The following is a 43,522-nucleotide window of genomic DNA, read 5'->3' on the forward strand; positions in this document are numbered from 1 at the left end:
TTGGCATTGAGTCATTCGGGCGCCAAGGCGGGTTTAACTATCAGCCGACTGCCCAGATCTCCACGTTAGAGGCAGAAACTGTGCTGCGGCGTCGCTGAACGTGTGATTATCCCGGAAACGCAGATAGGAAGTCGGTATTCTGAGCCCAGAGATTCGGACTGTTCTTGACTAGCGGTTCAGGTCACAAGCAGGCAAACCTGTAGTCCCGAATGAGGGACGCGTTACAGTTTGAATGACTTGGAACTGGTGGAGACTGACTTCGCTGATTTCGTACCGGTGACAGGGCAATCCTTGTTGCTGCTGATGCTCACCGGCAACTTGAAGATGATCAAATAGTCGTGCTCCAGCAAAAACCAGCTGCCGAAGGTACTTCCTTTTTGCCAAGATCAATCCGTTTGTCCAATAGACCAAGTGGCACAACATGCAGTCTGCTTGTGAAATGAGGCGGCTTCAACAACACAGCATCCTGCTCTATCAGGCGTCGTGCCGTCTGAACACCTTCTCGGTGTGCTTCCTTATGTCGAAGCCTAAGCAGCGGCTAGTGAGTGGCATCATGATGTGCCATGGCCAGCGTCGAGTTCGCATCTCGCCGCCGTAGATCAGGGAATCTGCCAATAGGTTGGCCCTATATGGTAGCAAGACAGTTCCCGCTGATCAGAACCCTGCGTCCAATCCGGCAGCCGTTTGACATAATGGCTTGATTAGGCAGTATGCACGTCCAAGCGGGAGCGCGAAACACGCCAAGCAACGAAGCTTGCTTGGCGTGAGTATGCTCGAACCTCTCATTATCATGCGCATCGCGATGATTGGAGTCGGCAGGCATTGCTTTAGGCGAGTTTCAGTTCCCTCGCGGCCTGGATTTCGCGCCACGCTTGGAGGCATCCTATGAAACCTCGAATCGCAGCCGTTGTAGTAACGTACAACCGAAAAGAACTTCTCCTGGAATGCCTAACTGCCTTACGGGCGCAAGAGCGTCGCCTTGACAGCATTATCATCCTGGATAACGCCAGTAGCGATGAAACGCGGGACCTCCTTCTGCAAAATGGGATCTTAGACGCTTCTGACGTCGACTACATTCGACTGCACGAGAACGAAGGTGGGGCTGGGGGATTCTATTGGGGCATCCGACATGCCTACGAGCAAGGTGCTGACTGGATTTGGCTAATGGACGATGATGTCGAACCCGCTGCGGACGCCCTCGCTGCATTGGAGGTCCATTGCGGAATGCCGAATATCGGCTTCCTCTGCAGCACCGTCAGAGCGTCGGATGGCATGACGCCCATGAACACTCCGGTTGTGGATACTAGCATGCCCAGCGGTTCCTATCCGTCGTGGGATATCCATCTCGACAAGGGGCTTGTCAAAATCAGGCAGGCAACATTCGTGTCGGTGTTGATCAGCCGCGAGGCTGTTACGCGCTGCCTTCTTCCCAATCGGCGCTTTTTCATCTGGGGGGATGATTTTGAGTATACACTGCGCATCAGGCGCTGTGGGTTCGACGCATTCGTGGTTGGAAAGAGCAAAGTCTTGCACAAGCGGGCCCAGATGAAGCAATTGTCCCTGCTGACGGAAACGGATGTAAAGCGAATTGAGATGTTCAGGTACCATGTTCGGAACCACTTTTGGACAACCCTGAGGCACGGCAGTCGCCGAGACAAATGTTGGATGCTGCTCAATCATCTCAAATTGGCATTAAAGCTCGTTGTCCTCGCTCGCAGTCATCGCCTGTACCGGCTGCGGGTGCTTATCTATGGAATTTGTTTGGCTTTCACAGACAAATTGGAGAATCAACATGATTGGACATTGCAACGGGCCGCATCCGAAGTTCGAATAGGCACAGCCCGTCACTTACGGCAAAGTGAACGATTCTTCACATTGTTGTTCACCGCCGGCATCGTTTGAGCTTGGGGCTAGCAACAAACTCTTACGGAGATTCGAATTCATGAAAAACCTGTTGCTAAGCCCATTCGACCGGATTGCCCTCCGAGCCCGAAAGATCATTCTGCAGGGAGGATCCGTACAAAGATGGTTTGATACCTTTGATGTGGTCGAGGCTGCCAACCTCAAAGCGGCCTTTGAAAGCGCCGAATACTACGAGCGCCACATGCTTACCGCCAAGACATTTCGGACGGATCTCGAAGGGCTCTCCCATGCAATAACCTTGGCCAAGCCCAATGGGCTGTTCCTTGAGTTTGGCGTCGCGACGGGCCGAAGCATCAATCACATCAGTTCACTCCATGACGACGCAGTCTATGGTTTTGATTCGTTCGAGGGCCTCCCGGAAGACTGGCGCGGAGACCACCCCAAAGGCAAGTTTGCTGGACCTTTGCCGACAGTCCCAGCTCACGTCCATCTCATCAAGGGTTGGTTTTCCGAAACATTGCCGTCATTTCTCGAGCGTCACACCGGTCCCGTTTCCTTCTTGCATGTCGATTGCGACCTTTATTCTTCGACGAAGTTCATCTTTGACACTCTGGCCGATAGGATTCAGCCTGAATGTGTCATCGTCTTTGATGAGTACTTCAACTATCCCGGCTGGCGCGAGCACGAGAAAAAGGCGTTTGCGGAATTCATTGCCAAGCACGGTGTACGGTACCGGTACGAGTCGTTTGTCCGGCGGGGTCAGCAGGTGACGGTTGTGATCGAATGAGCAACTCCAGCGAACGGGTGACGCCACTTTCAGAGGCTACCCTCACGCTGGCGGAGCGCCAGACAGACTGCATCACGTGGTGCCGAGCCATCTGAGACAATTCTAACTGCACCCTCCGACGTCGGCGACGGACGATGGTGGCGCGCTAATCGACCTTATTCAGAAGAATTTGGCCATGGAAGCATCTGCTTTCACCCTTCACCTGCTGCAATAATCTTTCTGCCACATCCTCGGCAATCGACAGGCTGGAGGTCAAGCCGGGGCTCTCAATGCCGAAGAGATGGATTAGGCTGGGAAGTCCATGCTCCGCTGGGCCGTCGATCATGAAGTCGGCAGCCTTCTCACCCGGTCCGGTGAGCTTCGGCCGAATGCCGCAGTAATCGGGAACGAGCGCTCCAACAGGTAGGCCGGGCCAGTAGCGCCGAATGGAAGCGTAGAAGCTTTCGGCTCGGGCTGGGTCAACCTCGTATTCCTCCCGCTCGACCCATTCCACGTCAGGCCCGAAGCGCATGCGCCCGGACAGATCGAGCGTAACATGAGTTCCCAGTCCGCCATCAACCGGAGCCGGATAGATCAGACGCGAGAAGGCTGGCTTGCCGAGGCAGCCGAAGTAATTGCCCTTGGCCAGTACGAGCGGTGGCACGCGCTCGGTTGGATAGTTCTCCGTCCCACGGGCAACTGCCTGGGCACCGAGGCCCGCGACGTTGACCACCGCATCGACCACCACCTTGGTCGGCTCAGTTCCGCCGACCTGCACGGACCATCCCATTCCATTCTGCGCAATGCGCTCCACGGGAGTGTGGAAGGCGATGACCCCGCCGGCGGCTTCGAGGTCGCCCTGGAGGGCCAGCATCAGCGCATGGCTGTCGACAATGCCGGTCTCCTGCGACAGGACCGCGCCGGTGCAGGCGAGGTTCGGCTCAAGCGCCCTCGCCTCCTCGCCTGTCAGGAAGGAGAGTCCCTCCACACCGTTGGCGAGCCCCTGCTCATAGATCCCCTCGATCTTGGCCTGTTCGAGATCATTGGTGGCCACAATCAGCTTGCCACATTTGGCATAGGGCACTCTATGGCTCTCGCAGAAGGCGTAGAGCATGCGCCGACCGTGGACGCAGTGGCGGGCGCGCAGGGAGCCGGACAGGTAATACATCCCCGCATGGATCACCTCGCTATTGCGCGAGGAGACCCCATTGCCGATGTTGCCAGTCGCCTCGGCCACGATGACGTTGTGGCCGCGATGGCCGAGTGCGCGCGCCACGGCAAGCCCGACAACTCCTGCACCGATGACTAGGACGTCTATGACCGCCTCCTATCGATAGAGATCACCCCGCTGCAAGAGGGCTCTCGCTGTCGAATACATTCTTAGATGAGAGCGCAGTTAGCAGAAGAACAACAGTTCGGTAATCCATATTCGTCTTGCACGATTCACAGCCCCTTGCGTTGCTCTTGACAGTATACCTTGAGCCGGCCGTGATGAGCCAACCTTTCGCCCTCGTTAAGGCGCCGTTGCTTCTGTTTTCAAGATCATCTGGCCCTGTATGCGCTGGTAGCTTAGGTTCCGCAACCACCACCGCAATTCAACCGCGATCATGTCCAAACATAATGTCAGGAACGAACAATCCACCGCGATCGCACTATTCGGCGCGGTGATTCAGAGATCGAGATGAAGTTCCTTGGGATTAGGGATCCATACATGGTCATTGCAGGTTCCCTGGGCCTGCATAAAGTGCGGCAGATGCTGGAAAAATCTGTTTCTTAGAATCCATAGGTATGACAGATGGTCAGCTTTATACCGTCCGATCGTCGACATCCCGCGCGGCATACCGCCTTGCGCAAAACCTTGAGAGTTAAGCGACCGTGGGCCGTCAGCCTTCATGGCTGACAAGCTGGCGTCCGACAAGATGCGCATCGATTTGGCGGAATCAGTGCCGAACGGCCTCGCACTCCATTGTTCGATGCGCGCCGGCGATCAGGCCCTGCCTGCCTGAGGCGGTCTAAGAGGCTGGTGAGCAATTTTATTGCGCGATGTAAGTCACTGATTCAAAATAGGTTTGGCTGGACTGCCGATGAAGAAGCGGGCTGCTGCGATAGCTTGGAGGGCAGCCATGGATGCTTGCGTCTATGCCAGCGATCTCACTGATGCCGAATGGGCACGGCTTGAGCCGCTGATCCCCCGCAGCCATCCGGCCGGGCAACGACAGACCTATCCGTTGCGCCGCATCGTCGATGCGATCTTCTATCTGCTGCGCACCGGCGCCCAGTGGCGCCTGCTGCCGCACGAGTATCCTCCGCGGTGCACCGTCTTCTACCACTACGCTCAGTGGCGCGAGGATGGCACCTGGGAGCACGTGAACCAGGTTCTGCGGGAGAGCTACCGCCGTGCGCTCGGCCGGTCTCCTCAACCGAGTGCGGCGATCATCGACAGTCAATCGGTCAAGACCACCGAGATGGGCGGGCCAAGGGGATACGACGGTGGCAAGAAGATCAAGGGCCGCAAGCGCCATCTTCTCGTTGATACGCAAGGCAATCTGCTGAAGAACAGCGTGCATCCCGCCGACATCCACGATCGCGCCGGAGCCGAACTCCTGTTGGAGGGTCTGCAGCATCTCTTCCCGGCTATTGAGCTGATGTGGGCCGACACCGCTTATCGTGGGCTGAAGGACTGGCTGCGCAGAGCGCTGGGCTGGCAGTTGTCGATCCCGCAACACTGATGGAGCGGCGGCGTCTGGATGAAGGTTGGATCAGAGCCGCCAACGCGCCCGAGTGGCTTTCAGGTGCTCGCGCGAAGGTGGGTTGTTGAACGAACGATCGCCTGGTTGACCACCAACCGGCGGCTCGCCAAGGACTACGAACGCCTGATCGAGACCGGCGAGATGCTGCTTTATCTCGCCATGAGCCGCATCCTGCTGCGTCGTCTGACGCGAAAGGAAAGATAATTGCTCACCAGCCTCTAACACTACAGTTGCAATGTAAAATTATCCGCTGGGCCGTTCATGCAGGTTGGCGTTGGGCGACTTCGCCGATCACGTTGCTCGCCAACGCCGGTTTCGCTCCAGCGCGTCTGACCCAGTTTAAAGCGTCCTCTGCAGGCCTTCATACGCATCCATTCGCAACCGGCGATCAGCCAATCGCAGAATAGGTAACTCCTCTAAGAAACCAAGAGCTCCTTTGCCCCAGCCTATATGCGCGTTAATCTGGGTTAGCTCTATTTTGCACGCGCCCTCGACTGTCGCTGACAAGTAAGGTCCAGCCGACGGCTCCAAAGCACTTTTTAGCTTTGCAAAAACTGAGGATCACGGCATGACAGATAGCAGCAATCTTCTGGTCAACGGCTCGTTCGAGGCCTCGCCCGTGAGCCCGGGCACCTATGCCGGTTTCCAGACGGTGGCCGGCTGGACGGCGATCCCCGGCGGCACCATTGAGATCTGGAATGCGATCAACCGCGTACAGGCCACGGACGGGGTCAACTTCGTCGAGCTCGACTATGGCAAGGCCTATGACGGCTTCTACCAGGACGTCCAGACGCAGGCTGGCCAGGCCTACACCCTGTCCTTCGACGCCCGCAGCCGCCCCGGCTACAGCTCTGCCACCACCTCGATCGAGGTGCTGTGGAACGGCACTCTGGTGGCCACTGTGCCGCCGGGCAGCAGTTGGGCTACCTCCAGCTTTACGGTGACCGGCACGGGCGGGCTGGACCGGCTGACCTTCCGGGAGCTGCAGGCCCAGAGCACCGACGGCCACGGCGCCATGCTCGACAACATCAAACTGGTGGGCGCCACAGGCGGCGGTACACCCAACCAGCCGCCGGTCGCTGGTGACGACAGTGCCACAACCGCCGAAGACACGGTAGTCAACCTGGCGGTGCGCGCCAACGACACGGATGCCGATCCGAACACGACGCTCACGATCACCCAGATTGCCGGTCGTGCTGTTGCGGCCGGCAGCTCCGTTGACGTCGGCCCGGCCCTCGTCACCCTCAATCCTGACGGCACCCTCAAGGTCGCGCCCGATCCCAACTTCAACGGCGTTGTGAGCTTCGTCTACAGGGTCTCCGACGGCGCACTCACGGACGAGGGTGCCGTGGCGGTCAACGTGACACCTGTTCCGGATGCGCCGGTGCTGGCTTCAGCGCTTGCGGACCAGAGCGCCACAAAGGACCAGCCTTTCAACTTCACGGTGCCGGCGACGGCCTTCACGGATCCGGACGGGGATGCGCTCACCTATACGGCCGGGCTGGCCGGGGGCGCAGCCCTGCCAAGTTGGCTCAGCTTCAGCGCGGCCACGCGCACCTTTACGGGCACGCCCAGCCAGGCTGATGTGGGCTCACTGTCCGTGCAGGTAGTAGCCAGCGATGGTAGCACGAGCGCGTCTGACACCTTCACGCTGACCATCAACCCTGAAGCAGGCAGCAGCAATCTTCTGGTCAACGGCTCGTTCGAGGCCTCGCCCGTGAGCCCGGGCACCTATGCCGGTTTCCAGACGGTGGCCGGCTGGACGGCGATCCCCGGCGGCACCATTGAGATCTGGAATGCGATCAACCGCGTACAGGCCACGGACGGGGTCAACTTCGTCGAGCTCGACTATGGCAAGGCCTATGACGGCTTCTACCAGGACGTCCAGACGCAGGCTGGCCAGGCCTACACCCTGTCCTTCGACGCCCGCAGCCGCCCCGGCTACAGCTCTGCCACCACCTCGATCGAGGTGCTGTGGAACGGCACTCTGGTGGCCACTGTGCCGCCGGGCAGCAGTTGGGCTACCTCCAGCTTTACGGTGACCGGCACGGGCGGGCTGGACCGGCTGACCTTCCGGGAGCTGCAGGCCCAGAGCACCGACGGCCACGGCGCCATGCTCGACAACATCAAACTGGTGGGCGGAGCTCCCGATCCTCATACGCTCCTTAGCTTTGCCAACCAGACGGATCGAGCAAAAGTTGTCGATCTTGGAGGCGGCTTCTGGACCGATGCCGCTCGAGTCCTTCCACTCGGCGCCTCGAACACCAATGGCTGGGATAGCAGCATACCGAGAGACCAATGGGAGGGCTACCGTCTCGACTTGTGGAATCTTGCAAGCGATAGCAGACTATGGTTCGATTACGTTGGATCCCGCGTTAGTGGTCCAAACGCTCTGCCCGACCGCGACCATCACGGAATTTCAGGCATAACCGCAACCGAGGTCGTCGGATTAGCAACCAACATCGCGAGTACCTATCGTCCCAATGTCGTACTCCTGATGCTGGGGACGAATGACGCTCTGCGGGAAAGCAATGCGGCTGACACCGTTCCAGGTGAACTGCTTACAATCATGCAGAGGATCGCAGCGGCACAACCTAATGTCGAAATTCTGCTTGCTCCAATTCCTCCCATCGATCCATTGCGTGCATCTACTTCTCTCTCCAATTCAGACGAAATTGCCAATTTGCTGAACAGTCGACTGCCTGGGATCGTCCAGCAAGCGCAAGCGAACGGAATCAACGCGACTTTCGTGCCTGTCCCCAACTTAACTACGGCTGATCTCACAGATGGTGTTCATCTGACCCATGCCGGTTTCGCAAAGTATGCCGCCGCCTGGTTCAATGCACTTCAAGCCAACATATCTACAGAGAATGGTACCTTCGGAGGGCAACGGACAGCAATCTCTGGAATTGTTGACATTCAAGGATCGGAGCTCGGCGACAGCCTACGGGGCAATAGTCACGCTAATGTCCTTGACGGTCGTGGCGGGGCAGACCGCATCGAAGGCGCGGGTGGGGCCGACAGGCTGACCGGAGGTATGGGAGCTGACACGTTCGTCTATGGGGCTCTGGCTGAAAGTAGCGACACAATTACGGACTTTGTCTCAAGCTTGGTGAGTACCACCAGTTCAGACGTCCTGTCCTTCTCAGCATCAGGCTTCGGCGGTGGACTGGCACAGGGATCGACCGTGAGTCTCGTGCAGGGAGCAAATCCAGTCGCCACCAACTCCCATGGACAGTTCCTATTTGATACCGACGATCACGCTTTATTATGGGACGTAGATGGCACGGGCGGCACTGCTCCGACGCTGATCTCAACTTTGAGCAGTGTAGTAAGCCTCTCAGCCAATGATTTTCTTATTGTGGCATGAGAGGCTGGTGAGCAATTATCTTTCCTTTCGGGTGAGGCGACGCAGCAGGATGCGGCTCATGGCGAGATAGAGCAGCATCTCGCCGGTTTTGACCAAGCGTTCGTGGTCCTTGGCGAGCCGTCGACTGGTGGTCAACCAGGCGATTGTCCGCTCAATGGTCTAATCACAAATGACACGTTCTGCCTGACGCGCATGAGGCAGCTTCAGCTCAGCTGGCCACGAGCGAGCCATCGGCTCCGGCGGGCTGTGGCGCCCCACCTCCCTGATGAGGTCACTCACCAGGGAGGACAGCATGCAAGGTCACCGGCGACGCGCCTGGCAGGTTCGGCGCACCAGCGTGACGACGCCCACCGGCCAGCAGCGCTGGGACCGGGCGTATCAGCTCCTTCTGCAGTGGGCGATGACCTCCTCGGACCCAACCCTGGCACCGGGGTCCCCAATCCTGCCGGAGGTCTCCCATGCGAGTAGCGATTTACGGCCGCGCCTCGACCAGCCACCAGGTCGACCACCAGACCATTGAGCAGCAACTCGGACGGCTTTCCGCTCATGTCCACGCTCATGCCGCCGAGGGCTGGAGCCTCGACCCGGCCCACGTGTTCCGCGACGATGGCTACAGCGGCGCGACCCTCGTCCGCCCGGGGTTGGACCGCTTGCGCAATGCCGTGAAGGGTCGCGAGATTGACCGCGTACTCGTCACCGCTCCCGACCGCCTCGCCCGCAACTATGTGCACCAGATGGTTCTGCTCGAGGAGTGGGCGCAGGCCGGATGTGCCTCCGAGTTCCTCGACCGCCCCATGAGCGACGATCCGCATGATCAGCTGCTGCTGCAGATCCGCGGCGCGGTTGCCGAGTACGAGCGCACGCTGATTGCCGAACGCATGCGCCGCGGCCGGCTCGCCAAGCTGCGCGCCGGCCAGCTGCTGCCCTGGACCTATGCGCCCTATGGCTATCGCATGAGCCCCGACCGACCACGCGACCCACGCGGCGTCACCACCGATCCGGCGGAGGCGGCCGTCGGGCCGAGCTGTTTGCCCTTTATCCCGAGCCGGGCACTTCTCTCATACAGCTTGCCATGCATCTTGATGCCCACGGCGTGCCCACCCGGTCGGGCACACCGCGCTGGTCAAGCCCAACGATCCGAGGCATTCTGCGCAACACCACCTATACGGAGCAGGTCTATGTGCAACGCACGCGGTATCGCGCTGCCACCCACCGTCGCTCGGCCACCCACCCGATCGGCCGAACTCATGGCCCCGCCGTGCCGCAGCCGGCTGATACCTGGATTCTGGTCGGACAGGTGCCTGCCGTGGTGAGCCAAGCGCACTTTGACGAGGTGCAGGCCAAGCTGGCGACCAACCGCTCCTTCGCGCGGCGCAACAACACCGCCCACCAGTATCTCTTGCGCGCCCTGGTCAGCTGCGGGTGCTGCGGTCTCGCCTGCACGGCACGGGCCACCAATGGGCGGAACTTCTACTATCTTTGCAGCGGCAAGCCGCATAGCACCGGCTCGCACCGCGCCACGGGCTGCCGGGACGCTGGCCGGGGCCTTCGCTCATTTCCAGAAGGTGACGCGCAGCTATTGGCCCGGCCTGTTCCACGCCTATGCGGTGCCGGACCTGCCGCGCACCAACAACGATCTCGAACAGCTCTTCGGCTCACAGCGCTATCACGAGCGGCGTGCGACCGGGCGCAAGACAGCGGCCCCCGGTGCGGTACTGCGCCGCTCGGTCCGGCTGATCGCCGCGACCGCGACGCGCGTGCAGGCTCCGACGGCACGAGACCTGGGCGCCGCGAACCGGGAGCACTGGAGGAACTTGCGTCAGCGTCTGGAGAGAGGTCGCCGCGCGCGAACCCTGCGCACCCGCTTTCGGCACGATCCCGCCGCCTACCTGGCGGCTCTCGAACAGCAGGCCTGCCAGTTCGCTTTGCCATCCTAGAAAAAAAGGCGCAGCGGGAGCATCGCACGCTTCTCCTCTGGGATGAGACCGGCCACAGCTTCCGTGCCCGGCCGGGCACAACCTGGGCGCGGCGCGGAATAACCCCGGTGCTCCTCCAGCGGGTGAGCAAGCGGCGAGAGGTGTCGAGCATCGTGGCAATCACGCCTGACGGGCGGCTGTATGCCCGCCACTTCCGCACCAGCATCGTACGCATCCGAGGAGGGACGCGGGATAAAGCCTCGCGCGTAAACGGGATCTTGGCTAATCTTGGTGCGGCTTTTGAGATGCGGCGTCCCTGCGAGCCTCGATGATGTATTTGAGGTTGTCGATGCCATCTTCGGTGAAGAGGACAATATGCTCGGTCAATTCGGAGGCTGGAAAGGTGTCGTAGGCACTGAGGCAGCCATCTTCCGGGAACATCTCGATGGAGCACTCGTGCAGGAAGTCCTCATCTTCACCGAGCATGTCAGCCACGTATTTCAGCGTGTACAGAGTTGAGTTGCGATATCCCATTCGTCGATCCCTTTTTTCTGTCAGGCGGCGAGTTGAGATGCAGGCAACAGGGCCAGCCGTCGGCTTCTCCACTCCCAGGGAAGCAATTCGTGCAGGCGGACGACAGGAAGATCGGCGATACGGGCCAGCACGTCGGCGAGCCAGGCTTTTGGATCGACGTCGTTGAGACGACAGGTCGTGATGAGGGTGAGCATGACGGCGGCCCGATCGGCTCCACGCTGGGAACCGGCGAAGGTCCAGTTGCGGCGCCCCAGGGCGATCCCTCTCAAGGCCCGTTCGGCGGCATTCTTCGTGAGACAGACCCGGCCATCCTCCAGGAAGCGGGCAAAGCCATCCCAGCGCTGCAGCATGTAGTCAATGGCCCCGATCACCTCGGACGATCGGGTGAGCGTGGCACGCTCCCGCTTCAGCCATTCGTACATGTCGTCGAACAGCAGCTTGCTTTTCTCCCGCCGCACAGCCACTCGTTCTGTGGCGCTCAAGCCGTTGATCTGACGCTCGATGTCAAACAGCGCGTCGAACCGCTTGACAGCTTCCAACGCGATCGGGGAGATCGGCTTACCGCTTCTTTTGCGATCCCGAGCCCTTTTCTCGATATCGGCCAGTTCAAAGAATTTCCGCCGCGCATGCGCGTGGCAGAAGGCAAAGGTAATGGGCACCGCTTTCTGTTCGGCAACACTGATCGGCTCGAAGCCATTGTAACAATCACTCTGCAGAATGCCGCCATACCCGACCAGGTGTTTCTGCGGATGTTCGCCGCGACGGTCGCTCGAAGCGTAGTAGACCGCTGCCGAAGCCGTGCCGCCCCCGAAGGGCTGGTCATCCCGCACGTAGCTCCAGATGCGCCCGGTCGTGCACTTGCTTTTGGCCCGGATGGGAATGGTCGTACCGTCGCCGTGAAGGCGCTCGGCCGCAAAGACATGCTTCTCGATCAGATCGAAGACCGGCATGAGCGCGCAGGTTCCAAACCCGACCTGATCGGCCAGCGTCGAGGTCGAAAGCGCGATGCCCTCGCATGTGAACCGGGCGCTCTGGCGATTGAGCGGACTGTGCATGCCGAACTTGTCGAAGAGGATCGTCGCTAGCAGATGAGGACCGATGAAGCCGCGCGGCGTGGCATGGAACGGCGCCGGCGGCTGGCTGATCGCCTCGCAATCCCGGCAGCTGAACTTCTCCCGCACCGTCTCGATCACTTTGAACCGACGCGGGATCTCCTCCAGCGTCTCGGTGATGTCCTCGCCCAGTTTCGACAGGCGCGAGCCACCGCAGCAGGCACAGGTCGCCGGGGGAGCGATCACCACGCGTTCGCGCTCGATATCCTCCGGCCAGGGCTTTCGGACCGGCCGCCGGCGCATAAACGGGCGCCCGTATGAGCTCTTGGCGGCGGCCTGCGCCGCAACCTCATCCTCGGTCGCCGCTATCACCAGTTCTTCGAGCTGCAATTCCAGCTGGTCGATCAGTCGCGCCGCGCGCTCGGAGCGCTGGCCGCGCAGTTCGCGCTTCAGCTTTTCGATCGCCAGTTCCAGACGGGCGATCAGGGCCTCGCTGTCGGACAACAGGGCCCGCGCCTTGGCGGCTTGCGCCACAGCCCTGTCCCTCTCGGCGACAACGACATCCCGTTCAGCCTGCAACACCTCACGCTCGGACAGCAGCGCCAGATAGGCGCTCGCAAGGTCTTCCGGAAGATCGTCAGGCTTCGAAGGCATGACGCCATTCGATCAGAATTGCCCTGTCTTTTCAATCGAAAGGTGCTAGCCAACCCGTGTCGGACGCCAGGTTTCCTGAGGGGCACGCCAGTCGATTCCGGACAGCAAATAAGACAGTTGCGCCGGCGAGATCGTCACGACGCCATCGGCCGCTGACGGCCAGATGAACCGGCCGCGCTCGAGGCGCTTCGTGAACAGGCATGCCGCCTGGGAATCGTGCCAAATCACTTTGATCAGATCGCCGCGACGGCCCCGGAAGCAAAACACATGACCGCTGAGAGGATCATGCTTCAAGACTTCCTGCACCTGCAGGGCCAACGATGGAAAGCCCCGTCTCATGTCGGTATAGCCCGTCGCCAGCCATACCCGAACGCCGGTTGGGATGGGGATCATCGCAGCGCCTCAAGACCCTGGATGATCCGCAGCAGCGCATCGACGTCGACATCCCGGTCGACGATCACACGCCGCCCATTCGCCGTGACGACCTCCATCCGACCGAGGCCGCGTGGGGGATGCGGCACCGGCGCAGTCAGCGAAGGCTCCAAGGACGCGCGAGCGTCCGGAACGACCAGGGCGGGCACAAACCCCTCCCATGAACCAGCGCCAAGCCGTCCTTCTCTTTGCGCCTTGCGCCAGCTGTTCAATTGGAAGCGGGTGATCCCGTGCCGGCGCGCCGTGGCCGACACCTGCTTTGGCTCACGGTAGCTCTCCGCAACAATCGCCAGCTTCGCTTCATCGCTGAACCGGCGGCGACGACCAGTGTCGACCACGTCCAAGCGGCTGACCGGCTCACGATCCCTGATAATGTCCATGGCTACTACACCGTCCATATTGACGTCGGTATAGCCAGTGCTCTTCCAAATGCCTCACTTCCAAAAGGCGGCCCAGCTCGGATGCGTACCCAGCATCTCAAGTGAGACCGTGATCTCGGCTCTGCGCTGCTCCCGGAGACAGATCGGCACGCCGCTGCTGGTGGTCTGGGACCGGCTCAACGCACACCGGTCAAAGCTCACCAGCGCTTTCATCGCGACCCAACCGCAGGACTTTGCCGTGGCCTACCTGCCGGCCTATGCACTCGAGCTCAATCCGGAGGAGCAGTGCAATGCGTTCGTCAAACGAGCCATGGAGAATGCGCTGCCTGGATCAGTCGCCGATCTCCACCGTCTGGCGCGCCGCGAGTTCGCCCGCCTGAAACGCCGACCTGAGATGATCGCCCGCTTCTTTCGGCACGCAGGTCTCTCTGTTACAAGCCTTCCGTGAAGATAATTAGGCGCGATCATGCATGCAGTCGTCTCGAAAGTCTGGCTACTGTTGACGCCTCACTAGTAGGATCACCGGGAATGCACGTCAGATGCGAGACTGGTGTGGACGATACGGTTTGAGAAGCTTTTCAGTGATCTGCTGACCCATTTGTGCATGTGGCGCTCGAGGCGGGTCGCAAACCAGTAGCTGACGGCAACGCAGACGCCGGTTGCGGCTACAGCGGCGCCCCAGCGGTCAAGGCCAGCCTCATATAAGCGCCCGAGAACCCATGCACCGGCGATATTATGAACGAGATAGAGCGGGTATGTGACCAGGCCTAAAGCACGCGCCCTCTGGCGCACGCGCTCGGAAGCGATATTGCGCTTCTCGTAGGCCAGCGACAGGGCACACGCAGCGCAGCAGAGAAGCCAGATGAGAGCGGGAACGAGCATATTCTGCTGCAGCTCTGTGACGGCCACTGAGCGACTTGCCTTTGCCACGATAGCTCCGAATGAACACAGGCCCGTGAGGGCGAGATAAGCCGAGCGCTCCACGGTGAGGCCGCGGGTGAACACCTCGTAAGCAAACATCCCAAGCAGAAAAAATGACCCGGTCGTAACAAGCATCGGACCGAACATGTATCTGTGGAGAATGTATTCTACAGCGGTCCCAAGCAACCCGAGGTCGAAAAAGAAGGTGTTGACCGCCACCAGGGTCCAGAACAGCGCGAGGACCTGGGCTACGATGCGGGTGAACAGAAATAACCTCGTGATCTGGTTGGTGGCAAGAACGGCAAAGATGACGGAATAGAACACCAGTTCCACGGTCAAGGTCCAGATCACGCCGTCGATCCAGGGACCGCTGGGGAGCAGCACCAGCGCCCTTGCCCAGCGGTAGAACGCCTCGCCGGGTGTAAGCAATCCCTCCCCCAGCACCACGATGAGCGACAGCGTCGAGAAAACCAATAGCGCCGGAAGAAGTCGGGCCGCTCGCTCGATTGCGAAGTCGGTGGCGGACTTTCCAACCGCAGACATGGTGATCACAAAGCCTGAGATCACAAAGAAGAGCTCGGCGCCCACCCAGCCCCACCATGTGAATGCGATGGCTTCGGAGTAGGTTACCTCAGCCCCAACCGCATCCCGAACGCCACCCCAGCCGGCCGGTTCGATCCATGAGAGGAAGAAGTAATGGAAGCAGACCACAAGTAACGCAGCGATGAAGCGCAGGACATCTAGGCCAATCACCGTCCGGCGCACCGGTACTGTAATTGCTACGTGGCGCTCGGGGAACAACGGCAAAGGTCCCTTCACTGTAAACCCCTTATCCTCGTGGATCAGGCAGCAACAAGTGGCGCAACTTTATCCAAATGCGAACTGCGCACGCGAATCGAGTGGACGCACAGAAGCCCAACGGTGGGACCTCACGTCGCCCAGCACAATACATCAGACGGAGTAACAATATAGAGAGCCAACCGTGTGAATCCAAAGACCTGCTGATCATGCCAGTTCACACATCGTTACCCTCATATCGAGCCAATGAGCCGACTGACTCAAGCAACTCAGAGTTGCCAATTGAGGTGCAGGTACATGAATTTTCACCAGTGTCTAGAAGCTTATACCCCGTCCGCGGAATCTGGAAGGAAACCGTTGTTCTAAAAGGAACACCTTGTGCTTAGATTATGATCTCAACTGAAACTGCTATGCGCCCTCACCCAGCGCTAGGCGGTGTGGACGTGTGTGGACGTGTGTGGACATTGGATAATCGGTGGTGGCACGAGAGCTCTGGCGGAGACGCCGATCAGACGACAGTCTGATTGGCCCACAGAGCAGGAGCAGACAATGACCCACTACGCCGGCCCGGATGTGCCACAAAAGGAGACCACGATCTGCATCGTGGATGAGCAGGATCACCCCCGCTTCTGTGGTGCCGTCGCGAGCTGTGTTGAAATTCGGGTGGCGCGATCTCCAGCATGAACATCGTATTGGGTCAGGCGGCGAGGTCAATCGTCTCCTTTGCGGCTGATGCTTGTGTGAGTGTCTTCCAACCATCGACCTTGCGCATGGTGATCTGACCGGATGCGAGCAGAGCCCAGAACAGCATGGCGGCGGTGGCATCCGAGGGCAGCACCGTCTGGGTCTTGATCCGCCGCTTGAACTCCTCGTGCAGCCGTTCAATGGCGTTCGTGGTGCGGGCCGACTTCCACTGCGAGGGCGGCAGCTTCGTGAAAGCAAACAGCGCCTCGCCCGCCTCCTCCAGGCTGTCCGCCACCGCCCGATGCCGCAGCCGCCATTTGCGGAGAAAGGCCTGGCGGCGCTCCTCAATCTCCTCGGCCGTGGCGGCATAGATCATGTCGGTGTAGTCCGCCGTGATCTCGTCATAAAGGCGCTTGGGCGCATGGGCGAGCAGGTTGCGGTGCTTATGCACCGTGCAGCGCTGCAGGGGCACACCCTCCCACACGGCCGCGAGCGCCTGCTCCAGGCCCGGCACGCCATCCACGATGACAAAGGCTGGCCGGCGCAGCTGGCGCGCGACGAGGTCGTCGAGGACCGCACGCCAAGCGGCCGTGGTCTCGCCGCCCATGGTCCTGACCGCCAGCAGCACCTCCTGCCCGTCCTCACGGATGCCGATCACCACCAGGAGCGAAATCGACGTCGCCTTCTTGTCGAGCCGGACCCGCACCACCGTGCCGTCAAGGATCAGCCGGACGATCGGCTCGTCGGCGAGCGAGCGCTGGTTCCAGGCCTGCCAGTCGGTCTGCACCTGGCGCCAGACCCGGCTGACCGTGTCCTTGCCCACCGCGCCGCCGAACAAAGAGGCTAGCGCCCGGCGCACCCGCCGGGTGTTGGTGCCGGCCAGAGACGCCGAGGCAATCAGGGCATCGGCGGCCTTGGTGCGGCGCTGATAGGCCCGAAGGGCTACACTCCTCCACTCGCTCGTGCGGCCATCCTCGCCCTGCAGGCGCGCCCGCGGCACGGAAATCTCGGTCGGCCCGAAGGTGCCGGTGAGCGTGTGCGACCGGCAGCCGTTGCGGTAGCCGCGCGTGCCGACGGACGGCTCGCCAGCAGGCGACCGACCATAGCGGGGTCGGCCGAGAGCGGCCTCCAGTTCGGCCTGGATGAGGCCTTCGATCCAATCGCGCACCCGCTCGCGCACGCCGGTCTCGATCGGGTCGATCCAGTTGTCGAAAAGTCGGGCGTCAGGTTGGCCGGTCAGATGCGCAGAATGTGACTTGCTGATAGGGTCCGTCATGGCGTGGTCTCCAATGGGACCCTGGCGCTCCAACGCCCGAATCCCGTTTTGTGGGCTTCAACACCCGGAGACTACGCCACCCTCTCAAAAGTCCACCACATCCCAGACGGCACCCCGGCATCCCGTGAAGATCATTAGGGGAGCTCTCCACTCTCGCAGAGTTGAAAGTACCTTTGATCGTTATCGCCTTTGTTGACGCTTCGCTGACCCTGATCGAAATGAAGCAGCGTTCGCGACAGCTTCCGAGTGCTGCCGTTGACTTCGGCGAGTTCGACTTCGGAGCTATAGCCCGAGCATTCGGCGGGGCCGGTGAGATGGTCTCAGACACAGATGCGCTGGAGACAGCGTTGCAGCACGCGCTAACGCGCACCGACCAGTTCACAGTCATTGGCGCGGTCATCAGTCGACGTGCTTACGACGGAAAGATCTGAACCCAGAACACGCCATGCAGTCAGCGGTTAAAGCTGGCTGCATGGTTGTCTCTCATTCCGCCCTAGCAGTTGCTGAAGAAAAACTAGTCAAATGTTATTATCTGTCTAATCGCAGTGCCATCGTGAAGTCGATCAAAGCCCATGTTGATCTGTTCAAGACTCAGCGTATGCGTGAGCAATCGATCAACAGGTAGCCTGCCATTGCGAAAAAGAGTGATGAAGTTGGGGACATCACGCCGAGGCACGCATGTGCCGATATACGATCCTTTAAGCGTCCGCTCCTCGGCAACCAAGCTGATGGCTGGGATCGACAAACGTCGGTCAGGATGAGGCAAGCCAGCGGTGACTGTCGTTCCACCTCGTGCAGTGGCCGCGTAAGCCAGCTCGAGCGCCGGGACCGCTCCTGCCATTTCGAAAAAGAACTCGGCGCCCCCCCCAGACAGCTCCTTAATTTCCTCGATTGCCGTTTGGCTCGCAGCATTGACTGTGTGGGTTGCTCCGAGTTCTCGTGCCAGCGCAAGCTTCTGATCTGAAAGATCAACCGCGATCACCTGGCGTGCGCCTGAGGCAACAGCACCCAGAACGGAGCAGAGGCCCACACCGCCTAATCCCGCAACGGCCACCGAGCTGCCGGCAGGAACTTTCGCTGTGTTGACAACGGCGCCAACGCCAGTCAGCACTGCACAGCCGAACAAGGCCGCATGGGCAAACGGAATCGCGGAATCGATCTTCACGCAAGACTCCCTGGACACGACAACCTGCTCGGCGAAGGCTGAGACACCAATATGATGGTTGACCGGCTCGCATTTGATCGACAAACGCCGATCGCCGCGCAACAGCGTACCGCTGTTGTTGGCCTTTGCAGCAGGTTCGCAGAGGGCTGGACGTCCCGAAGCGCAGGGCACGCAGCACCCGCAACTCGGCACGAATACCAGAACGACATGATCTCCAGGCACGAGATCAGCAACATCGATCCCGGCCTCTTCGACAACACCAGCGGCCTCATGACCGAGAACAATCGGAGTGGGTCGAAACCGGTCGCCATTGATCACGGATAGATCGGAGTGGCATAGTCCAGCCGCCTTGATGCGAACCCTCACCTCACCAAGTCCTGGAGGAGCAAGGCCAACCTCCACAATGTCCAAAGGCCGGGATTGAGCATAGGGTCGAGGCAGGCCTGCCTCGCGCAAAACAGCGGCTTTGATACCCATTGAACATGCTCCTCTTCAGACTAGGCTGCTTTGTCTGCCACGGAGGCTGCGGCTATGGCCGCAGCACGATCTTGGCTTGTGACACGGCTCCCCTATCCAAATCAGCAAATGCCGAGCTGCCTCCAGCCAGCGGACGCTCCTCAAACCAGTCAAGCGCGCCAAGGCGACCGCCAGCTAGGGCGCTTACCGTCTCCCGGAAGTCGGCCATCGTATAGCAGTACGATCCCGTCACGATGATCTCTTGAAGAGTTATCTTTCGAAGATCGAAACCATCCAAACCTGGAAGCAGGCCGACATGCACGGTAACACCACCAGGCTTGATCATTCGGCTGGCGGCCACGCGTGTCGCCGCGGCTCCTACGGCATCGATCACAAGATCGACCGATGATTCATCAGGCTCGCCGGTTTCACCTGGGGCATAGCATTGAAAGTTTCCTGCTCGCGCAACAGTCTGGCGGCGAGCTGCACTCGGCTCCCCCACGAATATCTCGGCGGCTCCATTCATTGCAAGCACAAGAGCCGCTGTGAGGCCGATGGCTCCACCTCCAAGAACAGCGCATCGTGAGGCGGATAGTGGGCGAGGCAAAAGCCGAGCGCCTTTGATGACACTGTGATACGAAACTGCGATAGGCTCCGCGAGAGCAGCCTTCGTGATTTCCAGATTGGGAGGCACCTCGACCAAGTTGCGTTCTGGCACGCGCACGATCTCCGCAAAGGCGCCAGCTCGGGGCGGCATCGAGAGGATCTGGCGCGACAGGCACAGATTCTCAACTCCACTCTCGCAGAACTCACAATGACCGCAGGTGACGAGTGGGTTGATCGTCACCCGCATACCGGCCTTTCGGCCGCTCAAAATCTCGCCTGCCGCCTCATGGCCCAAGATCAAAGGAGCCGGGCGGCGGCTGTCATAGCCGTGATAGGCATGCATGTCCGAGCCGCAGATACCGACGGCCTCAACACGAACCAAAACTTCGCCCGCTTGAGGCGCCGGATCTGGCTCGTCCCGCAATTCGATGCTGTTCGGGCCGGTATAGACGAGAGCTTTCATAGTTTCTCACTTCGCGGTGTAGCCACCGTCTACATATAGAATTTGCCCCGTGATGTAGGCTGATGCGTTGGAGGCTAGGAATACGGCCGCACCAAACAGATCGGTCAATTCGCCATTGCGTCCGATAGCTGTTTGAGCCGCATTGCGCGCCGCTCGTTCAGGATCACCGAACACTGGGGCCGTCAGCGGAGTTGGAAAGAAACCCGGAGCAATGGCATTGCAGGTAATTCCCTGCTGCGACCAGGCCTCGGCTGTTGCTCGCGTCAATTGCGCAACGCCCCCCTTTGCTGCTCCATAGGGCGCTGAGTTGGCGAACGCGCGGACAGACTGCAGAGACGCAAGGTTGATGATGCGTCCCCACCGGCGTTCCGCCATCCCAGGTGCAAAAAGCTGCGTCAATCGGAACGGCGCTCGTAGGTGAATCGCCATGTGCTGGTCGAAGCCCTCTACCGTAACCTCCTGGAACGGCTGGCGAAGATTGATGCCAGCCGCGCTGACGACGATGTCGACCTGATATCCTCGCTCCGTGGCAACGGTGAATACGTGATTCGGCCCGTCCGGCTTGGAGAGGTCCGCATCGATTGTATTGACGCAGATGCCCTGCTCCCGAAGCCCGGCAGCGGCAGCTTGAAGTTCTTGAGGTCGCCTGGCCACCAATACGACGGACGCCCCTGCAAGCCCGAGCGCCTGAGCAATCGCCAGCCCGATACCGGAATTACCGCCGGTCACCAGGGCATGGCGTCCTGTCAAATCGAATAGGTGGGCAAGCTGAAACATCGTCTAGCCCTCGACCGCAACACCCAAATTGAAGTTATGGCCTGCGAAATATTTTTGCATCCGCGCATCCGCCGTACGAGCATGGGCCTCCATTCCCTCGAGACGGGAAATGCGCGCCGTTGCCTGTGCGATCGTTTTGCACGCCTCACGATCCATCCTCTGCCAGGTGAGCGGCTTGAGGAACTTGTGCACTGAAAGCCCGCCGGAATAGCGTGCTGCGAACTTGGTGGGGAGAATATGATTGGGACCCGAGGTCTTGTCACCGAAGGCAACAGTTGTTTCCTCCCCCAGGAAAAGCGAGCCGTAATTGGTCAACCGCTGCAGCCACCATTCCAGTTCGGCGGCATGAACCTCGAGATGTTCGCACGCATAACGGTCGGATACTTCGGCTACCTCCTCACGGTTCGAACAGAGGATCACCTCTCCATAGTCGCGCCATGCATCGCCTGCAGCATCGCGCGCCGTCGCAGGAAGCTGTTCGATCAGTTCCGGCACCCGCTGCATGACGGCATCCGCCAGTTGGCGTGATGTGGTAAACAGCCATGCGGGACTTTCATGCCCATGCTCACACTGTCCAACGAGATCGGAGGCGACGATTTCAGGGTCGGCGCTGTCATCAGCGATGATGGCGACCTCCGAAGGTCCGGCAAAGACATCGATTCCCACCTTCCCGAACAGCATTCTTTTGGCTTCGGCTACATACTTGTTGCCTGGTCCAACGATGATGTCTGCTGGCTTACCCGTGAAAAGGCCATAAGCCATGCTGGCAATCGCCTGAACGCCGCCAAGCGTCATGACGACATCAGCGCCGGCCACTTTCATTGCGTAAAGAACATAAGGATGAATGCCCTCGCCCTTATAAGGCGTCGAGCAGGCGATCACGGTTTTAACGCCGGCCGCCTTGGCCGTCGCGATAGACATGTAGGCGGATGCGATGTGAGCGTAACGGCCTGTCGGCACGTAGCAACCCGCGACATTGACCGGGATCAGACGCTGCCCCGCCGTCAATCCCGGCACGAGCTCGACAGAGAATTCATGAACGCTCTCTCGTTGAGCAACGGCGAAGCGCCGGACCTGATCGGCGGCGAATTCGATGTCCCGTTTCACGATCTCCGGCACATTGCGTGTTCGGCGCTCGATCTCCTCCTGCGTAACGACAATGTCCCCTGACCATTTGTCGAGCTTCAAGGCGAAGTCGCGCACCGCCTCTTCGCCGTTTTTCTCGATTGCCGCAAGCATCTCGGTGACGACCTTCTGAGCCGCTCCGGTTTCAGTCTCGGGGGTCTTCGAGGCTCGCTTCAAATATTCAAGAGACATGTTCAACCTCGCTGGTGAGCGGGGCCTCGGGAGAATGCCCGAGGCCGGTTTTTGAATTACTGGGTCTTGCTGTCGAATTCCGTAGCGAAAGCCTTCAGCTTCGGATCGCTGGCCACCATCTTCATGTATTCGTCGGTAATGACGGTTTTCATGTCGGGAGCCCGCGGAAACGTTCCGGCCTCTGCCATGAAGCTTGCGATGTTGCCGAACCATTTATCGGCTTCGGAGGCACCGTTTGCCCGATCCATCGACTTCAACTGCTCAGTCAAGTTGTAAGTCGGACGCAGGTCAAATTCCTGCTTGATCGCGCGGTCGGATATTTCAACACCTCCTTGGCTGTAAAAGCGTTTCATGGCATCGGCCGCTTCTGTCGGATTGGCCTTCGCCCAGCTCCAGCCTCTGAGATAGGTCGCCAGGAAGGCTGCAACCCGCTGCGGATTCTCTTTCGCGTAATCGGCCCGTACGATAAGCGCACCCGGCACGATTGCACCGGCGTCAGCCCCCGTGCAGAGCGTCTTGGCATTCGCCTTTTCTTCGAGCGTATAGGTGTTGGGAGCCCATACTCCGGCAAGCTCTCCGTTCTTGGAGCTGATGGCCGAGATAATCTGCGCTTGTCCTAGATTGACGAACTGAACATCTTTCGTGTCCACGCCATATTTCTTCAGGCAGTTGCGGACCGCATAGTCACCCGTCGAGTTCGTTGTCAAAAGGATCTTTTGGCCTTTGATCTTTGTAGGATCGGCCTGCAACTCGTTGAACTTGTCCGCCAACGTCATGAGAACGTTGGTTTTCGACTCATCATTCGAGATGCCGATCGTCAGAAGCCCGGATCGCGCCGCTCCGAGAACGGCCGGCACGGAACCGGTCGCACCCATATCCCAGGAGCCAGCTTGGGCTGCAGCGACCTGCGGAGCGCCGGCCGGAAAGAGAGAGAAGCTCGGCTCAAGCCCAATCTCTTTCCACCAGCCCTTCTCAGAGGCTAGGTAAAATGGCAGGGCCCAGTAGAGCGCGGGCTGATAGCTGATGTTGACTTTCGTCTGAGCCTGCGAGCTATGAAGCGGCGCCAGGATAGCTGTTGCAATTGTGAAGCCTGCGGCGATGGTCTTGAGCATGTGTTCCTCCGTACGGCCTGAATGGATCGGGGATGGCTGATCTTTATGGTTCCCGATCAGTGAACTTGGCTTCCCTTCTCTTCCCTGAGCGAACGCCAGATATGGGTCCGCAGATGGACGAATGATTCAAGATCCATGACATCTTCGATCCGCTCATGCTCGTCCCACTTTTCAGCGAGACGTACAGACTTGATGTCAATGATTTCCTTGATGCGCCCGGGCCGCTTGGTCATGATTGCGACACGATCCGCTAGGTAGACGGCTTCTTCGACCGCATGGGTAATGAAAAGTACCGTCCGTGGATTCACCCGCGCGAGCCGGACGAGTTCCTCTTGCATGGAAACGCGAGTCTGTGCATCGAGCGCCCCGAATGGCTCATCCATGAGAAGCACTTCCGGCTCAAGGACGTAGGCCCGTGCAATCGCAACGCGCTGCTGCATGCCGCCGGAGAGCTGATGCGGGTAGGCACTTTCATATCCCTGAAGGCTCATCAGAGCGATCGCGTTTTTCACGCGCTCCTGTCGCTCTACCTTTGGAACTCCCTTGTTCCGAAGTCCAAGCTCGATGTTCTGCGCAACTGTCTTCCAGGGGAACAAGGCGAATTGCTGAAAAACGACGGCACGGTCAGGTCCGGGCGCAGTGACATCACGGTAATTGACTTTGACCGTGCCCAAGGTGGGAAACTCGAAACCCGCCGCCATGCGCAGACATGTCGTCTTTCCGCACCCGGACGGTCCGACAATTGCGACGAACTCTTTCTCGGCTACGGAAAGATCAACACCGTCCAGGGTCACGAAGTCGATGCCAGCGCGGTTGAAGACCTTGCCAACTGAAGAAAACTCGATGGAAGCCATAGCGATGAACCCTCTCAGGATTGTCCATGACGGCGCCGGATGGCGGTTTCAATCTGCCGAAGCGCTACGTCGATAAGCAGACCGACAAGGCCGATGGCGAGCATGCAAGTCATGACGGTTGCCGTGGCGACACCAGCTTGAGCCTGGACCATCATGAAGCCCACGCCCGCTGAGGCGACGATCAGCTCCGCACCGATCAGAGATTGCCAGGCCAGCCCTGCGGATACGCGAAGCCCTGCGACAATCGATGGAATCGAGGCTGGAAGAAGAACTTCCGTGACGATTCGTAAGTTGCTTGTTCCAAGCATCTGAGCCGCTTCGATCACATTTCGATTGACGAAGCGGGCGCCACGATAAGCATTGATCAGGCACGGCGGGAATGCGCCGGCGAAGATGATCATGATCGGCCCGCCGATGCCGGTACCGAACCAGAGCGCTGCGAAGGGCACCCATGCGATTGGAGCGATGAAGCGCAACATGTCGAAGATCGGCGTGATCACATCATCCAGCCAGCGATACCATCCCATGAGGAGACCAAGCGGGATTCCGATCATTGCCGCCAGAAGAAAGCCATAAGCAAAGCGCATGAAGCTTGATGCCAAGTGCTCGACCAGAGTCGCGCCCGCAAACGGCGTGCCCAACAACTCGATGAAACGGATCAGAACTTCGTGGGGGGCAGGCAAGAATTGCCTTGGAACAAGGCCCGTCAGGGAGAGAAGGCTCCAGATCCCAATAAACCCAATCAGGCCTATCGTCCCCAGGCGCATACGTTCAGAGCGCGTGAGCCGGATGGGAGGGGTGACGGCACTCCGCTGAGGTTGAGCACGATCTGCCGACATCTCGGAAAGGTTTATTTTCGTTTGCATGGCGAGGCTCATATCCGGTCTCCTCATCCACGCACCTGCATCCACCGCAAGGAACGCTGTTCGACCTGCCCGAGGATCATCGTCGTGGCCCAGCCTAGGATCGCAACGCTGATCATCCCGACGAGGATCATGCCGGGGTAGATATCCTGCTGCGCCACATTCAACACGCGCCCAAGGCCATAGAGTGCGCCTACGAGCTCAGCCGCGACCAGCGTGGTCCAGCTCGCCTGCAATGATAGTCTCAACCCGGTGAAGATCATGGGCAAAGCTGCCGGGATCATTACTTCGCGGATGAAACGCCAGCGCGGCGTGCCAAGCATCCGAACGGCCTCGATAACGGCGGGGTCAATGGCCTTCACCCCCGTGTAGCTGTTCACGACGGAAGGAACGAAGGCTGCGAACCAGATCACCATTACTTTGGCCGCGTCGCCAAGGCCAAGCCAAAGAATTGCCAAGGGAATCCACGCCAGCGGCGGAATGGGGCGGATCAAAAGAAAAATTGGATTGATCAGCGCTTCTGCTTTGGAATTCCAGCCCATCAAAAGGCCTAACGGAACGCCGATTCCGGCCGCGACCATGAATCCAAGCAGAACAAGCTTCACGCTGTGAAACGCGTGCTCATACAATGCACCATTGGCATATTCGCCAAAAGTGACTTGGCTCAGGGCATCCCATGTATCCAGAGGCGTCGGAAACCGCCCTGGCGAGATCCATCCTGTAGCCTCGGTCATCACGTACCAAATTGCTGCAATGACAGCCAAGGTCGCAAAACCGACTATGAGGCGTCGGTTGTTCGTCACGGCACTTCCTCCAGGGCGCTGTGCTCTTTGCGGCACTTTCAGCAAACGTTTGCAAAGACTTTCAACTACCTGTCATTCTGTCAAGCCCCTATGTCCGGGTTGGTATATTTTTACGATGTACCTAGTTGTTGTGGCCTGAAATGGCTTGTGATAGGTTTGCAATAATTTTCATTATGTTTGCAGCCTGTTATGAAGCGAAGCAGCCGACCGAAGCTCAAAGATGTGGCCGAGAAGACAGGTGTTTCACTTGCAACAGTCTCTCGGGCCCTGACTCGTCCTAGCCTCGTGCAAGCCGAGACCCTGGAGCGGATTCAGGCGGCGGCGGCGCATTTAGGCTATGTCCCAGGCGGGGCTGCCCGCGCGCTCGTATCAGGACGCACTATGACGGTTGGCGCAATCGTCCCAACCTTGGATCATGCCATTTTCGCGCAGGCGATCCAGTCGTTGCAGCATATTCTGTTGGCAAATGGCTACCAGTTGCTGATTGCGAGCCATGAGTACTCGGCGCAGGCCGAAGCTGCAGCGACACGCTCCATGCTTATGCGAGGCGTAGATGCGCTCACTCTGGTGGGCGCCGATCACCTGGACGAAACATGGGATCTGCTTACCTCCGCATCTGTTCCGGTGTTGATCACTTGGTCGCGCGAAGATCGCTTTCCGTCACTTTGGTTCGACAACATGCGAGCAGGCCAGATCGCAGCCGAGCATCTCATCGCCCTTGGCCATCAGCAGATCGGAGCAATTTCCGGCAGAAGGCGCTGGAATGATCGCGCGCGTTTGCGTGTCGCAGGCACACGCGCTGCTTTGGTCGACGCTGGCTTGGAGCTCCCCGAATGGCGCATCGCCGAAACAACGTTCAGCGTTGCAGGCGGACGCGCAGGAATGGCGCAACTTCTGGCAGCCGCTGCACCACCGACAGCGGTTGTGTGCGGAAATGATATCATGGCGGTTGGCGCCCTTTTCGAAGCCCAGTCGCGCGGACTGAGAGTACCGGAAGATATCTCCATTGTCGGCATCGACAACTTGGAGATTTCCGCTCACCTTTCCCCTGCTCTCACGACAGTCCATTTGCCCACGGCACAACTTGGCGCTCAGGCGGGAGAGCTTCTCATTGACGCACTGCGCGGCACAACAATGCCTGCGCAGATCGAGCTCCCGATTGAACTCGTCGTTCGCCGCTCCAGCGGTCCTGCACCTGTTAGGAGGAACTGAAGCGACAACCAACTTGTTCATGCTCTCCTTCGATGTGGAGCGCGCGGGCGTGACTCATTCAGGATCGTTGCGGCATCAGAAGGAAAGCAGACGGTAAGAATTTTCACGAACCAACAACTCTGTCGTATCATCAGACAAAAGAGGCGCGAGCTTTTGATGAAGCGCCTGTAGCTCACGGAGGAACGCGCAATGTCCCAGAACATTTCATCTGATCACGTGCATACCGAGAATGACCAATCTGCTGGCATCAGCAGACGCAGCCTCTTGAGTGGAGCCAGCATGCTTGGTTTAGGTGCGGCAGCGGGTGCTGCTGCGTCTTTGCCCGGCCCCATGAACAGCCTGGTTTCTCCTGCAGCAGCGCAAGGTGCCGCACCATCCAGTGGGGCAGCTCAAGCCCAAGGAGGACCACAGGCGCTCGACTATCCCGGCAAGGATAAAGCACTTTCGGTTCTGGGAGAAAGGCCGCTTGTCGCTGAGACTCCCGAGCACATGCTGGATGATGACACGACGCCGATCTCGAAGTTCTTCATCCGCAACAACGGTCAGATTCCAGAGCCCACGACGGATCCTGAAGCATGGAAACTCACGATTGACGGCGAGGTGAACAACAGACTGGAATTGACTTTGGCAGAGCTAAAGTTCCGTTTTCAGCCTAAGACTTTCCGGATGGTGCTCGAATGTGGCGGCAACGGACGCTCCTTCTTTCAGCCGCAGGCCCGGGGCAATCAATGGACCAATGGTGGCGCAGGCTGCGCTGAATGGACAGGCATTCCACTGGGGGAAGTGCTTCAAGCTGCCGGGCTGAACCAGAATGCAAAATACACGGCTCATTATGGAGCTGACCCGCATTTGTCCGGCGATCCGTCCATGGAAGCATTGTCCCGCGGCATGCCGATTGCCAAGGCGATGGAGCCTCATAGCCTCATCGTCTACGCCATGAACGGCGAACCGCTTCCCGATATTCATGGTGGCCCCCTGCGCCTGGTCATTCCCGGCTGGCCCGGATCCCTATCACATAAATGGCTGACGCGTATTACTCTTCGAGACCGGGAACACGACGGCCAGGGGATGACAGGAACTTCCTACAGGGTGCCGAACAAACCGATGGTGCCAGGCGGCAAGGCCGACGAGAAGGATTTCCGTATTCTTGAATCCATGCCTGTAAGAAGCATCATCACCAACCCGACCAACGGCACGAGGCTGCCCGCAGGCACGCGTGAGGTCACATTGCGCGGTGCGGCCTGGGCCGGTGATCTCACAGTATCCCGCGTTGATGTTTCAACGGATGCTGGCCAGACATGGACACAGGCGACACTCGCGCCTACCCGCAATCGCTATGACTGGAATCGGTGGACCGCCACTGCGATGCTGCCGTCCGACGGGTATTACGAGATTTGGACCCGGGCCACTGACTCGAACGGCAAGGTGCAACCTCCTGTGGCAGCAAGTTGGAACCCGCAAGGTTACGGCGGGAATGCCATGCACCGCGTCGCCGTTCTTGTGGGTTGAGGGTCTTACATGGTGAACCGGATCGTGTGGCTGATGGTGATCGCTTTGACCACATCAGCCATTACCACAAATGTATCAGCTCAAGGCCCTGCACCTGCTTTCGCGCCACGCGACGAGCAGGTTGAAGATCTTCCAGAGGGGCCCGGTCGGGACGAGACCTTTGGAATGTGCACGGGTTGTCACGGCTACAAGCTTGTCTCAAACCAGGGAATGACACGGGACAAGTGGGACGAGACACTCACCTGGATGAGTACTCGGCATGGGATGCCTGAGATTGAGGGAGCGGACAGGGACTTGATCCTGGACTACCTGACCGCTCATCATCCCCCCAAGGCACCTGCACGCTCGGGTGGGTTCAAGAATCCATTTGCACCGCAATAATCAGGTGCCGTTCGCGGTCGAGGCTCTGGCCCCCCGGATCAGAGCTATGATCAACGGCGAGTGACGGATCAGGAGATTGGCTCAAGGTTTCAATACGGCACTAGGCTGATGAAGCCCGCATTCCTGGGTTGCATGTGAAGAGAACCTTTATTCAATGACCGCCATGGCTGCGCCTCAAGGGCATGTGCCGCAATGATCGCACATCGGCTGCCAGGGAATCGAGGCGCGCATCCTCAAGGCTCTGAAGCGGAGTCTGACACCGTGATCCTGGCCCGCACGAGCACCAGCGTCGAACTCGTCAAGACGGGCTTTGAGGAGCGGATCGGTATGGTGGCCCGCGACTGGTCGCTGCTCTACGGCCTCGCCACGGCCGTGATTGCGATCTTCTTCGGCTGGCTCGCCAATGTCATCTTCCGGCGCGATTGAACGGACGAACGGAACGAGTCCAACTGTGGGCCGCAGACATTATGTTGGGACCAGCATAAGATCTGTGGCACGGTCAACTTAACGCTTTTAACTGCTCTTACCGGCGTTTAGTCCCGCAGCGTGCCACGACCATTTAACAGCATGGCCCATCGAGGAGTAGCTGAGTACAGCGGAAAGCGGCCCTCACTCAGTTAAGTTGACAGTCCTTTACATATCGCCAATTCGGCAGTGAAAACTCTCCAGCTTAGTAAAGAGGCAGGCTTTTCAGGAAGTCGATCCAGTTCTTGCCTCCCCTTGTTTTGACGGCATCGTCCGGCAAGGGTTCTGATTGCAGTTGTGCCTCATCTTTCTTGTCGGAGCGGCCCAAGTCTGGAGAATCTCCGGCCTTGTGGAGGGCGCGCGCACGTCCACGATGTGGATCATTGTCATTCTTGGTCAAACTCCGACCCTCCAAGCATATGCCTTAGCGCCACAAGATCTTGTTCTTGTCCACTGCTGCAAAAAATAGTTGCTGCTGCGGTGCAGTATTGATGTTGCGGTGCAACCAACGTCTCAGACTTTGTTTGCACAGGTCCCTCACAAGGTAAGTTTAATGAGATCTATTGAAAAGTAAAATCAAAATGGTAACTTTGACGATCTGGGAGAGGGATGATGGTCCCGGGCGGAACAAGTGTTTGATGCCGCACCGCCCATGTTACGAAGCCCACGCCGAGTGCCTGATTGCCCAAATTGAAGTCCTTGTTAGGAATCCGGAGTTTCTCGCTAGAGGACCTCAGCTCAGGTGCCGCTCGGTGGCCATCTAAGGCAATGGTTTGTAGTAGAGGTGGTCAAATATGTTGTTGAGGCTGCTTTGTCGAAGAGATGACCGCAAGTTCCTGTCGGCGGACGCACATTCAGCTGCTTGCGCGCTTCAACAAACAATTGAGAAACTGGAAGCGATCGACCCCCAAGAGGTCGAGGGCCGGTATGATCCAGCCGTGCAGTATGCAAGCAAAGTGGTCCGCCGCTCTCTAGTTTCAGTTTTTGGCTACGGATCGCCAACCTACAGGCGCTACGAAGAGGCAATTCGCCTGGATCGAATGCCATGTATGTACGGCGAAGCAGTTCCGGTCGACATCGTCCAGGAGCAATTTATTGAAGACCGTGCCGTCTCGATAGCAATCTTGAGGCAGGCTGTGGCAGAGCTCAGGGCGAGAGCGGGAATCTTGCCGGAATCCTAGTCAAGGCAGAAGCCTTTCGACCTGACGTACTCGCCAAAGTCAGCGCGGTGCTTTCCTGCATATTGGCGGGTTTTGTCTTCTACCCAACCGTACGAGGAGGAAACTCCCCATTGGCCAATCGCGCGTTGGGCGCCATAAACCTGCATCTTTTGCCCACGATCATTGTATTGCATGAGCAGCTCTTCAAGATCGTTCTCCGAGTATCGGTTGTGGTGCACCGTCATCCTGAGCGGCAGACGGGGAACAATACGTCCTGTTTTTCCCGGCCAGCCGAGGCATACCCCTGCAAATGGGATGACACGCTCAGGCAAACCCAACAAATCGCTGATAGCCGATGCATGGTTGCGTATCTCGCTGATTGGACATGTGCCCAAACCCAGGCTTTCCGCGGCTTGGAGGAAGTAAGCCAGAGCGATCGCCGCATCACCTGTCGCATTGAAGAAGAGATCAAGGTGATTGTTCGGGAAGGGCCTGCCCTGAAGGGCCGCTGCCCTCGGCAGGCGGTTCGCGTTCAAGCAGAAAACCAAGAAAGCGGGAGCCTGCCGTACCCAGGGCATGTGCTTGACGAGTTCCGCAATTTGGGTGCGCAATCCAGGATCCTGCACGACGATGATGTCGCGTTGCTGCAGGTCGCTCTTGGACGGCGAGCACATAGCACATGCGCATAACAGACGGATCAGTTCCGGGTCGACAATGCGATCCAAATAGTCCCGACACACACCATGAAAGGCAAACGGAGCGAGAGACTCAACCCTGTCGGACGCGACTGGCACTTCCACATCCTCATCAAAGCGCTCCTTGAGGGCCGCTTTGATGAGTTCGGCGTTCATGACCGAGCGGCCTTCCAGCAATTTTCTGGCAGGGAGCCGCTTCCTGGTCCGGCGGGATTCTCCAGGCTCTCTCATGAACATCCTTCTGGATCACGGCCTCGCTCTCATGCGCCATTGTCCGGTAGGAGCCGTGGATAGAAGATAGATTCGCTACCCACGGCTTTCCCGATCAAAGATGGCCCATCATTCCGCCTTGATGCCGGCCTTTTCGACAACGGGGCCCCATTTTTCGAGCTCGGATTTGATGAACCCTCCGAACTCGTCAGCCTTGATGCTGCTGGGAACAGCGCTCAGTTTGCGCAACTGGGACTGAACCTCCGGATCCTGGCTGATCGTATACATCTCCGATGTGAGCTTACCGGCAAGCTCATCCGGCAGACCTGCAGGAGCAACGAGACCAAACCATGTCAGAGCCTCGAACTGCGGAATGGTTTCGGAAACGGTCGGAACTCCCGGAAGATCATCCAGGCGCTTGAGCGAACTGACCGCCAATGGCCGCACGCTACCTGCGAGCGACTGGGGGACAGCACTAGCTGCGTTGTCACAGGCGATCTTGACGTGACCTGCCATGACGTCTTGGATCACTTGGCCGGAAGAGCGATAAGCGACATGGGCCATCTTCGTGCCGGTCTGGGACATGAAGAGTTCCATGCATAGGTGAAGGGATGTTCCGACCCCTGAGCTGGCAAACGTCTCCTTGCCCGGGTTTTCCTTCAGGTAATTGATCAGTTCCGGCACCGTTTTGACGGGAAGGGAGGGATGAACCACCAGCACATTCGGCTGGGTGGCCATCAGCATTAGGGGTTTCAGGTCCTTGACAGGATCGAAGGGCATTTTGCCCTTGTAGATATGCGGGTTGATCGCAATCGTTACAGACGCGACACCAATCGTATGCCCGTCTGGAGCAGCCTTGGCTGTTCCATTGACGCCGATATTACCGCCTGCACCCACACGGTTCTCGATGATAAACTGCTGGCCGAACTTTTTCGAAAGGCGGTCGGCGTAGATCCTTCCGATCACGTCTGCTGTTCCGCCTGCGGCAAAGGGAACGATGATGGTCACGGGTCTGCTTGGGTAGGTGTCCGCCATCGCTCCGGGTGACGTCAAGAGAGCCCCTGCGACCATGGCCGCAGGGGCAAGTTTGTGCAATAGCAACTTTCTCATCGTATCCTCTCCCTTTGATAGGGCCCTTCTTGACGAGGGCTCACAGATCCTAAACCTTGCGTGGTCGATTATTGAGGCATGCGAACCACGGGGCTTGGCATTCTTTGGATCATGACATTGATGCAGGCTGGCTTGCCACTGGCATATGCACGCTCAAGTGCGGGAACAAGCTCTTCTGCTGTTTCAACGAACTCGCCGTGTCCGCCCAGAGCTTCAACCACACGGTCGTATCGCGTCGGCAGCAGCTCGCATCCATGTGTTCGCTCTCGACCATAGGATCGAAGCTGAATCTGGTACTCGGCGTTCCAGCCGGCATCGTTGCCGACGATCACGATGACTGGAAGATTGCAGCGCACCGCCGTGTCGAACTCCGCCATGTGGAAGCCGAAGGTTCCATCGCCGACGACGCTGATAACAGGTGCTGATGGCTCCGCGGCGTACGCCGCAATGGCGAAGGGGATAGCGGCCCCGATCGAGCCTGCCACGCCATTGATGATGCGGTTTGCAGGGTTGAGAAGACTTTGCGGCCATTGACCAATCTCGCCGCCATCGCAGACGAGGGTGGCGCCTGGGTGGCGCTCGAGCACCGGCGCGAGCGCTCGGCACAGTTCGATGGGATGGACCCGTTCGCCATGCTTGGAGGATATGGTTTGCCATTCCGGAGGACGGTAGCTGATGGCGTCCGCTACCTCTTTGGTCCAAGGCTTGGCGCCTGCCTTCGACCGTTCTGACTGCAGGGCGAGGCCTTCGGCTGCTGCTGCGGCGTCAGCGATGGCGCTAAAGATCAGCTTCGGGCCTTGTTCCCGAATGGCTCGCTCGATCAAGACCGGATCGGGGTCGATCACGATGAACTCGCAATCCGGCCGGACAGCGGGCGCGCTGCCGAACTTGATCGTGAAATCGTGGGGCTTTCCCAGCAGCACGATCAAGTCCGCACGACCGAGCACGTCCGCAAAGGCGCCAAGGCTCGGATCATTGATACCGCGCGGGCTCTCCATCTTGAGGACCGGCACGCCAACAGCCTCCTTCAGGCGAGCAACCACATCGGACATCGGAACGTGACAAAGCATGGGACCGCAGAGGATCAGCGGTGCTCTCGCGTTCTGCAAAGCAAAGAGGACCGCGTTGGCGGACAGGTCGCTTAGTCCCCGGTGAGCGGAAGCGAAATCGTCCCTCTTGGGCCAAAGAGTGGAGGCATCGTCGATCTGCTTTTCGAGGAGATCGACGGGAAGGCTGATATGAACGGGGCCAGGGCGGCCGGACGTCGCAATTTGCACCGCTTTCGCGATATCGTGTCCCAGCGTCTCGATCGAGGCGGCTGTCCACGAGGCCTTCGTCACGGGACTGGCCATGTCGGCTTGCCGCAGTTCCTGAAAACTTCCGCGACCGAGTTCGTTGAGACCGGCATGTCCTGAAAGAAGAACCAGAGGCGAATCGGCGGCTAGCGCCGTGCACAGGGCTGCGACGGCGTTGGTATGCCCCGCTCCGCCCGTTACCATCGCGATTCCGCATTGCCCCGTCCGTCGAGCCCAGGCGTCTGCCATATGAACGGCTGCAGCCTCATGGCGCACGTGAACAAGTTGGAGGTCCGTCTCGAGAGCCGCGTCGAACAGCGGCATGATGTGATTACCCGAGAGGGTGAAGATCGTTCTGAAGCCCGCCTGATCCAAGGTGCGCATGACGATGTCAGCACCTCTGATACGCATGTTCATTGTCTACTGTTCCTGTGAGTGCTGCGGCGCCGCCTGAACGCCGCAGTCATGGTTGGGTCGATGAGGCTGGCTTGGTCAGCTGCTTATTCAAGTGCAATCTTGGCCGAGCTAATCACGCTCGTCCACTTTTCACTTTCCATCTTGAGATGATTGCGCAAGGCTTCCGGTGAGATATCACCTGTGGGAACAGGCTCGGTGCCAAGCTCGGAGAGGCGCGTCTTCACTTTCTCGTTCTTCAACGCGACTTGAAGCGCCTCATTCAGCTTCGCGGTGATGTCCTTTGGCGTGCCCTTCGGAGCATAGAACCCATGCCATACGCTAGCCTCGAAGCCTGGCAGGCCCGCCTCGTTGCAGGTTGGGAGCTCAGCAAGCGCAGGCACCCGCTTCTTGGAGGTCACACAATAGGCCTGAATGGATTTGCCGCGAATGTGACTGGATGTGTTGGTGATCTGATCGCACATCACATCAACCTGACCGCCCAGCATGTCGTTGATGGCAGGGCCCGTGCCCCGGTAGGGAACTTCGTTCACCGTTGCCTCGGTTGCCCGCTTGATCAGGAGGCCGCAAAGATGAGATCCGGAGCCTCTGCCGGCATTGGCCAAGCTGACATTGTTCGCCTTCACGTAAGCGACAAGTTCCTTCAGGTCCTTGGCAGGGAGACCCTTCTTGGACACGACGGTCTGGGCAACATCCACCACAAGGCCGATCGGCTCGAAATCGTTGATAGCATCGTAGGGGAGTTGCTTGTAGAGAAGCGGCGCTGTTACCTGACTCATGTTGTTGAGGAGAACAGTGTAGCCATCAGGCTCCGCACGCGCCACGCGTCCCGCGCCGACCGTACCACTGGCGCCGCCGACGTTCTCGACGACAACCTGAGCCTTCAGATGCTCGCTCATCGACTCCGCGATGAGTCTTCCGACGACGTCAGTAGGGCCGCCTGCCGCGAAGGGAACGATCATTGTGATCGGACGCGATGGATAAGTCTGCGCCGATGACGGTGAGACTGCAGCCAGTCCGATAAGACACGACAAGGCAGCAAGTTTGGCGTTCATGTAGGTCTCTCCCTGAGCTTATATTTGCCGTTGTAGGTTCTTGCTTCAGCCTAACAGGATCTGAAACTTGAACAAAAATGAAATTTTATAAATATTGAGTTGAAATAAATTGCATATCACAGGGAGAGGAATCGGGTGTCTATCCGCGATCTGAAGACCTTTCTGGCAATTGCGGAGGGAGGGTCCTTTGCAGCAGCTGCCAAGGCGGTACACCGCACCCAATCCGCAGTTACCGTTCAGATGCAATCGCTCGAGGAAGAGCTCGGCTTTGCCTTGTTCGACCGATCGAAGCGCCCTCCGGTCCTGAGCGAAGCGGGACGCGCTCTCGTTCCCCGGATTGCCGAAGTCGTGCAGGTGTACGATCAGCTCTTCCGAGATGCGGCTCGCTCATTGGTTGAGGGGCATCTCAGGCTCGGAGTCGTCCCGAGTGTGATTACAGGCGTGATGCCTAGAGCGCTGGTAGCCCTCAGAGCCAAGTATCCGGGGTTGCATGTTGAACTGACGATGGGCCTGTCCAAGGATCTTCTGGAGCGGGTGCAGAGGGGCACACTCGACGCGGCCATACTCAGTGATCTGCTGGAGGGTGGAGCGGGGCTGCTATGGTCGCCCTTCGCCCGGGAGCCTCTCGTTCTTATAGCCCCATTGGATGCTCCGGGCCGGAAAGCAGAAGAGCTGCTGAGCACCTATCCGTTCATTCGCTACACGCGTCAGGCATGGGTTGGTCAGATCATAGACCGCTTCCTCAAACAGCGGCGTTTGCGCGTTGAAGAGGCCATGACGCTCGATACCTTAGAGGCGATCACGAACATGGTCCATCACGGCCTCGGTGTCTCGATCATTCCCCTGCGGACCACCGGCGACCCCTTCGCCTTGCCTGTGCGGTCCATCACGTTCTCGGGAGCGCCAACCTACCGTGTGATCGGGCTCGTCCATGCCCCCGACCACCCCAAGGCTAGTCTCGCCGAAGCGCTGCTGTCGGAACTAAAAGACCAGGTTCAACAGGCGAACTCCCCTGCCTATGGGCGGGGCAAACCCTCCGGCGCGGCTTCGCCGCGCCCCTGAGTGTCTAAGATTTAATATTTATGAATTTAAGATTCAATCTTATTCGTTTTTGTTGAAATCATTGGCCTGTTACAAAGCCTTGGATCCTTTGATGCCCGGCATCAAAAGTTGAAGGCAAAGATAATGCAATCTGAAATGTCGGTCTCGCTCTGGCGCGGCGGAGAAGACGGAGCCTACGTCACCTACAAGGTGCCGGAGCGAGCCAACCAGACGGTCCTCGATGTTGTCACCTGGATCCAGCGCAACGTGGATTCAACCCTCTCGTACCGCTTCGCATGCCGGGTCGGCATGTGCGGCTCATGCGCCATGGTGGTGAATGGGCGGCCGCGCTGGACCTGCCGAACGCACGTTTCAAAGGTTGCCAAGAACGGCGCACTCCAGATCGGCCCGCTGCAGAACATGCCGATCATCAAGGATCTCGCGACGGACATGAAGCCGTTCTTCGAGAAATGGCAGTCCGCCAAGGGGGTTTTCGAACCCTCGAAGACACGTCATGACCCCATCGAGGAGATCCGGCCTGACACGCCCGAGCGCGTGGCCGCCGATGCGGCGGTCGAGTGCATCAATTGCGGCGTCTGTTATTCGGCCTGTGACACCGTGCGCTGGAACGGCGACTACATGGGGCCGGCTGCGCTTAACCGAGCCTGGTCGCTCGTCAACGACGTCAGGGACTCAGGGCAGGCCGAGCGTCTTCAGGCCGTCGCAAGTGGCGGCGGCTGCCACTCCTGTCACTCCCATCAGACCTGCCAGCAGTTCTGCCCGCAATCTCTCAATCCGACGGCCGCGATCGCCGGCTTGAAGCGCCGGACCGTGCAGGCTTACCTCAAGGGCGATCTCAAGAAATGAACGTTCGTCTTTACCTCTGGCAGCGTATGACCGCAGCGGCGATGGTCCCGCTCCTGATCGTGCATCTTGCCGTGATTTTCTACGCAACCCGGCAGGATTTGACTGCGGCCGATATCCTGTCACGCACACGCGGCAGTGTTGCCTGGGCGCTGTTCTACGGCGTTTTCGTCGCCGCTGCCGCCATTCATGCGTCCATTGGCGTACGGAACATCTTGGTCGAGTGGACGCCGATGCGCCATCGCACGGCCGAGATCGCATCGATCGGTTTCGCGATCCTCCTGGGTGTCTTGGGGCTGCGAGCCATCGCTGCAGTGGTGCTGCCATGACAGCTCTCCTGCTCAATCATCGCCGCAACATCCTCTGGTTCGCGGCCATGGTCCACCGGTTGTCCGGAATCGGCTTGGCGGCGTTCCTGCCGCTGCATTTTCTGGTGCTCGGCATGGCGATCGGCAATGGGGAGAACCTCGAAGGCTTCCTGAGATGGACCGACGCGCCTCTTGTCAAGTTCGCGGAAACCGGTCTGGTCTTCCTGCTTCTCGTGCATATGCTCGGCGGATTGCGGCTCCTTCTGGTTGAGAACTTCTCTTGGCGTGACGGCCAGAAACTGATGGCTTTGGCCGCCACCGTCATGTCAGCCCTCGTGGCCTTTGCCTTCCTGATCCGCGTATTTTGAGGACTCTGACGTGACCATTGAACGTCTGCGCACCGACATTCTGATCTTGGGCTCCGGTGGAGCTGGCCTGTTCGCAGCCCTTCATGCGCAACGGGCGGGACAGGATCTGGATATCACGCTTGCCACCAAGGGCCTCCTGGGCAAATGCGGATGCACCCGCATGGTGCAGGGCGGCTACAACGTGGCGCTGAACCCGGGCGACTCGGTTGAGCGTCACTTCATGGACACGATCGAAGGCGGCAAGTGGCTTCCCAATCAGGAACTGGCCTGGACGTTGGTCAGCAAGGCTGTGGAGCGTGTCAGAGAGCTTGAGAACGAAATCGGCTGCTTCTTCGACCGCAATCCAGATGGTACGCTGCACGGAAAGGCTTTTGCGGGTCAGACCTTTGACCGAACCGTCCATAAGGGCGACCTGACCGGGATTGAGATCATCAACCGACTGATGGAGCAGGTGTGGGCCCGGCCAGGCGTGAGGAAGCTTGAGGAGCACCGGGCGCTGGCTCTCATTCCAAGCCGCGACGGAACCGCGATTGCAGGCGTCCTGTTCGTCGATATCCGCAAGGGAACCTTCCGCTTCGTCGAGGCGCGGGCGGTGCTCCTTGCGACCGGCGGCGGCCCGACCATGTACCGGTATCATACTCCGTCCGGGGACAAGAGCATGGACGGCATCGCCATGGCTCTGCGAGCCGGTCTGCCGCTGCGGGACATGGAAATGGTCCAGTTCCACCCGACCGGCCTGCTGGCCGGCCCCGAAACGCGGATGACTGGCACAGTGCTTGAGGAAGGCCTGCGTGGGGCAGGAGGTCATCTGCTCAACGGCGACATGCACCGCTTTATGGGGGACTATGATCCCAAGCTCGAACGGGCAACCCGCGACGTGGTCAGCCGTGGCATCTATGCCGAGATGAAAGCGGGCCGGACCTCGCCTAACGGAGGCGTCTATATCAAGATGAGCCATCTTGGCCCAAAGGATGTGGCTAAGAAATTCAAGGGCATGGTGGATCGCTGCCGCGACTGCGGCTTTGATTTGGCTGGCGGCCTCGTCGAGGTGGTGCCGACCGCGCACTATTTCATGGGCGGTCTCGTCTGCAATGCCGATACCTCGACAGCAATGCCTGGGCTGTTCGTTGCCGGCGAGGATGCGAGCGGCATGCATGGTGCGAACCGGCTCGGCGGCAACGGCGTGGCGAACTCAACCGTCTTCGGTGGGATCGCCGGCGATATGATGCCTGCTTGGCTTGTCAGGAACCCCGGGCACCGCACCGTGAACGAGGAAGTGCTCCAGGCCGAGGTCGACAGGGCCCAGCATCCCTTCAGGAAGAAGCCGGGTGACCTCAACACGCTGCGTGAGAAGCTCCTCGACCTGATGTGGGAGGACGTTGGCGTCACCCGGGATGAGGCCGGCCTCGACCGAGCGCTGACGGGTCTTGAAAACATCGAAGCCGAGCTTCTTTCCACCGGCATTCCCGACGGTGACAAGGCCTTTAATCTGACGTGGCACGATTGGCTCAATCTGCGTTCGCAATGCGAGACGAGCCGCGTGATCGCGCTGGCTGCCAAACAGCGCCGCAACTCCCGTGGTGCCCATTTCCGCACCGACTACCCCGAACCGGGTGATCTCGCGACCTCGTGCTTCACGATGGTGCGCCAGACGGCCGACGGGCTCAAGATCACCGATGAGCCAGTCCGCTTCACCCATGTCAAACCCGGCGAGACGCTTCTTGGTGTCAAAGATGCCGCTGAATGATCCGAGGCACAGCATGATCCCTCTTGCATCCCTTCAACGAACCGCCGAAGAACTGATGGCAAAGGCCGCTATCGAGATTCCGGATGACTATCTCGCAGGGCTACGCCGCTGCGCCAACACCGAGAAGGGCGATCTGTCGGCCTTCGTCATCCAGGCGATGCTCGAAAACTACGAGGCTGCCAAAGAGGATCGACGGGCGATGTGTGGCGATACCGGCGTGCCACGCTGGTATGTGAAGATCGGCAATGACGCCCGGATCGACGGCGGCCCGATCGCCCTTGAAGCTGCTCTTCGACGGGCAACCGCGAATGCGACGCATTCGGTCCCCCTCCGGCCTAACCGTGTTCATCCGCTCTGGCGAACGGATCACAATAACAATGTTGGCATCAACGCGCCGGAGATCGAATACTCGTTCCACCCAAACGCGGATTGGGTTGAGCTGACGACGGTTCACAAGGGAGGGTTGTTCGGCTCGGACTACCGGATGCTGTTTCCTGGCGACGGCATTGAGGGCATCAAGCGCTTCTACCTGGATACCTTGGTCGCTTTCGGCAAGCGCGGTCTTGCTTGTCAGCCGGCGATCATCGGTGTCGGCCTAGGCGGGTCGAAGGATGCCTGCATGGTGCTTGGCAAACAGGCCTCATGCCTTCGCACCGTTGGAAGCCGCAACCCCGATCCCAAGATTGCGGCACTGGAAGACGAGTTGCATGAGCTGGGCAACAACATCGGCATGGGCGCCATGGGCTTCATGGGCAGTTCCATGGTTGTCGATTGCCAAATCGAGGTGGGATATTGCCACACCGGCGGGATGCCGATGAGCGTGCATATGTTCTGTCTGTCGTCGCGCCGGTCGACGGCTCGCATCTACGCCGATGGGAGGGCCGAGTTCCGAACCGATCCCATGTGGTTCACCGACTATTCCCGCCGCGCAACGGTCGAGTGGGATCAGCCGATGCTCGAAGCTGCGGAGTAAGCACGATGTCAAGCAAGCTCAAAACGGTTCATCTGAAGCTTCCGGCCAGCACGGAAGATCTGCAGACTCTCGAAATCGGCTCAGTCGTGTACCTGTCAGGACGCGTCTTCACGGCGCGCGAGGGGATCTACAAGCGGGCCATTGAGGAAGGTGTGGGCATGCCCGCGTCGCGGGAGGATTTGGGAAGCGCAAACTTCCATTGCTCTCCCGCCGCGACTATCGAGCCGGATGGAACCTTGAATGTCGGATCCGTCACTGCAACGGCTTCTTTCCGGTTCGCCAAGTGGCTTGACGGATGGCTCAAGCTGTCTGGTTGCAACATTATTATCGGCAAGGGCGGCATGACGTCGGAAGTGTATCGTGACATTTTCGTCCCGAATAACACAATCTATCTGACGACGGTCGGTTATGGAACTGGTGCTCTTCTCGGACGGGGCATCCGCAATGTTGTGGGAATACACTGGAAGGAAGAGCTGGGCCTTGCCCAGGCCGCTTGGGTTCTTGATGTCGAGAACTTCGGTCCATTTCTCGTGGAGAGTGACCTTGAGGGCAACAGCCTGTTCGAGCGCGAGAATGCCAAAATCGCTCCAGGCATCGACAAGCTTTATGAAGGCACGCGGCCTGCGACCCTGCGCCGTTATGGGGAGACCGACAACAAGAAGGAAGAGGTGATCTGAGCGGTTTTTATTGATTCGCAGATCACTTTTTCCGCACACTATATCTGCTATTCAGGGAATTGCTTTGCCCATCATCGACTTCAGAATAAGGCCTCCTTATGAGGGCTTTCTCAACACAGTGATGTATGCCGGTGCCGAGCGTCGTGATCGAATTACCCGCGCTATCGGCCTGGAGCCCTCTCCGGCAGCGCAAGCTCAATCCGTGCCTATGCTGATCGAGGAGATGGACGCTGCCGGAATCGATATGGGCGTTGTCGTCGGACGAAACTCCGGCAATCTCGGTTCAGTCGAAAACGCGACGGTCAAAGAATTCTGTGACGCTCATCCCGGACGCTTCATCCCTGTCGCCTCGATCGATCCGATCAAGCGCAGGAAGGCTGTCGAAGAGATCCGTACGGCAGTGGCGTCCGGGTTTCGAGCAGTCAATATCGAGCCGGGCGGGGCCTCTCCGCCGCTGCACACCGATGATCGCAGGCTTTATCCAATCTATGCCTTCTGCGAAGATCACAACGTTCCCGTGATCCTGATGACCGGGGGCAATGCGGGTCCGGATCTCTCCTACACCGCTCCGGACCGGCTCGATCGGGTTCTGGGAGACTTCCCGGGCCTGAAGATCGTCTCCTCGCACGGCAACTGGCCCTGGGTGCATCAGATCCTGCATGTCGCCTTCCGCCGGCCCAACCTTTACCTGTCGCCGGACTACCTTCTCGCGAACATGCCCGGCATGGACGATTACGTTAAGGCTGCCGACACCTGGCTGTCGGACCGCTTCCTGTTTGCAAGCGCGTTTCCATTCGCCCCAGTCAAAGGCTATCTGGATTGGTTCCGTTCGCTGCCAATCCGCCCAGAGAGCTTTGAGCGAATCCTCTACCGGAATGCCGCGGATCTTCTGGGCTTGAGCGAGGTCGAAGCCGCGACGGGCCCCATGCTTCGGGTGAGCAATGCTGGTTGCTAGTCTCTCGCTTCAGGTGCTCGGCATTGTGTGGCTTGGAGCCTTTGCAGGGGCGCTCGCTGCAGGCGGCGCCGGCTTCGCCTTCGCGCTCACCGCCTCTGCCATCTGGCTTCATGCTCTTGAACCTCTCCATACGACGATGCTGGTCGTCGCCTGCGGGACACTCCTCCACACGACCCTCGTCTGGCCGATGCGACGCAGCATCGAGCTGAAACGATTCTGGCCCTTTGCCCTGGGCGGCCTGATTGGCATACCGGTCGGCGTTGCCTTGCTAACCCAGACAGACGTTTCCAAGGTTAAAGTTGCTGTCGGGGTGTTCCTCGTCCTCTACGGTCTCTATGCCGTTCTGGCACCTCGCTTGCCCGTAATTCAGGGGGGAGGGCGAAGCAGCGACGCCTTTGTCGGCTTCCTCGGTGGCATTCTGGGAGGCCTCGGGGGCTTCTCCGGAGTTCTCCCCACGATCTGGACGCAACTCCGGGGATGGTCGAAGGGAACGGCCCGGGGGGTCTATCAGCCTTTCATCCTTCTCGCTCATATGGCGACGCTGCTGCTTCTCGGCGCAACGACATTGGATGCAACAGGCTTCCTTCTCGTGGCCGTGTCTCTGCCTGCCTTGTTTGCCGGCGCATGGCTTGGATTGCAGATCTATGGCCGCCTTGACGAGCGCCTCTTCCGCCGCCTCCTGTCTATTCTTCTTCTGCTGTCCGGCGTGACGCTACTCGTCTGAGGAGCCGTATCCGCACAAAGATCGAATATCGTTCACTAGGAGCTTCATTGATCAGCATTCAAAGTGCCGGTTGCGACTGTCTCATGCACTGGTGTTCAGCGGCGTCGCCTCCGGTGCACACGGTCAAAGGCGCGGCGGGATCACAGCGCCTCCAAGAAGGCAATCTGCCTTGGGGCACATCGGGGTCAGGTGGCCAGCCTCCAGGGTCGTCGAACAAGGGAGGTGAGGATGCATGGAAAGCTCGATAGATCACCGGCGAAGGCTGCTGATCTCATAAAGATGAGTCAGGACTGTGCGGGCGGATTGGTATTGATTGCTCTGGCAGCCTTGGCGCTGTGGCTCACGCGGGATCTCGACCAAGGCACGCTCAATGCCATGGGGCCGGCCATGCTCCCCCGGTGGCTCGCTATTGCGGTCGGCCTGTCCGGCCTCGCCCTCCTTGTATTTGCTTTCATCAAGCACGGCGACGCCCTGGAGCGCTGGAACCTGCGCGGGCCGGTTTTCGTGATCGGCGGAATCGTGGCCTTCGCGCTGACCATCCGCCCCT

At 59.2% G+C, this 43,522-nt stretch carries 38 protein-coding genes and 6 pseudogenes; 24 read left to right on the forward strand and 20 right to left on the reverse strand.

The window, feature by feature from the left end; genetic code table 11:
* Positions 1-885 precede the first annotated feature (885 nt).
* On the forward strand, positions 886-1,902 hold the full coding sequence (locus JQC81_RS21715) for a glycosyltransferase family 2 protein (RefSeq protein ID WP_203273865.1): 1,017 nt from the start codon (positions 886-888) through the stop codon (positions 1,900-1,902).
* Between the two features lie 40 nt (positions 1,903-1,942).
* Entirely contained in the window at positions 1,943-2,650 is a 708-nt protein-coding gene (locus JQC81_RS21720) for a class I SAM-dependent methyltransferase (protein ID WP_203273867.1), read from the forward strand.
* A 145-nt stretch (positions 2,651-2,795) separates the two neighbouring features.
* Here the strand turns inward: JQC81_RS21720 and JQC81_RS21725 are convergent, their stop codons facing one another.
* Positions 2,796-3,947: an NAD(P)/FAD-dependent oxidoreductase gene (locus JQC81_RS21725; RefSeq protein ID WP_203273901.1), complete on the reverse strand. Its 1,152-nt coding sequence runs from the start codon at positions 3,945-3,947 to the stop codon at positions 2,796-2,798.
* A gap of 805 nt (positions 3,948-4,752) precedes the next feature.
* Between JQC81_RS21725 and JQC81_RS21730 the strand changes: the two are divergent.
* From JQC81_RS21730 to JQC81_RS21760, 5 genes and pseudogenes are all read left to right on the forward strand, one after another.
* A pseudogene (locus JQC81_RS21730) lies at positions 4,753-5,583 on the forward strand (IS5 family transposase).
* Between the two features lie 364 nt (positions 5,584-5,947).
* Complete coding sequence (locus JQC81_RS33345) at positions 5,948-8,749, forward strand: putative Ig domain-containing protein (RefSeq protein WP_246520574.1); 2,802 nt, start codon at positions 5,948-5,950, stop codon at positions 8,747-8,749.
* Positions 8,750-9,207: 458 nt separating this feature from the next.
* Positions 9,208-9,654, forward strand: a pseudogene (locus JQC81_RS34435) (recombinase family protein); the annotation flags it as partial.
* 167 nt (positions 9,655-9,821) lie between these two features.
* Positions 9,822-10,046 (forward strand): annotated as a pseudogene (locus tag JQC81_RS34440) (recombinase family protein); the annotation flags it as partial.
* A 199-nt stretch (positions 10,047-10,245) separates the two neighbouring features.
* Positions 10,246-10,686 (forward strand): annotated as a pseudogene (locus JQC81_RS21760) (ISNCY family transposase); the annotation flags it as partial.
* Positions 10,687-10,947: 261 nt separating this feature from the next.
* On the opposite strand, the gene JQC81_RS21765 reads toward JQC81_RS21760, so the two are convergent.
* Genes JQC81_RS21765 through tnpA form a run of 4 tightly spaced genes read right to left on the reverse strand, consistent with a single transcriptional unit; the run spans position 10,948 to position 13,717 of the window.
* Complete coding sequence (locus tag JQC81_RS21765; protein ID WP_201861189.1) at positions 10,948-11,199, reverse strand: hypothetical protein; 252 nt, start codon at positions 11,197-11,199, stop codon at positions 10,948-10,950.
* 20 nt (positions 11,200-11,219) lie between these two features.
* Entirely contained in the window at positions 11,220-12,905 is a 1,686-nt protein-coding gene (tnpC, locus tag JQC81_RS21770; protein ID WP_203273871.1) for an IS66 family transposase, read from the reverse strand.
* 45 nt (positions 12,906-12,950) lie between these two features.
* Positions 12,951-13,298: an IS66 family insertion sequence element accessory protein TnpB gene (tnpB, locus tag JQC81_RS21775; protein ID WP_203273872.1), complete on the reverse strand. Its 348-nt coding sequence runs from the start codon at positions 13,296-13,298 to the stop codon at positions 12,951-12,953.
* A complete protein-coding gene (tnpA, locus tag JQC81_RS21780) occupies positions 13,295-13,717 on the reverse strand; it encodes an IS66-like element accessory protein TnpA (RefSeq protein WP_203273904.1) in 423 nt (140 codons plus the stop codon). Before tnpA ends, tnpB begins: the two co-directional genes overlap by 4 nt.
* A gap of 49 nt (positions 13,718-13,766) precedes the next feature.
* On the opposite strand from tnpA, the gene JQC81_RS21785 reads away from it, so the two are divergent.
* A complete protein-coding gene (locus JQC81_RS21785; RefSeq protein WP_203273873.1) occupies positions 13,767-14,165 on the forward strand; it encodes a transposase in 399 nt (132 codons plus the stop codon).
* Positions 14,166-14,236: 71 nt separating this feature from the next.
* Here JQC81_RS21785 and JQC81_RS21790 read toward each other — a convergent pair whose 3' ends face one another.
* Complete coding sequence (locus JQC81_RS21790; protein WP_203273874.1) at positions 14,237-15,457, reverse strand: acyltransferase family protein; 1,221 nt, start codon at positions 15,455-15,457, stop codon at positions 14,237-14,239.
* A 528-nt stretch (positions 15,458-15,985) separates the two neighbouring features.
* Between JQC81_RS21790 and JQC81_RS33955 the strand changes: the two genes are divergently transcribed.
* The gene (locus tag JQC81_RS33955) at positions 15,986-16,120 is read left to right on the forward strand and encodes a hypothetical protein (RefSeq protein WP_281400364.1); all 135 of its coding nucleotides are present in this window, start codon (positions 15,986-15,988) and stop codon (positions 16,118-16,120) included.
* A gap of 13 nt (positions 16,121-16,133) precedes the next feature.
* Here the strand turns inward: JQC81_RS33955 and JQC81_RS21795 are convergent, their stop codons facing one another.
* Positions 16,134-17,396, reverse strand: coding sequence for an IS256 family transposase (locus JQC81_RS21795; protein WP_246520576.1), 1,263 nt, complete (start codon positions 17,394-17,396; stop codon positions 16,134-16,136).
* A gap of 146 nt (positions 17,397-17,542) precedes the next feature.
* Here JQC81_RS21795 and JQC81_RS21800 point away from each other — a divergent pair.
* A pseudogene (locus JQC81_RS21800) lies at positions 17,543-17,827 on the forward strand (thiamine pyrophosphate-dependent enzyme); the annotation flags it as partial.
* A gap of 83 nt (positions 17,828-17,910) precedes the next feature.
* Here JQC81_RS21800 and JQC81_RS21805 read toward each other — a convergent pair.
* The 8 genes from JQC81_RS21805 to JQC81_RS21840 all read right to left on the reverse strand — a co-directional run bounded on the left by JQC81_RS21805 (position 17,911) and on the right by JQC81_RS21840 (position 25,812).
* Positions 17,911-19,038, reverse strand: coding sequence for a zinc-dependent alcohol dehydrogenase family protein (locus JQC81_RS21805; protein WP_203273876.1), 1,128 nt, complete (start codon positions 19,036-19,038; stop codon positions 17,911-17,913).
* 52 nt (positions 19,039-19,090) lie between these two features.
* The gene (locus tag JQC81_RS21810) at positions 19,091-20,086 is read right to left on the reverse strand and encodes a zinc-dependent alcohol dehydrogenase (RefSeq protein ID WP_203273877.1); all 996 of its coding nucleotides are present in this window, start codon (positions 20,084-20,086) and stop codon (positions 19,091-19,093) included.
* Positions 20,087-20,092: 6 nt separating this feature from the next.
* On the reverse strand, positions 20,093-20,863 hold the full coding sequence (locus JQC81_RS21815) for an SDR family NAD(P)-dependent oxidoreductase (protein ID WP_203273878.1): 771 nt from the start codon (positions 20,861-20,863) through the stop codon (positions 20,093-20,095).
* A gap of 3 nt (positions 20,864-20,866) precedes the next feature.
* Positions 20,867-22,180: a sulfopropanediol 3-dehydrogenase gene (gene hpsN / locus JQC81_RS21820; protein ID WP_203273880.1), complete on the reverse strand. Its 1,314-nt coding sequence runs from the start codon at positions 22,178-22,180 to the stop codon at positions 20,867-20,869.
* Positions 22,181-22,236: 56 nt separating this feature from the next.
* Positions 22,237-23,292: an ABC transporter substrate-binding protein gene (locus JQC81_RS21825; protein WP_203273881.1), complete on the reverse strand. Its 1,056-nt coding sequence runs from the start codon at positions 23,290-23,292 to the stop codon at positions 22,237-22,239.
* 56 nt (positions 23,293-23,348) lie between these two features.
* The gene (locus tag JQC81_RS21830) at positions 23,349-24,146 is read right to left on the reverse strand and encodes an ABC transporter ATP-binding protein (RefSeq protein WP_203273882.1); all 798 of its coding nucleotides are present in this window, start codon (positions 24,144-24,146) and stop codon (positions 23,349-23,351) included.
* A 14-nt stretch (positions 24,147-24,160) separates the two neighbouring features.
* Positions 24,161-24,829, reverse strand: a complete 669-nt coding sequence (locus tag JQC81_RS21835; protein WP_246520577.1) for an ABC transporter permease — start codon at positions 24,827-24,829, stop codon at positions 24,161-24,163.
* Positions 24,830-25,035: 206 nt separating this feature from the next.
* Positions 25,036-25,812: an ABC transporter permease gene (locus JQC81_RS21840; RefSeq protein ID WP_312887563.1), complete on the reverse strand. Its 777-nt coding sequence runs from the start codon at positions 25,810-25,812 to the stop codon at positions 25,036-25,038.
* Between the two features lie 189 nt (positions 25,813-26,001).
* On the opposite strand from JQC81_RS21840, the pseudogene JQC81_RS34445 reads away from it, so the two are divergent.
* The 4 genes and pseudogenes from JQC81_RS34445 to JQC81_RS21860 all read left to right on the forward strand — a co-directional run.
* Positions 26,002-26,145: pseudogene (locus JQC81_RS34445) on the forward strand (LacI family DNA-binding transcriptional regulator); the annotation flags it as partial.
* A gap of 48 nt (positions 26,146-26,193) precedes the next feature.
* The gene (locus tag JQC81_RS21845) at positions 26,194-27,024 is read left to right on the forward strand and encodes a substrate-binding domain-containing protein (protein WP_246520578.1); all 831 of its coding nucleotides are present in this window, start codon (positions 26,194-26,196) and stop codon (positions 27,022-27,024) included.
* A 189-nt stretch (positions 27,025-27,213) separates the two neighbouring features.
* Entirely contained in the window at positions 27,214-28,533 is a 1,320-nt protein-coding gene (locus JQC81_RS21850; protein ID WP_203273884.1) for a sulfite oxidase, read from the forward strand.
* Between the two features lie 642 nt (positions 28,534-29,175).
* Positions 29,176-29,340, forward strand: coding sequence for a TIGR02186 family protein (locus tag JQC81_RS21860; protein ID WP_312887564.1), 165 nt, complete (start codon positions 29,176-29,178; stop codon positions 29,338-29,340).
* Positions 29,341-29,584: 244 nt separating this feature from the next.
* Here the strand turns inward: JQC81_RS21860 and JQC81_RS21865 are convergent, their stop codons facing one another.
* The 5 genes from JQC81_RS21865 to JQC81_RS21885 form a co-directional block, all read right to left on the reverse strand.
* Positions 29,585-29,779, reverse strand: a complete 195-nt coding sequence (locus JQC81_RS21865) for a hypothetical protein (RefSeq protein ID WP_203273887.1) — start codon at positions 29,777-29,779, stop codon at positions 29,585-29,587.
* A 777-nt stretch (positions 29,780-30,556) separates the two neighbouring features.
* A complete protein-coding gene (locus JQC81_RS21870) occupies positions 30,557-31,390 on the reverse strand; it encodes a nitroreductase family protein (protein WP_203273888.1) in 834 nt (277 codons plus the stop codon).
* Positions 31,391-31,573: 183 nt separating this feature from the next.
* A complete protein-coding gene (locus JQC81_RS21875) occupies positions 31,574-32,554 on the reverse strand; it encodes a Bug family tripartite tricarboxylate transporter substrate binding protein (protein WP_203273889.1) in 981 nt (326 codons plus the stop codon).
* 68 nt (positions 32,555-32,622) lie between these two features.
* Positions 32,623-34,266 carry a thiamine pyrophosphate-binding protein gene (locus tag JQC81_RS21880; protein ID WP_246520579.1) on the reverse strand — a complete coding sequence of 548 codons (1,644 nt, stop codon included), beginning with the start codon at positions 34,264-34,266 and terminating at the stop codon, positions 32,623-32,625.
* An 83-nt stretch (positions 34,267-34,349) separates the two neighbouring features.
* Positions 34,350-35,318, reverse strand: coding sequence for a tripartite tricarboxylate transporter substrate-binding protein (locus tag JQC81_RS21885; RefSeq protein ID WP_203273890.1), 969 nt, complete (start codon positions 35,316-35,318; stop codon positions 34,350-34,352).
* 135 nt (positions 35,319-35,453) lie between these two features.
* Between JQC81_RS21885 and JQC81_RS21890 the strand changes: the two genes are divergently transcribed.
* The 10 genes from JQC81_RS21890 to JQC81_RS21935 form a co-directional block, all read left to right on the forward strand.
* A complete protein-coding gene (locus JQC81_RS21890) occupies positions 35,454-36,380 on the forward strand; it encodes a LysR family transcriptional regulator (protein WP_203273891.1) in 927 nt (308 codons plus the stop codon).
* A 123-nt stretch (positions 36,381-36,503) separates the two neighbouring features.
* Positions 36,504-37,226: a succinate dehydrogenase/fumarate reductase iron-sulfur subunit gene (locus JQC81_RS21895; protein ID WP_203273892.1), complete on the forward strand. Its 723-nt coding sequence runs from the start codon at positions 36,504-36,506 to the stop codon at positions 37,224-37,226.
* Positions 37,223-37,552 (forward strand): succinate dehydrogenase/fumarate reductase transmembrane subunit, encoded by a 330-nt coding sequence (locus JQC81_RS21900; RefSeq protein WP_203273893.1) that lies wholly within the window; start codon positions 37,223-37,225, stop codon positions 37,550-37,552. The genes JQC81_RS21895 and JQC81_RS21900 overlap by 4 nt, the downstream gene beginning before the upstream one ends.
* On the forward strand, positions 37,549-37,899 hold the full coding sequence (locus JQC81_RS21905; protein WP_203273894.1) for a succinate dehydrogenase, cytochrome b556 subunit: 351 nt from the start codon (positions 37,549-37,551) through the stop codon (positions 37,897-37,899). Before JQC81_RS21900 ends, JQC81_RS21905 begins: the two co-directional genes overlap by 4 nt.
* Before the next feature lie 10 nt (positions 37,900-37,909).
* The gene (locus JQC81_RS21910) at positions 37,910-39,646 is read left to right on the forward strand and encodes an L-aspartate oxidase (protein WP_203273895.1); all 1,737 of its coding nucleotides are present in this window, start codon (positions 37,910-37,912) and stop codon (positions 39,644-39,646) included.
* A gap of 13 nt (positions 39,647-39,659) precedes the next feature.
* On the forward strand, positions 39,660-40,619 hold the full coding sequence (locus tag JQC81_RS21915) for a fumarate hydratase (RefSeq protein WP_203273896.1): 960 nt from the start codon (positions 39,660-39,662) through the stop codon (positions 40,617-40,619).
* Positions 40,586-41,296, forward strand: coding sequence for a fumarate hydratase C-terminal domain-containing protein (locus JQC81_RS21920; protein ID WP_312887565.1), 711 nt, complete (start codon positions 40,586-40,588; stop codon positions 41,294-41,296). The genes JQC81_RS21915 and JQC81_RS21920 overlap by 34 nt, the downstream gene beginning before the upstream one ends.
* 64 nt (positions 41,297-41,360) lie before the next feature.
* Complete coding sequence (locus JQC81_RS21925; RefSeq protein WP_203273897.1) at positions 41,361-42,251, forward strand: amidohydrolase family protein; 891 nt, start codon at positions 41,361-41,363, stop codon at positions 42,249-42,251.
* Positions 42,238-42,975 (forward strand): sulfite exporter TauE/SafE family protein, encoded by a 738-nt coding sequence (locus tag JQC81_RS21930; protein WP_203273898.1) that lies wholly within the window; start codon positions 42,238-42,240, stop codon positions 42,973-42,975. The genes JQC81_RS21925 and JQC81_RS21930 overlap by 14 nt, the downstream gene beginning before the upstream one ends.
* Before the next feature lie 279 nt (positions 42,976-43,254).
* Positions 43,255-43,522: tripartite tricarboxylate transporter TctB family protein (locus tag JQC81_RS21935; RefSeq protein WP_246520582.1), on the forward strand; the 268-nt coding region annotated here is incomplete at its 3' end.

It is taken from the genome of Microvirga arabica, from assembly GCF_016811235.1.
Lineage (GTDB): Bacteria > Pseudomonadota > Alphaproteobacteria > Rhizobiales > Beijerinckiaceae > Microvirga > Microvirga arabica.

Bases quoted from the DNA above. Each gene is read 5' to 3' on its own strand.
- JQC81_RS21715 (WP_203273865.1), top strand. From the start codon at position 886: ATGAAACCTCGAATCGCAGCCGTTGTAGTAACGTACAACCGAAAAGAA.
- JQC81_RS21720 (WP_203273867.1), top strand. From the start codon at position 1,943: ATGAAAAACCTGTTGCTAAGCCCATTCGACCGGATTGCCCTCCGAGCC.
- JQC81_RS33345 (WP_246520574.1), top strand. From the start codon at position 5,948: ATGACAGATAGCAGCAATCTTCTGGTCAACGGCTCGTTCGAGGCCTCG.
- JQC81_RS21765 (WP_201861189.1), bottom strand. From the start codon at position 11,199: ATGGGATATCGCAACTCAACTCTGTACACGCTGAAATACGTGGCTGAC.
- tnpC (WP_203273871.1), bottom strand. From the start codon at position 12,905: ATGCCTTCGAAGCCTGACGATCTTCCGGAAGACCTTGCGAGCGCCTAT.
- tnpB (WP_203273872.1), bottom strand. From the start codon at position 13,298: ATGATCCCCATCCCAACCGGCGTTCGGGTATGGCTGGCGACGGGCTAT.
- tnpA (WP_203273904.1), bottom strand. From the start codon at position 13,717: ATGGACATTATCAGGGATCGTGAGCCGGTCAGCCGCTTGGACGTGGTC.
- JQC81_RS21785 (WP_203273873.1), top strand. From the start codon at position 13,767: ATGCCTCACTTCCAAAAGGCGGCCCAGCTCGGATGCGTACCCAGCATC.
- JQC81_RS33955 (WP_281400364.1), top strand. From the start codon at position 15,986: ATGACCCACTACGCCGGCCCGGATGTGCCACAAAAGGAGACCACGATC.
- JQC81_RS21795 (WP_246520576.1), bottom strand. From the start codon at position 17,396: ATGACGGACCCTATCAGCAAGTCACATTCTGCGCATCTGACCGGCCAA.
- JQC81_RS21805 (WP_203273876.1), bottom strand. From the start codon at position 19,038: ATGGGTATCAAAGCCGCTGTTTTGCGCGAGGCAGGCCTGCCTCGACCC.
- JQC81_RS21810 (WP_203273877.1), bottom strand. From the start codon at position 20,086: ATGAAAGCTCTCGTCTATACCGGCCCGAACAGCATCGAATTGCGGGAC.
- JQC81_RS21815 (WP_203273878.1), bottom strand. From the start codon at position 20,863: ATGTTTCAGCTTGCCCACCTATTCGATTTGACAGGACGCCATGCCCTG.
- hpsN (WP_203273880.1), bottom strand. From the start codon at position 22,180: ATGTCTCTTGAATATTTGAAGCGAGCCTCGAAGACCCCCGAGACTGAA.
- JQC81_RS21825 (WP_203273881.1), bottom strand. From the start codon at position 23,292: ATGCTCAAGACCATCGCCGCAGGCTTCACAATTGCAACAGCTATCCTG.
- JQC81_RS21830 (WP_203273882.1), bottom strand. From the start codon at position 24,146: ATGGCTTCCATCGAGTTTTCTTCAGTTGGCAAGGTCTTCAACCGCGCT.
- JQC81_RS21845 (WP_246520578.1), top strand. From the start codon at position 26,194: ATGACGGTTGGCGCAATCGTCCCAACCTTGGATCATGCCATTTTCGCG.
- JQC81_RS21850 (WP_203273884.1), top strand. From the start codon at position 27,214: ATGTCCCAGAACATTTCATCTGATCACGTGCATACCGAGAATGACCAA.
- JQC81_RS21870 (WP_203273888.1), bottom strand. From the start codon at position 31,390: ATGAACGCCGAACTCATCAAAGCGGCCCTCAAGGAGCGCTTTGATGAG.
- JQC81_RS21875 (WP_203273889.1), bottom strand. From the start codon at position 32,554: ATGAGAAAGTTGCTATTGCACAAACTTGCCCCTGCGGCCATGGTCGCA.
- JQC81_RS21880 (WP_246520579.1), bottom strand. From the start codon at position 34,266: ATGAACATGCGTATCAGAGGTGCTGACATCGTCATGCGCACCTTGGAT.
- JQC81_RS21885 (WP_203273890.1), bottom strand. From the start codon at position 35,318: ATGAACGCCAAACTTGCTGCCTTGTCGTGTCTTATCGGACTGGCTGCA.
- JQC81_RS21895 (WP_203273892.1), top strand. From the start codon at position 36,504: ATGCAATCTGAAATGTCGGTCTCGCTCTGGCGCGGCGGAGAAGACGGA.
- JQC81_RS21900 (WP_203273893.1), top strand. From the start codon at position 37,223: ATGAACGTTCGTCTTTACCTCTGGCAGCGTATGACCGCAGCGGCGATG.
- JQC81_RS21905 (WP_203273894.1), top strand. From the start codon at position 37,549: ATGACAGCTCTCCTGCTCAATCATCGCCGCAACATCCTCTGGTTCGCG.
- JQC81_RS21915 (WP_203273896.1), top strand. From the start codon at position 39,660: ATGATCCCTCTTGCATCCCTTCAACGAACCGCCGAAGAACTGATGGCA.
- JQC81_RS21930 (WP_203273898.1), top strand. From the start codon at position 42,238: ATGCTGGTTGCTAGTCTCTCGCTTCAGGTGCTCGGCATTGTGTGGCTT.